This is a genomic window from Burkholderia sp. ABCPW 111 (genome assembly GCF_000773065.1).
GTDB lineage: Bacteria > Pseudomonadota > Gammaproteobacteria > Burkholderiales > Burkholderiaceae > Burkholderia > Burkholderia savannae.
This window is the reverse complement of record NZ_JPWT01000002.1, coordinates 1-56,335: the sequence shown is the minus strand read 5'-3', so window position 1 is coordinate 56,335 and position 56,335 is coordinate 1. Positions and strand designations below refer to the sequence as shown.

The 56,335-nt window shown below is 66.2% G+C and carries 58 protein-coding genes, 1 tRNA gene and 1 pseudogene (1 of these 60 cut by a window edge); 20 read left to right on the top strand and 40 right to left on the bottom strand.

The window, feature by feature from the left end:
• The 3 genes from X946_RS01830 to X946_RS01820 all read left to right on the top strand — a co-directional run.
• On the top strand, positions 1 to 1,657 hold the 3' portion of the coding sequence (locus X946_RS01830) for an acyltransferase family protein (RefSeq protein ID WP_038743445.1). Its footprint begins 332 nt before the window's first position; the window shows 1,657 of its 1,989 coding nt (coding positions 333-1,989); its start codon lies beyond the left edge, outside the window; it ends in the stop codon at positions 1,655 to 1,657.
• Between the two features lie 618 nt (positions 1,658 to 2,275).
• Entirely contained in the window at positions 2,276 to 3,106 is an 831-nt protein-coding gene (locus tag X946_RS01825; protein WP_038743443.1) for an SAM-dependent methyltransferase, read from the top strand.
• 242 nt (positions 3,107 to 3,348) lie between these two features.
• Entirely contained in the window at positions 3,349 to 3,699 is a 351-nt protein-coding gene (locus X946_RS01820) for a hypothetical protein (protein WP_052144973.1), read from the top strand.
• A 382-nt stretch (positions 3,700 to 4,081) separates the two neighbouring features.
• Here X946_RS01820 and X946_RS01815 read toward each other — a convergent pair whose 3' ends face one another.
• From X946_RS01815 to X946_RS01690, 27 genes and pseudogenes are all read right to left on the bottom strand, one after another.
• Positions 4,082 to 4,855, bottom strand: a complete 774-nt coding sequence (locus tag X946_RS01815) for a tail fiber assembly protein (RefSeq protein ID WP_052144972.1) — start codon at positions 4,853 to 4,855, stop codon at positions 4,082 to 4,084.
• A 15-nt stretch (positions 4,856 to 4,870) separates the two neighbouring features.
• A complete protein-coding gene (locus tag X946_RS01810) occupies positions 4,871 to 6,829 on the bottom strand; it encodes a phage tail protein (protein WP_038743441.1) in 1,959 nt (652 codons plus the stop codon).
• Positions 6,829 to 7,410, bottom strand: coding sequence for a phage tail protein I (locus X946_RS01805; protein WP_038743439.1), 582 nt, complete (start codon positions 7,408 to 7,410; stop codon positions 6,829 to 6,831). The genes X946_RS01810 and X946_RS01805 overlap by 1 nt, the downstream gene beginning before the upstream one ends.
• Positions 7,403 to 8,554 carry a baseplate assembly protein gene (locus X946_RS01800; protein ID WP_038743437.1) on the bottom strand — a complete coding sequence of 384 codons (1,152 nt, stop codon included), beginning with the start codon at positions 8,552 to 8,554 and terminating at the stop codon, positions 7,403 to 7,405. Before X946_RS01800 ends, X946_RS01805 begins: the two co-directional genes overlap by 8 nt.
• Positions 8,551 to 8,904 (bottom strand): GPW/gp25 family protein, encoded by a 354-nt coding sequence (locus X946_RS01795; RefSeq protein ID WP_038743435.1) that lies wholly within the window; start codon positions 8,902 to 8,904, stop codon positions 8,551 to 8,553. The genes X946_RS01800 and X946_RS01795 overlap by 4 nt, the downstream gene beginning before the upstream one ends.
• A 199-nt stretch (positions 8,905 to 9,103) precedes the next feature.
• Entirely contained in the window at positions 9,104 to 9,541 is a 438-nt protein-coding gene (locus X946_RS01790; RefSeq protein ID WP_231752813.1) for a phage tail assembly chaperone, read from the bottom strand.
• A gap of 2 nt (positions 9,542 to 9,543) precedes the next feature.
• Positions 9,544 to 9,852: a gp53-like domain-containing protein gene (locus tag X946_RS36800; RefSeq protein ID WP_442854583.1), complete on the bottom strand. Its 309-nt coding sequence runs from the start codon at positions 9,850 to 9,852 to the stop codon at positions 9,544 to 9,546.
• 609 nt (positions 9,853 to 10,461) lie between these two features.
• A pseudogene (locus X946_RS36795) lies at positions 10,462 to 11,439 on the bottom strand (gp53-like domain-containing protein); the annotation flags it as partial.
• Between the two features lie 137 nt (positions 11,440 to 11,576).
• Positions 11,577 to 11,828, bottom strand: a complete 252-nt coding sequence (locus X946_RS32975; protein WP_145986861.1) for a hypothetical protein — start codon at positions 11,826 to 11,828, stop codon at positions 11,577 to 11,579.
• A gap of 52 nt (positions 11,829 to 11,880) precedes the next feature.
• Positions 11,881 to 12,483 (bottom strand): phage baseplate assembly protein V, encoded by a 603-nt coding sequence (locus X946_RS01775; RefSeq protein WP_038743429.1) that lies wholly within the window; start codon positions 12,481 to 12,483, stop codon positions 11,881 to 11,883.
• Entirely contained in the window at positions 12,480 to 13,700 is a 1,221-nt protein-coding gene (locus X946_RS01770; protein WP_038743428.1) for a phage late control D family protein, read from the bottom strand. Before X946_RS01770 ends, X946_RS01775 begins: the two co-directional genes overlap by 4 nt.
• Positions 13,688 to 13,894, bottom strand: coding sequence for a tail protein X (locus tag X946_RS01765; RefSeq protein ID WP_038743426.1), 207 nt, complete (start codon positions 13,892 to 13,894; stop codon positions 13,688 to 13,690). Before X946_RS01765 ends, X946_RS01770 begins: the two co-directional genes overlap by 13 nt.
• Entirely contained in the window at positions 13,894 to 14,796 is a 903-nt protein-coding gene (locus tag X946_RS01760) for a phage tail protein (protein WP_038743424.1), read from the bottom strand. Before X946_RS01760 ends, X946_RS01765 begins: the two co-directional genes overlap by 1 nt.
• Before the next feature lies 1 nt (position 14,797).
• On the bottom strand, positions 14,798 to 17,356 hold the full coding sequence (locus tag X946_RS01755; protein WP_038743422.1) for a phage tail tape measure protein: 2,559 nt from the start codon (positions 17,354 to 17,356) through the stop codon (positions 14,798 to 14,800).
• Between the two features lie 430 nt (positions 17,357 to 17,786).
• The gene (locus tag X946_RS35585) at positions 17,787 to 17,936 is read right to left on the bottom strand and encodes a hypothetical protein (RefSeq protein ID WP_162836167.1); all 150 of its coding nucleotides are present in this window, start codon (positions 17,934 to 17,936) and stop codon (positions 17,787 to 17,789) included.
• The gene (locus X946_RS01750) at positions 17,917 to 18,246 is read right to left on the bottom strand and encodes a phage tail assembly protein (protein WP_038743850.1); all 330 of its coding nucleotides are present in this window, start codon (positions 18,244 to 18,246) and stop codon (positions 17,917 to 17,919) included. The genes X946_RS35585 and X946_RS01750 overlap by 20 nt, the downstream gene beginning before the upstream one ends.
• A gap of 419 nt (positions 18,247 to 18,665) precedes the next feature.
• On the bottom strand, positions 18,666 to 19,190 hold the full coding sequence (locus X946_RS01745; protein ID WP_038743421.1) for a phage major tail tube protein: 525 nt from the start codon (positions 19,188 to 19,190) through the stop codon (positions 18,666 to 18,668).
• Position 19,191: 1 nt separating this feature from the next.
• The gene (locus X946_RS01740) at positions 19,192 to 20,625 is read right to left on the bottom strand and encodes a phage tail sheath subtilisin-like domain-containing protein (RefSeq protein WP_038743419.1); all 1,434 of its coding nucleotides are present in this window, start codon (positions 20,623 to 20,625) and stop codon (positions 19,192 to 19,194) included.
• Positions 20,626 to 20,629: 4 nt separating this feature from the next.
• A complete protein-coding gene (locus tag X946_RS01735; protein ID WP_038743417.1) occupies positions 20,630 to 20,872 on the bottom strand; it encodes a hypothetical protein in 243 nt (80 codons plus the stop codon).
• Complete coding sequence (locus X946_RS01730; RefSeq protein WP_038743848.1) at positions 20,869 to 21,333, bottom strand: Gp37 family protein; 465 nt, start codon at positions 21,331 to 21,333, stop codon at positions 20,869 to 20,871. The genes X946_RS01735 and X946_RS01730 overlap by 4 nt, the downstream gene beginning before the upstream one ends.
• Positions 21,334 to 22,650: 1,317 nt before the next feature.
• A complete protein-coding gene (locus tag X946_RS01720; protein WP_038743414.1) occupies positions 22,651 to 22,983 on the bottom strand; it encodes a hypothetical protein in 333 nt (110 codons plus the stop codon).
• Complete coding sequence (locus X946_RS01715; RefSeq protein WP_038743412.1) at positions 22,980 to 23,318, bottom strand: hypothetical protein; 339 nt, start codon at positions 23,316 to 23,318, stop codon at positions 22,980 to 22,982. Before X946_RS01715 ends, X946_RS01720 begins: the two co-directional genes overlap by 4 nt.
• Positions 23,315 to 23,917 (bottom strand): hypothetical protein, encoded by a 603-nt coding sequence (locus X946_RS01710; protein WP_038743410.1) that lies wholly within the window; start codon positions 23,915 to 23,917, stop codon positions 23,315 to 23,317. The genes X946_RS01715 and X946_RS01710 overlap by 4 nt, the downstream gene beginning before the upstream one ends.
• Positions 23,914 to 24,522: a transglycosylase SLT domain-containing protein gene (locus X946_RS01705; protein ID WP_038743846.1), complete on the bottom strand. Its 609-nt coding sequence runs from the start codon at positions 24,520 to 24,522 to the stop codon at positions 23,914 to 23,916. The genes X946_RS01710 and X946_RS01705 overlap by 4 nt, the downstream gene beginning before the upstream one ends.
• 2 nt (positions 24,523 to 24,524) lie before the next feature.
• Positions 24,525 to 24,872, bottom strand: coding sequence for a putative holin (locus tag X946_RS01700; RefSeq protein WP_038743408.1), 348 nt, complete (start codon positions 24,870 to 24,872; stop codon positions 24,525 to 24,527).
• Positions 24,873 to 25,523: 651 nt separating this feature from the next.
• Positions 25,524 to 26,351 carry a hypothetical protein gene (locus tag X946_RS35400; RefSeq protein ID WP_052144969.1) on the bottom strand — a complete coding sequence of 276 codons (828 nt, stop codon included), beginning with the start codon at positions 26,349 to 26,351 and terminating at the stop codon, positions 25,524 to 25,526.
• A 65-nt stretch (positions 26,352 to 26,416) separates the two neighbouring features.
• Positions 26,417 to 26,875 carry a helix-turn-helix domain-containing protein gene (locus X946_RS01690; protein WP_156440037.1) on the bottom strand — a complete coding sequence of 153 codons (459 nt, stop codon included), beginning with the start codon at positions 26,873 to 26,875 and terminating at the stop codon, positions 26,417 to 26,419.
• Between the two features lie 100 nt (positions 26,876 to 26,975).
• Here X946_RS01690 and X946_RS01685 point away from each other — a divergent pair, with 100 nt between their 5' ends.
• From X946_RS01685 to X946_RS01635, 11 genes are all read left to right on the top strand, one after another.
• The gene (locus X946_RS01685) at positions 26,976 to 27,218 is read left to right on the top strand and encodes a DNA-binding protein (protein WP_038743404.1); all 243 of its coding nucleotides are present in this window, start codon (positions 26,976 to 26,978) and stop codon (positions 27,216 to 27,218) included.
• 46 nt (positions 27,219 to 27,264) lie between these two features.
• Entirely contained in the window at positions 27,265 to 27,723 is a 459-nt protein-coding gene (locus tag X946_RS34890; protein ID WP_161788625.1) for a hypothetical protein, read from the top strand.
• The gene (locus X946_RS01675; protein ID WP_038743842.1) at positions 27,720 to 28,031 is read left to right on the top strand and encodes a helix-turn-helix domain-containing protein; all 312 of its coding nucleotides are present in this window, start codon (positions 27,720 to 27,722) and stop codon (positions 28,029 to 28,031) included. The genes X946_RS34890 and X946_RS01675 overlap by 4 nt, the downstream gene beginning before the upstream one ends.
• A gap of 13 nt (positions 28,032 to 28,044) precedes the next feature.
• Positions 28,045 to 29,136 (top strand): DUF3102 domain-containing protein, encoded by a 1,092-nt coding sequence (locus X946_RS01670; RefSeq protein WP_235363978.1) that lies wholly within the window; start codon positions 28,045 to 28,047, stop codon positions 29,134 to 29,136.
• A 14-nt stretch (positions 29,137 to 29,150) separates the two neighbouring features.
• On the top strand, positions 29,151 to 30,950 hold the full coding sequence (locus tag X946_RS01665) for a DDE-type integrase/transposase/recombinase (protein WP_038743401.1): 1,800 nt from the start codon (positions 29,151 to 29,153) through the stop codon (positions 30,948 to 30,950).
• Complete coding sequence (locus tag X946_RS01660) at positions 30,947 to 32,224, top strand: ExeA family protein (protein ID WP_152611601.1); 1,278 nt, start codon at positions 30,947 to 30,949, stop codon at positions 32,222 to 32,224. The genes X946_RS01665 and X946_RS01660 overlap by 4 nt, the downstream gene beginning before the upstream one ends.
• Position 32,225: 1 nt before the next feature.
• Positions 32,226 to 32,588: a hypothetical protein gene (locus tag X946_RS01655; RefSeq protein ID WP_052144968.1), complete on the top strand. Its 363-nt coding sequence runs from the start codon at positions 32,226 to 32,228 to the stop codon at positions 32,586 to 32,588.
• 73 nt (positions 32,589 to 32,661) lie between these two features.
• On the top strand, positions 32,662 to 33,276 hold the full coding sequence (locus X946_RS01650) for a DUF3164 family protein (RefSeq protein ID WP_038743399.1): 615 nt from the start codon (positions 32,662 to 32,664) through the stop codon (positions 33,274 to 33,276).
• 208 nt (positions 33,277 to 33,484) lie between these two features.
• Positions 33,485 to 33,841: a Mor transcription activator family protein gene (locus X946_RS01645; protein WP_038743397.1), complete on the top strand. Its 357-nt coding sequence runs from the start codon at positions 33,485 to 33,487 to the stop codon at positions 33,839 to 33,841.
• Positions 33,842 to 34,339: 498 nt separating this feature from the next.
• The gene (locus X946_RS01640; RefSeq protein WP_038743395.1) at positions 34,340 to 35,653 is read left to right on the top strand and encodes a hypothetical protein; all 1,314 of its coding nucleotides are present in this window, start codon (positions 34,340 to 34,342) and stop codon (positions 35,651 to 35,653) included.
• Between the two features lie 61 nt (positions 35,654 to 35,714).
• Complete coding sequence (locus tag X946_RS01635; RefSeq protein WP_038743393.1) at positions 35,715 to 36,362, top strand: 2OG-Fe(II) oxygenase; 648 nt, start codon at positions 35,715 to 35,717, stop codon at positions 36,360 to 36,362.
• A 68-nt stretch (positions 36,363 to 36,430) separates the two neighbouring features.
• On the opposite strand, the gene X946_RS01630 is transcribed toward X946_RS01635, so the two are convergent.
• The 4 genes from X946_RS01630 to rpoD form a co-directional block, all read right to left on the bottom strand.
• A complete protein-coding gene (locus X946_RS01630; protein ID WP_038743391.1) occupies positions 36,431 to 37,045 on the bottom strand; it encodes a GNAT family N-acetyltransferase in 615 nt (204 codons plus the stop codon).
• Between the two features lie 187 nt (positions 37,046 to 37,232).
• A complete protein-coding gene (locus tag X946_RS32965) occupies positions 37,233 to 37,466 on the bottom strand; it encodes a hypothetical protein (protein WP_161788624.1) in 234 nt (77 codons plus the stop codon).
• 281 nt (positions 37,467 to 37,747) lie between these two features.
• Positions 37,748 to 37,823: transfer RNA gene (locus X946_RS01625), tRNA-Ile, on the bottom strand.
• Positions 37,824 to 37,946: 123 nt separating this feature from the next.
• Entirely contained in the window at positions 37,947 to 40,157 is a 2,211-nt protein-coding gene (gene rpoD / locus X946_RS01620; protein ID WP_394335891.1) for an RNA polymerase sigma factor RpoD, read from the bottom strand.
• Here rpoD and X946_RS36790 point away from each other — a divergent pair.
• The gene (locus X946_RS36790) at positions 40,048 to 40,371 is read left to right on the top strand and encodes a hypothetical protein (RefSeq protein WP_038743387.1); all 324 of its coding nucleotides are present in this window, start codon (positions 40,048 to 40,050) and stop codon (positions 40,369 to 40,371) included. The two genes, rpoD and X946_RS36790, sit on opposite strands and share 110 nt — an antisense overlap.
• A gap of 61 nt (positions 40,372 to 40,432) precedes the next feature.
• Here the strand turns inward: X946_RS36790 and dnaG are convergent, their stop codons facing one another.
• The 4 genes from dnaG to X946_RS01595 all read right to left on the bottom strand — a co-directional run bounded on the left by dnaG (position 40,433) and on the right by X946_RS01595 (position 44,549).
• Entirely contained in the window at positions 40,433 to 42,313 is a 1,881-nt protein-coding gene (gene dnaG, locus X946_RS01610; protein WP_038743385.1) for a DNA primase, read from the bottom strand.
• A 94-nt stretch (positions 42,314 to 42,407) separates the two neighbouring features.
• The gene (locus X946_RS01605) at positions 42,408 to 42,854 is read right to left on the bottom strand and encodes a GatB/YqeY domain-containing protein (RefSeq protein WP_038743383.1); all 447 of its coding nucleotides are present in this window, start codon (positions 42,852 to 42,854) and stop codon (positions 42,408 to 42,410) included.
• Positions 42,855 to 43,024: 170 nt separating this feature from the next.
• A complete protein-coding gene (gene rpsU / locus X946_RS01600; RefSeq protein ID WP_004190342.1) occupies positions 43,025 to 43,237 on the bottom strand; it encodes a 30S ribosomal protein S21 in 213 nt (70 codons plus the stop codon).
• A gap of 79 nt (positions 43,238 to 43,316) precedes the next feature.
• On the bottom strand, positions 43,317 to 44,549 hold the full coding sequence (locus X946_RS01595; RefSeq protein ID WP_226377332.1) for an NAD(P)/FAD-dependent oxidoreductase: 1,233 nt from the start codon (positions 44,547 to 44,549) through the stop codon (positions 43,317 to 43,319).
• A gap of 121 nt (positions 44,550 to 44,670) precedes the next feature.
• Here X946_RS01595 and tsaD point away from each other — a divergent pair, with 121 nt between their 5' ends.
• On the top strand, positions 44,671 to 45,711 hold the full coding sequence (tsaD, locus tag X946_RS01590) for a tRNA (adenosine(37)-N6)-threonylcarbamoyltransferase complex transferase subunit TsaD (RefSeq protein ID WP_038743379.1): 1,041 nt from the start codon (positions 44,671 to 44,673) through the stop codon (positions 45,709 to 45,711).
• 378 nt (positions 45,712 to 46,089) lie between these two features.
• Here tsaD and folE2 read toward each other — a convergent pair whose 3' ends face one another.
• The 4 genes from folE2 to X946_RS01565 all read right to left on the bottom strand — a co-directional run bounded on the left by folE2 (position 46,090) and on the right by X946_RS01565 (position 50,202).
• The gene (gene folE2 / locus X946_RS01580; protein ID WP_038743375.1) at positions 46,090 to 46,899 is read right to left on the bottom strand and encodes a GTP cyclohydrolase FolE2; all 810 of its coding nucleotides are present in this window, start codon (positions 46,897 to 46,899) and stop codon (positions 46,090 to 46,092) included.
• A 139-nt stretch (positions 46,900 to 47,038) separates the two neighbouring features.
• A complete protein-coding gene (gene dxs / locus X946_RS01575; RefSeq protein WP_038743373.1) occupies positions 47,039 to 48,943 on the bottom strand; it encodes a 1-deoxy-D-xylulose-5-phosphate synthase in 1,905 nt (634 codons plus the stop codon).
• Between the two features lie 84 nt (positions 48,944 to 49,027).
• On the bottom strand, positions 49,028 to 49,912 hold the full coding sequence (locus X946_RS01570) for a polyprenyl synthetase family protein (RefSeq protein WP_038743371.1): 885 nt from the start codon (positions 49,910 to 49,912) through the stop codon (positions 49,028 to 49,030).
• Complete coding sequence (locus tag X946_RS01565; protein ID WP_038743369.1) at positions 49,909 to 50,202, bottom strand: exodeoxyribonuclease VII small subunit; 294 nt, start codon at positions 50,200 to 50,202, stop codon at positions 49,909 to 49,911. Before X946_RS01565 ends, X946_RS01570 begins: the two co-directional genes overlap by 4 nt.
• Before the next feature lie 269 nt (positions 50,203 to 50,471).
• On the opposite strand from X946_RS01565, the gene X946_RS01560 reads away from it, so the two are divergent.
• Both X946_RS01560 and X946_RS01555 read left to right on the top strand, forming a co-directional pair.
• Positions 50,472 to 51,578, top strand: coding sequence for an aromatic ring-hydroxylating oxygenase subunit alpha (locus X946_RS01560; RefSeq protein WP_038743367.1), 1,107 nt, complete (start codon positions 50,472 to 50,474; stop codon positions 51,576 to 51,578).
• Between the two features lie 147 nt (positions 51,579 to 51,725).
• Positions 51,726 to 52,595 (top strand): sulfurtransferase, encoded by an 870-nt coding sequence (locus tag X946_RS01555; RefSeq protein ID WP_038743365.1) that lies wholly within the window; start codon positions 51,726 to 51,728, stop codon positions 52,593 to 52,595.
• 52 nt (positions 52,596 to 52,647) lie between these two features.
• On the opposite strand, the gene X946_RS01550 is transcribed toward X946_RS01555, so the two are convergent.
• Positions 52,648 to 53,523: a dienelactone hydrolase family protein gene (locus X946_RS01550; protein WP_038743363.1), complete on the bottom strand. Its 876-nt coding sequence runs from the start codon at positions 53,521 to 53,523 to the stop codon at positions 52,648 to 52,650.
• A gap of 138 nt (positions 53,524 to 53,661) precedes the next feature.
• On the opposite strand from X946_RS01550, the gene X946_RS34885 reads away from it, so the two are divergent.
• On the top strand, positions 53,662 to 54,027 hold the full coding sequence (locus X946_RS34885) for a hypothetical protein (RefSeq protein WP_161788623.1): 366 nt from the start codon (positions 53,662 to 53,664) through the stop codon (positions 54,025 to 54,027).
• A gap of 271 nt (positions 54,028 to 54,298) precedes the next feature.
• Positions 54,299 to 56,095: a TadG family pilus assembly protein gene (locus X946_RS01540; RefSeq protein ID WP_038743358.1), complete on the top strand. Its 1,797-nt coding sequence runs from the start codon at positions 54,299 to 54,301 to the stop codon at positions 56,093 to 56,095.
• Positions 56,096 to 56,335 lie beyond the last annotated feature (240 nt).

Here is a 56,335-nt window from a genome sequence, read left to right as displayed (position 1 = left end):
ACACATAGCCGCGGGCGCGGGCTTCGTATCGAATCTCGTGCTGTGGAGCGAGACGGGATATTTCGATCGCGCGGCGGAATTCAAACCGCTGCTGCATCTGTGGTCGCTCGGCGTCGAAGAGCAGTTCTACATCTTGTGGCCGCTGGCGCTCGCCCTGACGCACCGGAGCCGCGCAGCGCTCGTGGCGACCGTCATGCTGATCTTCTCGGCGTCCTTCGCGCTGAACATCGGCCTCGTCGCCAATCACCCGTCCGCTGCGTTCTTTTCGCCCTTCACACGCTTCTGGGAGTTGATGATCGGAAGCATGCTGACGCTCAACGCGGATAGGCTGCAGCGCGCGCCGCATGCGCTGCGCAGTCTCGCATCGATCGTCGGCGCCATCCTGTGCGCAATCGCCGTGTTCGGCCTGAATGGCGCACAAAGCTATCCCGGCTGGCGCGCGCTGCTGCCGACGCTCGGCGCGGCACTGCTAATCGCGGGCGGCGTCAACGGCTTCGCGAACCAGGCGCTCAAACGCCCGATCATGGTGTGGATCGGCAAGATCAGCTATCCGCTGTATCTGTGGCACTGGCCGTTGCTGTCGTTCGCGGCGATCGTCGCCGGCGCCCAACCCGCTGCACCGGTGCGCACCGCATTGCTGCTCGCGAGCGTACTGCTCGCGTGGCTGACCTATCGGCTCATCGAAACGCCCGTGCGGCATCACACGAACCGGATGATCGCCATCGCCACACCGAGTTGCGCACTGCTCGTCGCAGGTTCGATCGGCGCATTCGTCTTTCTAGCGGCGCCGCAGGCTCCAAGCCAGCTCTACAGCCGATACGGCGACATTGCGACAGCAACGCACGGCGCGGGCCACGAGTTCATCAGCACCGACTGCGGCATCGCCGAAAACGATCTGAAGGGCGCCGTATGCGCATTCGACAAACGCAACACGCCGCGATTCGCGATGATCGGCGACAGCAAGGCGGAAGCCGTCATCTGGGGATTCCTAAGAGAATCGCAGCCCGACTCGCGCTGGAAGTTCTTCGATCGTAGCGGATGTGTACCGTTGACAGGTATCGTGCGCACGTCGTCGTATGCCGACGACAATCCGAAGGATTGCACGCAGTTCGCGCAACTGGAAATACAACACGTTGCAGCCGACCCCAACATCAAGCTTGTGACCATCGCCACGGCGAGCCGCATGCTGTTTGGCCCCGACTATGCAAATGCGCAGACGCTCGCGCCCGACAAGCAAGGACCGTTACACGGCCTCGACGGCACGATTCGCGTGCTCGAAGGCGCCGGCAAACGCGTGGCCCTGCTCGTGGACAATCCGACGCTGCCAGACCCGCACGATTGCATGGAAAGAAGCGCGATGCGATACCGGATCGTCCGCGCGCTCGCGTCGCCGAACGAGAACGCATGCACGCTCAGCTATCGCAAACATCTCGAGACGACGAAAGAATATCGGGTGCTGGTCGACCAATTGCAAAAGAACCACCCGAATCTCCTGGTTCTGGACGCAACGCCGATCCTGTGCGATATCCGTAACGACACATGCCCAATCAGCAAGGACGGCAACTACCTCTACAGCTACGGCGACCACGTATCCGATTATGCGAGCACGATGATCGCGCACGCGTTCCTTCCCAAGCTGGTCGAGGCCGTCCGCTGATTCACTCGCGCCGCACGGTATGGGTCCGCTCGCCACGCCGAAGCAGCCGTCCATCGTTTCGCCGCCAGAAGCACTCGCGTGAAATCGAAGCAGTGCATTCGATGCCAACGCAACCAAGGAAAAGCGCGGATGCCTGAGTTGAACGACTGTCGATACATTCTCGTAGCGGCGGCGCGTCGCGCCGACATCGCCAGCCTCCTTCGCATGCTCCGCGCGCGGACGAACCGCTTCCCGCCGAAAGCGCGCCATCGTCCGGCGTCCCTTGAGAACCGAGGGGGCCTCGTGAAATATTCAGTTCGACGCGTACGGTCAACGCAGAGGTATTCACGCCGATCGCGTTCCGGCACGCCCAGTCGCCAAACGTTCGACCAGCGTGCAGCACACCGCGAATGACGTCGCGCGTACGGCTCGTCATGCGGTCATGTGCGTGTACCGGCGAATGCCTTTGATTTCCGTTGCACGGTTGAGGCGAACATCGAAAATCCGACTTGCCCGATTTGTCTTTTTCGATGTCCGGCCTCACTCGTCGCGACATTGAAGGTCGAACGCCTGTGGGCGTTCGGCTGGAACATGCTACTCAGATATCCAACCTGCAGCAGAACAGTGTGGAGCTTGCGTATGACTAGCGACTGGTCGATCGAAACCATCCGCGATCCGCTTTACCGAACCAAGTTCGTGACCGTACCGGACATCGTCGATGAATGGCTGTCCGAAACCGGTGGCGTCTACAAGAAAGATGTCCTCGAGTTCGGCTGCGGCGAAGGCACGATGGCGCTCGGAATGGCATTGAGAAAGGATGTGCAGCGAGTCGTCGGCGTAGAAATTCTGGACGTGCACGAACAATGCCTGCCGATCGCGCGGCGCGAAATCGGCCTGCACGCGCTCCCGGACAATCTGTTCTTCCGGCGGATCACACCGGGCGCGGATCTCACGTGCTTCGGCGATTTCGACGTCGTCTATACGTGGTCGGTTTTCGAGCATGTGTCGCAAGACATGCTGATGCGATCTCTCGCATCGATTAAATCAGCACTCAAGCCGGGCGGATCGTTCTTTCTGCAGATCTCCCCGCTATTTTATTCGCCGAACGGATCACACATGGGACCGTGGATACCGGAACCTTGGGCGCACCTGTCGATGCCATTGGATGACTTTCACGAGCGCCTTCTGCAAGCGCCGCAGACGCCCGCCCATGTTCGATCGGAATGGTCGGTCTACATCCCGCTGACGGCGGATGTCGAAGCTGAGCGAGCGGCGCTTTGGGAAACGTATGCGACGCTGAACAAGGTCACGGCCCCACAACTCTGCCGCCTCATCGAAGAAGCGGGTTTCCGGATCGTTCGCGACTATCGCACGAAGACGGACCTGCCGATTCCGAAGGCACTGTCCGACATTTATCACGAAGACGTGCTGACCACCGAGCAAATCGTCCTGCTAATGCAGCATCGTTGAAATTCGCATTCAGCCGTGCGAATGATCAAGCAGGCCCCGTGCCTGATTCGGATGCCGAATCGCAAAGTCATTTCAGCGTGATTTCGCCTTTCCATCTCACATTGCCTTTGGGGCAATGAAGACCAGTTTCCGGAACGGAGCGTATCCCGACATTGCGCTATCATTGCAAAAAAATGAAGTTAAATGCAATGAACAGGCGCGCGACGATTCTACGGGGACTGAAATTTCGAGGCGCGGTTGGAGTGGAGATCGCGCCGCTCGACAAACCGCTGGTTACACGCGATATGGGCGAAGTGTTATACGTCGACCATGCAGATACGGCAACACTGAAGCGGAAATATCGACGCGATGCCGCCATTCGGCACGATGCGATCGTCGACATAGACGGTGTCTGGGGCAAAAACACACTGAGCGAAGCAATCGGCGGCCCGAAAGTCGACTACATCGTCGCATCGCATGTGATCGGACACGTGCCCGATCTCGTCACATGGTTGATCGAACTGGATTCCGTGCTCGCGCCTGCGGGACAGGTACGCCTGGCGATTCCCGACATGCGGTTCACGTTCGGGAGGTATCCGGATATTCGTGTGTGAGGCCGCCTGAAGCCCCGCGCAATATCCCCCCACCCCCGCACGCGACAAATCCCCGAGCGCCGCATTTCCTCACCCCGCAACACAATTGCGGCACGCTCGCCCGTCGCCGCCTCTCCTCCGGATGCGCCGGCCGTCGACGCTCGCCTGCGATTGCCTCGCGCGATGCCGTCGCAATGCGCACGTATTCAAAAGGCCGAAGCCGGCTCGACGGCTCGAGGCGGCCGCCTGACCGCCCGTCGCCGGCTTTGCCCCCGTCGCGAACCGCGCCGCATCGCGGCGGCTTCGCTCACGGCGCCGGTTGACCGGCCAGCCCCGCAGCGGCGGCGACGCGATCCGCCGGATCGGCCTGCGCGCCCTGCCCGCCCGGGGCAGCCGAGTCGGCCTATGCGCCCTGCCCGCCGAGGGCAACCGAGTCGGCCTGCGCGCCCCGCCCGCCCGGGGCAACCGAGTCGGCCTGCGCGCCCCGCCCGCCCGGGGCAGCCGAGTCGGCCAGCTCGCCGTCAGCCGCCGCTTGCTCCTTCTCCTCCTCCTTCTCCTTCTCCTTCTCCTTCTCCTCCCGAAGCACCGCATCGACCTCCTTGCGGATCGCCTCCTCATCCGGCTCCGCCGGCCACGCGAGCGAAGCCGGGAAATCCGCGGCCTCCACGACGCGCACGAGCTTCATCTGATACTGCGCCCATGCGTCGAAGAGCGCGCGCTCGAACGCGTCGAGTTGCCCCGCCGCGAGCGCGTCGGCCTTGCCGAGATTCTTCGCGCGCGCCTTCTCCATGCGCGACATGAACGCGTTCATCGCCGCCTGCCGCTCCTTGCGCGCGACGACAGCCGCGTCGACCACCCACGTCCCGTCGCGCCACACGTATTCGTCCGACGGCCGCGGCGCCGTCGTCAGGCCCGCGTCCTCCGGCGTCACGCCCGCCTTCGTGATCTCGGCGGGCGCGCCGGTGTCGGTGCGGTACAGGCGTACGCCGCGATAGTCGGGCAGCAGCACCCAGTCGCCGTCCTTCCAGAACGGCCAAGTCATCGGCGCGCGCTCGGGCAGCGGCTTCGTCTCACAGAACGCGGGAATCAGCCAGCGCGTCGGGTTCATCGGGTCGATGTCGGCCAGAAAGCTGATCACGTATTGGCCGGTCAAGTTGTCGTATTGATTGCAAAGCACGTCGTTCTCCTCAAATTAGTAAGCGCGAATCATCGCGAGCACGGCCAGGTTGCGCGGGCGCGTTTCGTTGCCGCCGTCGGCCGCGACGTGAATCGCATGGCTGTGAGCGCCGGAGCCGCCGATGCCGATGTTGTGCGCATGCGTCCCCGCACCTTCCGTGTTGAATTCATGGTTGTGGCCGCCCGACGGTGACGTGTAAGCCCACGGATTGTCGTTGTCCACGCCGCCGTGCGAGCCGGCCTGTCCCTGCGAATGCGCGCCCCAAGGCTGAACGTTCGCCTCCGAGTAAGGCGCGATGTGCTGGTGTTCGCCAACGCTCCCCGTCCATCCATGGTGGCCGTGCCAGCCCTGGTTGTCCGTCCATGCGTTGTGGCTGTGATCGCCGACGCCGTCCGCCGACGCGCCGTGCGCATGCGACCGGTTCTGACTGTCCTGCCACGTGCCGATCTTTCGATCGACGTCGCCGCCTCGGCCGTCGTCCCAGCATCGCAGGAACTCGCCGCGAAGCTCGGGAATCCGGAAGGTCGTCGCGCCGTCGCCGTCCGTGAAGCATCCCCAGTTCGCGGAAGCACCGCCCCAGTTGTTCTCGGCGACCAACGCGCCGCTCGCCTGCGCATATGCCCACAGCGCCGGGTAGTCCGCACGTTTGAGCAGTGCGCCATTGCATTTGAGATAACCGGCGCGCGCGCTCGTGCGCATTTCGAAGACGATCTGACCGATCATCGCCGATGCAACTTCGCCGGCAACCCATTGCGTTGTCGCAAAGCGGTTCGACCGATCGGTGGCGTCCGGGTGGCTGCCGAACGCCGGCCTATCGAAATACGTGCCTTCCGGCGAGAAATGCACGGTCTGAATGCCGTTGTTGGATACGCCGAAATGCCCGTCGGCCATGTGGAACAGGCCGGTGTCCGGCGCGCCGGCGTTCGCAAACGTCAGCGACGGAAACGCCACCGAGCCTTCGGCGAGCACGACGCGCGCGCCCGGATCGAGCTTCAGATCGCCCTTCAACGCGCCGCCGCGGTTCAGGTCGAGCGGCGTCAGAGTGCCTTCGTGCCAGACGGCCTTGCCGTCGACGCGGAACGTGCGGTCGCCAAACATGTACTGGTACGAGCCGATCGTCGGCGACCACCAGCCCGTCGAATCCTTGCTCGTGTAGAAATAGCCGTCGACGGGCCCGAGCTTGACGTGCCCTTCGGCCGTGTTTCGGCCGACCGTCAGATCCCCGGTGACGTTCGCCGCCCCGCCGAACACCGCGCCGGCTCCGCTGCCGTCGACGACCACCTTCCCGCTCTCGAGCGACCACGAGAGCGGCCGCCAGTCGTTCCACGAGCCGAGCGGGTCGCCCTTCTTCGTCGACAGCAGATAGACGGACACGTCGTCGTTGCGGATGAACGCGCCGTACTGGTTGCCGCACGCGCGCAACTGGCCGCCGTCGCCGCGGTCGAGCCCGCCCGCGATCATGCCGTTCGACGCCGACGCGTTGCCGCGCACCTGCAGCGCATCGCGGCCATTGTCGTCGGACGTGCCGATGAGCGTGCGCCCTTCCTTCGTCACGCGCACGCGCTCGGCATTGCCGGTCACGAGCACCACCGGGCCCGCCGCGCCGACGCGCGCGCCGCCGTCGCCCGACAGCACGACGGCCGGCTGCCCCTGCGACGCGAGCTGCAGCACGCCGTCGCTCGGCGAGAACATGCCGGTATCCGGATCGTTCGCGAAGCCGAAGCCCGCGTTGCGCTCGTTGTTCGGCGTGGCCGGGCCGGTCTTGCCGAGCAGCGGGCCCTCCATCGTGTCGCCGGCCTTCAGCACGCGGCCCTTGTCGCGGCGCTCGATGTCATCCTTCAGGTAACGCGTGCGGTTGACGAGTTGATTCGCCTGACGATTCGAAATACCGTCCGGCCCGCCCTCGACGGGATCGGACGTTTCGATCTGGTAAATGTCTTCCTCCCACTTGGAGGTTTCGACTAGCTTGGACATTAGCTGCTCCCATGGTTGTACTGTCCGTCGTAGCGCGCGGCGCCGTTGTAGCGCACGGGCACTTCGCGGTATTCGAGGCTCGCGAGTTCACAGCGCGCCGGCGCGAACGCGGCGAGCGTCGCGCGCAGCAGCGCGGCCTGGTCGTTCGTGATCGCGCGCTCGCGCAGGATCACGCGGTACACCGCCCAGAGGCCCGGATCGCCGTGCACCATCCAGCCGTTGTAGCGGCGCTTGCCGTCGTACGACACGCGCGCGATGTTCTCGACGAGTTCCACTTCGCCGAAGCCGAGCCGCCGGATCACTTCGCGCACCGCCCACGGCGTGCCCTTGTAGCGATGCAGCTCGATCGCGCCCTTGATGAGCGCGCGGCGCGCGTCGTCGGATTCGGCAAGGCTCCAGCCGTCCTCGCCCATCACCGAGAACTGCTCGGCAAGATGCGGCAGCGCCGTCGCGTCGACGCTGTCGATCAGGTAGACGAGGATCGGCGACAGATCGATGTTGTCGTGCCGCGCGGCGAGCTGCGCGAGCGCCGCGAAGCGGCGGTCCCTCGCGAGCGGCGGCGGCAACAGGGTGTCAGCCATGCGCGACTCCGGTCGCGACCACCGACACGCTCGTGCAGCGCGCCCATTCGTCGCCGGCGAGCACGCGCAGCGCGAGGCCGTTCAGGTCGACGTCGTAGACGCCCCGCACCTGCAGCGCGGCCGTGAGCTGCGCGGGCACGATGTCGCGGCCAAGGCCCGCCGAGCGGTTCGCGCGATACGCGTTCGCCGCGGCGCGCGCCTGCGCGAGCACGGTGCCCGCGTCGGCGTCCTTGTACAGCGTGAGGCGCGCGTCGATCGCGTAGTCGACGGGCTTCGGCGCGCGCACCTCGACGAAATCGGTGAGCGGGCGCTTCTTCTCGTCGTCGAGCGCTTGCGCGACGAGCGCGAGGATGTCGTCGCCGGGCAGGCCGGTGTCGACGAGCGGATGCACGCGCACGCTGCCGGGCGGCACGCCGTTGACCGACACGAGCCGGCCGTCGCGCGCCGCCATTTCGGGGCCGATCACGCTCACGTCGACGATCGACTGGTGCGCGCTCTTCGCATGGAACACGTATGCGAGCCGCGGGCCCGCGGTGCTGAACGCCTCGGGCGCGAGCTGGATGCGCTCGCGCAGCCGTTCGGTCTCCTCTTCTTCGTAGCCGTTCGCGCTCGTCTGCGTGTTCGCGACGCTCACGTCGACGTCGCCGAGATCGTCGACGAGCGAGTTGATCTGGCCCGGCTGCCAGCCGTTGCCGAGCGCGCCGGCGGTGTCGCAGGTCGCGGCGACGTCGATCGACGTGCGGCCGGCCGCGAGCACCGCGTCGGCGTCGGTGGCGAACGACACGCCGCCGTCGCTCGTCTCGACGCGCGTGCCGGCCGCGATCAGCAGGTTCGACGCGAGCGGCGCGTCGAGCGAGAAGCGCACGACGGTCTTCGCGGGCTGCGCGGGCAGGCGCGTGACGCCGACGAGCTGGCCGAGATAGTCGATCATCGGCGCGCGCGCGAACGCGACGAGATTCTGCTTCGCCGCTTCCTGCACGCCGACGCGCACGAGGGTTTCGCGGTACGCGACGATGTCGATCAGCACGCGCTCGACTTGCGCCGGATACAGCGTCTTGCCGGTGCGCGCTTCGTATTCGGCGATGATGTCGGCCGTGATCGCCTGCGGATCGCGGTCGATGAAATTCGGTTCGGATAGGGTCATCGGGGCACCTCGGTTTCGCGGATCACGCCGTCGGCGAGCCGCCATTGCACGCGCAGCGTTTCGTGCGCCGCGTCGATCGCCGGCATCACGCGAACCACCTCGCAGCGCGGCTCCCAACGGCGGATCGCGTCGACGGCTTCGCGCACGAGGTGCGGCGTCGCCCGATCGATCGGCATGTCGAGATAGAGGCTCAGGTTCGAGCCGAAGTCGGGCCGGTGCGGGTCGCTCCCCTTCGGGGTGCCGAGAATCACGCGGATGGCCTGATCGATGTCGGCAACGCCTTCGACGACGTCGTCGCGGCCGAGGGCGGGTTGCCAGTGAACGGAGGTGATGTCGGTTAGCCGGGTCATGCGCTCATGTTGCCGCGCGGCCGGGCGAAGGGATATTAACGAAGCTTAAAAGCGCGCGGCGAGCGCGGAGGAAGCGCGAGACGCGCAGGGCGGGGGCGGCACGTCGTCGTCCGGCGCCATGGCTGCGCGACGCTTCGTCGTGGCGGAACGCACGGGGCCGCCGCGATGCAGCCGGCTGCCCCGTCCGTGTTCCCGTTCGCTACGCCGCTGTCGCGACGCATGCCGGCGGCATCGGCAGATCGATGTTCGGCCAGCGCGACGCTTCACCGAGGTTGCGCAGCGCCTGCCGGTATCGCAGCAGCTGCGCGTAGTCGTCGGGCGTCAGCGTCGTGCCGTCGCCGAGCGCCTGTTCGTCCCGGTGGCGCGACGTGAGCCAGTCGGTCGCGGCGAGCGCCGCATCGCGCGCCGCGCGCTTCGCGTCGGCGAGCTGCTTGCGCGTGGGCTTCTCGGGGTCGACGAGGAGCGGATGGCCGTCCGCCGTCACCGCCATCGTCTTGCCCGCCGCCGCGCCCGCGAGCAGCATCGCGTGCTGCTCCGGCGTGATCTCGACGAACGTCAGGCCGTCCGGCTTCGATCGTTCGTCGCAGAAGGTTCGAATGAATCCCAATGTGTCGTATCCGGCCAAGATTCGCGTCATCGTCATTTCCCCGTTGCGTGCCAATAGACGAGCCAGCCGGGATACGTTCCGCCCGTCTCGTTGAAAGCCCTCAATTTCACGCCGTCCTGCGTCATGCTTCCGTGGATGACGATCACCATCGCGGCGCCAAGGCCCACGTGATTCGCTGCCACGTTGAAACAAGCGTTGGGAAAGCGCTTCGGAAAGACGACGTTGATATCCCCGTTCGCATCCGTCACGCCCTGCCCCCATTGCTCGATCTTGCCGGTGGGCGAACGCTCGTAGCCGGTCGGCCCGTGGCTGAACTCGAATGCGCCGTTGTTGATCGTCATCAGCGGCGAGCCGGCCATCATCTCCCACTGATAAACCGCCGAGATCAGCGCCCAGTCGCCCGGCAGCAGCGTGAAGCTCGTCACTGTCGACGACAGCGAGCCGCCCGACGGTCCGAAGAATATGTCGCCGCCCTGCCGCGAAATCGTCTTGGGCATCGAGCCGGAGTTCATGAACAGAAACGTCGCGCCTCTTTTCACCGCCGAGTAAAGCGGCAGCACGACGCTCGCGCCGTCGTTCAACGAGATCGCCGACCCCGCCTGCGCCGGCGTCAGCGTGGTCGCGGCGTCGAGCACCATGATCGCCTGAAAATTGCCGAGCGCGCGCTGCACGAACGCCGTCGTCGCGATGTTTGGGCTGCTGTCGAATTGGGGAACAGTCTGTGTAGCAGCTCCGTAGACGTATCTCAGTGCGACAGTGCCGCCGCAAATGTCCCATTCCCCTCCGCGAGAGAACAATTCCAGCGTGTCGCCCGAATGCAGCATGATCGACGACGACTTGCCAGTCGCGTACGACCAGATGAAATCGTTGTCCTGCGTCGCGACAGTCTGATCGACACCGGATTGGTTGACGAATGCCACCTTTCCGCCCGCCGCGATGCTAGCGCCGGCCGGGAGGTTCGTCGTGAACGACGAAGTCCCGTTGAGCTCGATGATGTTGCCGACGTTGCCGCTGGTCAATGTGGTTGCTGCGTTGATGACAGCACTCCCGGAATAACTTCCGAGCGCGCGTTGCACGAACGCCGTCGTCGCGAGCTTGGCGGAGTTGTCGAACTGGGGAGGTGTCGTCCAGTTCGGACCAGCCATTGCCGATGCAAACGGCAGTTGCGCGCTGCCGCCAGTTGCAATCCACTGAGTCGGCGGAACCGCTACGAGCAGCAAGCTGTCGCCCGATGCCAATGTCACGCTCGGATTCCCGCCGTTCAAGAGGATCGTGTCGGTCCCGTCGCGAGTGATCGTCAAGGGGGCGGTGCTGCTGTTGTTGAACAAGAACGTGCCGCCGAGCGGCATGGCCGACGTGGATGGCAAGGTGAACGTCGACGCGGTGCCCCCCCAGAAATTGACGCAGCTTCCCGCTTGCGACGCCGTGAGCTTCTGCGACGAGGTGTACGACGCGAAATTGACATTCCCGAGCGCGCGCTGCACGAACTCGGTCGTCGCCATTTTCGTGCTGCTGTCGAACGGAGCCGGCGTTGGCCCTTTCGGCGCGCCGGTGAACGTCGGGGAATCAAGCGGAGCCTTCCGAGACAATGCGTTCGTCATCGTCGTCGCGAAATTCGGATCATTTCCGAGCGCGTTCGCGAGCTCGTTCAACGTGTCGAGCGTTGCAGGAGACTGGCCGACGAGCGCCGCGATCCGGTCCGCGAGATCGACCTTCGTCGCGTACTGCGGATGCGGATCGGCGGCGGCGGCGTGCCCGCTCAAGCCGGATTGCGACTGCTCGATCTGCTGCTTCAGGTAAAGCGTGCGATTGCCGAGCTGCTTGGCCTGACGGTTCGAGATGCCGTCCGGCCCGCCTTCGACAGGATCGGACATTTCGATCTGGTAGATCTCTTCTTCCCACTTGGAAGTTTCGACTAGCTTGGACATAGGCTGCTCCTGAGGTTGTACTACCCGTCGTCAAGCGCGGCGCCGCCGGATTGCACGGCGCCGCGCGGAAAGCTGCGCACACGCGTTCGCCGTGCATCGCCACCGATGCGCGCGCGATTGCGGATGCGAATGCAAATTCAGATGCCGATGGATGCGGACCGGAACGTGCGCGCGGCGCGTGCGAAGCGCGGCTCCGCCCGGTCGATCGGCACGTCGAGAAGAGAATGAGTCGGAACCGGCCCGCGTTCGGGCCTGCGTGGATCGCGGCGCTTCGGGATGCGAAGCATTGCGCGATGGGCCTGGTCGATGCCGGCAACGCGAACGACGAAATCGTCGCGCCCGAGGGCGGGCTGCCGGTGCACGGAGAGGATGTCGGTAAGCCGGGTCATGCGCTCATGGTGCCGCGCGCCCGGCTCGGAGGATATTAAAGTGTCTTAAAACTCAATGCGAGTGGTGATTCGAGTTGCCGCCCGCATCCATGATCGCGCCCGTCGCGTCGATGTCGCCGTCGACCTTCACGTTGCCCGCGATGCTCGCGCCGCCGCCGCCCGAGCCGGTCATCCCGCCTTCGTAGGTCAGCTTGCCCTTGACCGTCACGTTCGCGGAAAACTCCGTCTCGGGCGCGATGACCGTCACCTTCGCGCCCGCGCGCAGCACGATCTCGGCGCCCGCGTCGACGACGACCTGCGCCATTCCGCGGCACGCGAGCACGTGCGTCGCGCGATCGTATTCGAGCGTCGCGCCGTCCTTGAAGCGCGCGACGAATTTGTTCGGATCGCTAACGGGCGGCTTGTCGGCGGCCGAGTAGACCGCGCCGAGGATCACGCCGTCCTCGCCGCGGCCGTCCATCAGCACCGCAACCTGCTCGCCTTCGTCGTAGGTCCAGCAGCACTGGTCGTTCTGCGTCTTCGGATACGCGATCGGCAGCCACATCGTGCGCAGGTTGCCGAGGTCCGCGAGCCGCACGCGCGCGAAGCCGGGCTTCGACGCGCTCACCGTGCCGAAGCGCACGGTCGCGCCGAATGCGTCGAGCGTGTCGTTCATTGCTTGTCCTTCGTCTGGTTGGATGACGGATCGGCCGCGCCGTAGGCGATCAGCGGCTTCGCGGATGGCTTCCGAGCGGGCTGCGTGCCTGCCTGCGCGCCGCCGTCGGGCCGCGCGTCGCGCGACGCGCGCTTCACCTCGATCTCGGTCGTGTAGCCGCCGCCGCGATCGATCCGGTGGCGCGCCGTCTCGATCAGATATTTGCCCGACAGCCGCCCGTAGCCCGTCAGCTCGATCGCGTTGCCGGCGACGAGCCGCGTGTTGCCGTCGAGCTCGAACGTGCCCGTCGTCCGCTGCAGGTTCGCGCGGTCGAGCGCGGCCTGCGTGCGCGCCTCGAGCGTCGCCTTCGAGCCCGCGCGCGCGGTCACGCGCAGCGTGTCGGCGCTCGTGTCGCGGCCGGACGACGCCGGCGCGCCGGATTCGCCGGCCGCGCCGGATTGGGCGGCCGCGCCGGCCACGTCGATCTTGCCGTCCTTCATGCCGTACACGATGAGCTTCTTCGTCGCCGGATTGTGATAGCCGCCCTTCGCGGCCGCGTAGACGTCCTTGATCTTGTCGGTGAGGCGAATCGATTTCAGATCGCCGCGCGTGAAGCGCAGCGCCGCGTCGGCGTCGCGCAGGTCCGCGAGCTCGGTGAATACGAGCGTGCGGCCGACGATCTTGAACGCGTAGCCGTACTCACGCGCGAGCCGCGCGAGGAACGCGACGTCGGGCTCCTCGTACTGCGTGATGCGGTCGATCCGGATCTCGCGGATCTTGCCCGTCAGCGTGAGCCGGTTGCGCTTCGCGACGCGCGCGGCGATCGCGGCGAGCGTGGTGCGCTCGTACGGCTTCGAGCGGTCCGTGCGCAGCGGCGCGGCGACGCCTGTCGCGAGCGCGCGGATCGTCACCGTCGACGGCGGATCGTCGAACGACAGCTCGTCGATCTCGAAACGCCCGCACGGCAAGAGCGGCGCGCCGACGTAGCCGATCCGCAGCGCGAGCGCGTCGCCCTTGCCCGGATACCACGCGTCGCGCCAGCGGCCGTCGGCGTCCTCGAGCACGACTTCGATCTCGTCCGACTGGCCCGACAGGAAATCCGTGTACGCGACCGACGTCACGTACGGCGCGACGTCGGTCGTGATGTTCTTCTGCTCGTAGGTCAGCACGAAGGTCGGGCGCGGCACGTCGGCGACGCCCGGCGGCAGCAGCGCCGCAAGCGGGTTCAGCGTTTCCATGGCGGCAGGTCCTCCGACAGTTCGGCGCGCGCGATCACCGGAATCGACAGCGCGAGGCCGCTCGGCAGTAGCGGCGTGATCGGCACGTCGGGGTTCGCCGCGATGATCCGCTCGTACGCGAACGGATCGCCGTAGTAGCGATGGGCGAGCTGATCCCAGCGCTCGCCTTCGGTCGTGACATGGGTCAGAAACATCAGATCCTCCGTGTGGCGACGGCCGCCGCGAGCTTGCTCACGCTCGGCGCGGCCGAGGCGATCGCGTCGACGGCGTTCGACAGCTCGCGCGCGGCGGTGTCCACGGCGTCGCCGATCGTGTCGAGCGTCGCGTTCGCGAGCGGCTTGTACGCGGCCTGCACCGCAACCGCGGCGTCGTGGCTCGCGCGCAGGATGTTCGCGGCGTCCGGAATGTGCGCGGTCACGGCCGCGACGGCCGGCGAGAGCTTCTCGAGCGGCTCGGCCGCGCGCTTGATGTCGAGCAGCACGCCGGGCGCGCGGCCGAGCGCCGCGATCGGATCGTGCCTGAACTCGCGCACGACGCTCACCGCGTCCGAAGCGGTGCGCAGCGCGGCCTGCGCCTGCGACGCGTACGACACGACCTGCCGCACCGCGCCGCGCACGGTGTTGATCGCCGATTTGACGTCGGCGGCCGTCTGCGACACCGCCTGCGCGGCGGCGGGCGGCACCTTCGGCTGCACCGCGGGCGGCGCGAGCGCGGTCAGCTTCTCGCCGACGTATTCCTTCAGCGTGATCGACGCGTCGAGCGCGAGCACCGCGCCGGAAGGCTCGCTCTGCTTGTGCGTCGCCTGGACTTCGGTCAGCACGAACCAGCCCTTGTAGTCGCCGTTGCCGAACACGAGCGCCATCGCCTGGCCCGCGCGCTGCGCGTTGCGCAGCTTCGCGAGCTCGGCTTCGGGATCGCAGAAGCGATAGTGAAACGACAGTGCGATGCGGATCTCGTCGAGCCGGTCCGCGATCCGTTGCAGACGCGGCTTGCCGTCGATCAGCGCATGCTCCGCGTAGTCGGCGCCGAACGTCGCGTCGAAGCCGTCGAAGTAGCCGACCAAATCGAATGGGATGTCACCGAGCACGGCGAACATATCAACCTCCGTAAGCGCGCCGCGCGCGTTGCGCGACGACGCGTTCCATCATTTTTTCGAGCTCGCGCAGCGACAGGTTCAGCGCGCGGCCAACCTGCTCGCCAACGCTCGCGCCCGAGCCGCCCTGCACCGTGATGTTCGGCGCGAAGTGAATCGACACGCCGTTCGCCGCGCCCGCGCCTGCCATGCCCGCCGCGTGCGCGCCGGCGAGCGGCAGGCCGGCGCGCGCGGCGTCGATGCGCTTCAGCGAGGCGGCGGCCGCCGTCTGCGTCGCCATGCTCGCGGCCGCGCGCGCGGGCAGCTCGGCCGCGCCCCGGACGCCGAGCGCCGCGCCTTGCGCGATGTTCTCGCCGTAGCCCATGAAGACGCGCGACGGCGAATGAATGCCGAGCACGCTCGCGAACCACGATTTCATCGACCCGGCAAAGCCGACCACCGCCGCCTTCGCCGCGCCGAACCGCTCGTTCAAGCCGTTCAGCAAGCCTTCGACGATGGCGCGGCCGATCGACATGAATCGCTCGGGCAGCGCCTTGAGGCCGTCCCACAGCGCCGTGAGCCTGTCGCGCGCGATGGCGACGAACCTCGTGAGGACCGGGCCGATGCGGTTCCAGTTGCGGTAGATCAGATAGCCCGCGACCGCGATGCCTGTCAGCACGAGGCCGATCGGCGTCGTCACCATCGCGCGGCCGACCCACAGCAGCGCGCGGCCCGCCGTCATCAGCCCGCGCGCGAGGCCGCTCCCGAGCACACGGCCGGCCGTCGCGCCGGCGCGCGCGAGCGTGGTCAGCGAGCCGAGCGCGCCCGCGCCGAGACTGCGCGCGAAACCGAGCACGCGGCCGCCCGCCGCGAGCATCGAGCGGCCCGCGCCGAGCGCGATCGCGCGCGCGCGGTTGAGGCCCGCGGCGAGCTTGTCCGCCGCGCCCGCGTTCATGCCGCCGAGCTGGAACAGCGTCGACAGCCTCGCGCCGCCGCGCAGCAGCGAGCGCAGCAGCGTCCACTTCGCCGCGAGCGTCGACAGCGCGGTGCCGAGCGCGTTGAGCGGCGTCTTCACGAGCACGTTCATCGCGAGGCCCGCGCCGAGCGTCGCGCCGCGCATCGCGATCGACGCGGCCGCGAGACCGACGACGCCGCGAATCGCATTCGGATGCGCGGCCGCGAACACGCCGACCTGAGCGACCATCGGCGACAGCAGGTTCATCACGTCGGTCAGCGGCGGCAGCAGCGTGCGGCCGACCGTCTCGCCAAGGCCGTCGATCTGCGTCTGCAGATTGCCCCATGCGGCGCTCGCCGTCTGGATTCGGCGCGCGTAGTCTTCGTCGAGCGCGCCCGCCGCCTGCTCGCCGCCCATCGCCTGCTTGTTCGCCTGGTACTTGCCCCAGTTCTCGCGCATCGCGAGCAGGTGATCGACCGCGCGCGTGTCCTGAAACAGCTCGCTCATCCCGAAGCGCTCGATCAGCTTGCGCTGCGCGCCGACGTCGCCGCGCGCGCCGGCGCGCTTCCATTCGCTGGCGAAACCTTCGCCGCGCGACGCGATGAACTTGCGCGCGATCTCGAGCGACGCCTCGTACTCCGAATAACCGGCGCCAACGATGTTCGCCATCGATTTCCTGTAATCGACGCCGGCCTTCTCGTACGCCTTCGCGGTCGATGGCGAGGTCATCTGCTCGAGCCACGCCTGCATGTTCGCCGCGGCGTCCTCGCCGGACGCCGCGCCCTCGCGGCCCACTGCGAGGCTCGCGACGATCTGCGACAGCGCCTGCTGCCCGGTCACGCCCTGCGCGGCGAACGACGACGCGAGATCCGGCATCGCCTTCACGACGTCGGCGAGCTTCATGTGGCCGAGCCCGCCGCCGTATGCGGCGCGGCTGAACGCGTCCTTCAGCGCGGCGTCGCCCTTGATGCCGAGCGTCTCCGACAGCGCGTACGACATGCCGGCGACGTCCTTGACGTCCGCGCCCGACGCGATCGCGACCTGGCCGAGCAGACGCGACTGACGGCCGGCTTCGGCCGCGCTCATGCCGCTGCCGATCAGCACGCCCGCGCCTTCGATCAGCGCGCCGTGCTTCGCGCCGGTCGCGCGCGCCGCGTCGCGGATCGCGTCGCCGAGCTTCCGCTCGTCGGCGCGCGACAGGCCGCCGTCGATCGCCACGCCGCGCAGCGCCGCCTGGAAATCCGCTGCACGCGTGAGTGCGCCGACGATCGGCGCGGCGATGGTCTTCGTGATTGCGGACAACTCGCCGAGCTTCGCCACGTATTGGCCGCGCTGGTCGCCGAGCGCCGCGCCGCGCGCGATTCGCGCGTCGAGCGCCGCATGGCGCGCCTGCGCCCGGTCGATCGCGCGGCCGAGCTGCTCGTACTGCGCGCGCAGCTCGCCGACGTCGCGCAGCGGATGCGCGATCGCGCGCGCCATCGCCCCGCCGAGGCGATCGTGTTTTCCACGCAGCGCGTCCGCGACGCGCCCGAGGTCTTCCAGCGTCGCCTTCGCGCTCGATAGCGCAGCGCCGACGCCGCCGGACGCCGCCGCGCCGTTTCTGATTCCGATGTAAATGTCGCTTGCCATGTCTGTCCTGCCCGTTGCGACGCGCGCGGAGATCGCCGCCCGCCGTTCGATGGTTGCCGTTCGATGGTTGCCGTTCGATGGTTACCGTTCGATGCTTGCCGTTCGATGCTTGCCGTTCGATGCTTGCCGTTCGATGCTTGCCGCTCGATGGTTACCGTTCGATGCTTGCCGCTCGATGCCTGCCGCTCGATGGTTACCGCTCGATGGTTACCGCTCGATGGTTACCGTTCGATGCTTGCCGCTCGATGCCTGCCGCTCGATGCCTGCCGCTCGATGGTTACCGTTCGATGCTTGCCGCTCGATGGTTACCGTTCGATGCTTGCCGTTCGATTCCTGCCGGTCAATGCTCGTCGCTCGATGCCCGCCGCCCGCCGCGCGGCGCCGTGCGATGCAGTGCATAGCGCTCAGCGCTGCGCGGTCTCGCCGTTCGCTACGACGCGCCCATCGCATCGTTGCGCCGCTTGATCTCCCGCTCGGCGGCGTCGATCCAGTGCCAGTAGTCGTCGAGATCGAGTTCCGCGATCTCGGACGGCTGCATCTTCAGCACCAGCAGCAGCACCTCATCGAGCGGCCTCAGCATCGCGTCCGTCGATTCGGCCGGCGCGCCCGGCTTCGCTTGCCGCGGCGCTCGCATCGATTGCGGCATCGCGCTCCTCGACCATGTCGCGAAAGGAGTCGGCGAGCTGCTTCGCATCGGCGAGATCGAGCTCGCCGATATCCTCGACGGTGAGACCCGTCAGGCGTGCGAACAGAAAATCCTCCTGTTCGCCGGCGTCGCTGCTGTATTTGGCGGCGGCGGCCATGTCCTTGCGCTTGCCGCGACGCAGCGTGAGCGTCGACACGGTTTCGCCGGTCGCGAGCTTCAGGGGGTGTTTGAGGGTGATGATCATCGTGTGCTCCGTTGGGATCGAGAGCACATTGTCGGGCGCGGCCCCGGCGAGGGCTTTTGAAGACGGCTAAAAAAAGACCCGCCGAAGCGGGTCGAACCGGAAAGGCCGGGACGTGAATCGTGGGTCGTGAATCGTCGATCGTGATTCGCGCGCCGTGAGCCGCGCGCTGCGGGCCGCAGATCGCGAGCCGCGAATTGCGGATTGCGCCGCGTGTCGGGGTGTTGATGCGGTGATGCGTCAGCGTGTCGGCGTGTCGACGTTTCGACGTTTCGACGTTTCGACGTTTCAACGTTTCAACGTTTCAACGCTTCAACGCTTCAACGCTTCAACGCTTCAACGTTCCGCGCATCGTACATCGCCCGTCGCACGCTGCGCAGCCCGCGGCGCGCATCGCACGCGCCGCGAGCCGCCCGCCGCACTCAACCGCCGATATTCGCGCGGAAGTCCGACAGCATGTCAACGCCGTCGACGCGGAAGATGTTCGCGAGATAGTCGAGCTCGAGCACTTCCTGCCCGTCGATCACCTGCTTCACGTAGGTCGCGCCGAACGACGAGCTGAAATCCGCGTTCTCGTGCTGCTTGAACGTGCCGAGCGGATTCTTCTTGAACATCACGGTCAGGTACGTGACGAGGCTCACTTCCTGCACGCGGCCCTGCGCGCCGTACGTCTCGATGTTCGAGCGGCACTGAAGCTGCACGGCCCGGAACGGGTTCGCCATCGCGCGCGCGACGTCGGCGTAAAGCGAGTTCCACTTGATCTCGCCTTCGAGCTTGTCGAGCCCGCCCGGCAGCTCGACCTTGCCGATCATGCCGAGCGCCTTGTGCTCGGCCATGATCGCCTGGATATCCGGCAGCTTGATTTCCTCGGCCTTGCCGAGCATCGAGTTGCCGTTCACGTAGACGTTCGCGTTCGTGATGCGATTGATCTTGATGCCGCCTGCCATGTCAGTTGCCTCCCTTCAGCGTGAGCAGATATTCCGAGGTGATCTCGGTTTCGTACGTGAGGCGCTCGAGCGGGGGCGGCACCGTGTACTTGTAGTTGATCAGAAGATGGCCCGCCGACAGTTCCTCCTTCGGGTTGCGCGCCGGATCGAACCACGCCTTGAAGCCGAGCAGCGCGCCGTCGCCGATCAGCTTGCGGCCGAAGCCGTTCACCGATTCGACGAGCGAATCGATGAGCGCCTGGTCGATCGGCATGTCGATGTACTGCTGGCTGAAATAGCGCAGCGACTCGTTGATCACGTCGCCCGTGCGGCGCACGTTCTCGAAGTTGCGCATGTGCGTGACGGTCGGCCACGCGGCGGTGCGGTTGCCCCACAGGCGCAGGCCCGAGCCGTACGAGTTGAACACGGTCGTGATCCCCTGCTCGTTCAGCAGATTCACTTCGGACTGCGGATCGTCGATCATCGCCGACAGCGGGCGCTCCACGCCCGTCACGCCGACGAGCTGCTGGTTCGAGCTCGACCACCAGTAGCCCTTGTCGAGATCGACGCGCGCGCGCAGCGCCGCCGCGCGCGACGACAGCGGCTCGAGGCGCTCGGCGTTGGCCGCCGGATCGTAGACCTTCACGTGCGGGTAGCAGAGGCGCACGCGCTCGCTCGACGTGTTGAAGTTGATCGAGCCGGCCGGGCCGCGGCCCGCCAGCGCCTGCGCGAACGTCGTGCCGACGGGCGCGTCGACATACGCGATCGCGCCGAGCTGGCCCGCCGTCGCCTCGAGCTCCGCCGCGACCGAGTTCTGCGTGCAGTAGCCGGGCGCGATCAGGATCTTCGCGAAATAGCCGAACAGGTTGTACGTGTCCTTCAGCGCCTTCATGCCGGTGCGGATGCCCGCCGCGTTGACCGCGCCGATGATGTCGGCCGCCGTCACCTTGGTCGGATCGGCGTACTCGTAGGCGGCCTTCGCGGTCGCCGCGCCCGCCGGGATCGCGCCCGTCTTCAGTCGCGTGATCACGCCCGTCACCGGGTCGAGCGAGAAATCGACGCCGGCTGCGTACGTCGTGTTGCCGTTCTCGCTCTTCAGAACGAGGTTCGACGCGGCCGGGTGGGCGAGCGTCGCGCGGCCGGTCGCCGCGTCGAACGTCACGCCCTCGGCGTCGATCACGCTCTTGTGGAGCTTCGGATCGAGCACGTTGATCACGATCACCGTGCCCGCGCCGTAGTCGTAGACGGCGTCGAGCGCCTGCGGGATCGTGAAGCCCGCGAGCTGCGGGCCGAACTGCGCGCCGTCGCGGTCGGACAGCGACTGGATCGGCTTGTTCACGGGGCCCGTCGGCGCGGTGCCGATCAGGCCGATCACGGCGGATTTGACGACCTTCACCGGCCGCGAGCCGTTTTCGGTCTCGATGGTTTCGACGCCATGCAGATAATTTGCCGCCATCGTTTTATGCTCCCTTCGATGCCGCACCGTTCGACGCGGCTTGCGGTTGGTCGTCCGCGACGCGTTCGCGCGCGGGCTCGTCGTGCGCCGCGACCGGGCGCAGATGGCCCAGCGCGAGCAGCGTCTTCGTGTATTCGTGCTGCTCGGGCAGCTCGACCGGCGCGCCCGGATGCAGCATCGCTTCACGGATTTCCGTGCCGTCTTGCAGCGAGACGCCGCTGATCGGGCCGCTGTACAGGTACTTCATGGTTTCTCCTCGTAGGTAACTTCGGTCAACAACGGGCCGTCGACCGGCTCGGCCTCCTCGACGATCACCGCATCGGCGGCGAACTCGATCGCATAGCGCCACTCGCTGTCGGTGCGGCCGGCGAACCGTTCGGCGGCCGCCGCGAGCTTCTCGCCGTCGGGCAGCGCGAAGCCGACGAGCGCGCGGCGCACGCCGTCGAGCGCGTCGAGCGCGCCGCCGCGGCCGGCGAGCTGCCGGGACACGACAGTCACGGCGAACTTCGCGCGGCGCGGCTGCACGATCGCCACGGCGTCGACGCGCGTGTCGTACTCGCTGCCCGCGTAGCCGGCGAGCAGCGCGCCGACGGGATGCGTCAGCGCGTACGCATCCGGCGGCGCGGGGAAATGCTCGACGGCGAGCTCCGGCAGCGCCCGGCTCAGTCGCGCGACGAGCGCGTCGATCTTCTCTTGCGTGGTCGCCATCAGATGCGCTCCCGGCGGGTGGCGCCGCACGCGGCGACAGCGCGCCGCGACGCGCATCGCGCGATCGCGGGGGACGCCGTCGCGGCGTGGGTGTTTTGGGTTTTCTGGTGTAACGCGCGTGTGTGCGGTTGCGAGGCGGTGGGGGCCTGTGGGTGCGTTTGCGTTTGCGTTTGCACTTGCACTTGCACTTGCACTTGCACTTGCGTATGCGTATGCACTTGCGCATGCGTATGCACGTGTACTTCCACTTTCGTATGCGTACGCTTATGCGTTTGTGCTCGTGCTCGTGCTCGTGCTCGTGGTTGTGGTTGTTGTTGTGCTTGTGCTTGTGCTTGCACTTGCGTATGCAACAGCGTTCGAGCTTGCGTGTGCGCTTGCGTCAACACTTGCATGCGCGCTCGCATCGGCGCTTGCCCATGCGCCCGCATGCTGACGGGCGCGCCGCGCATCGCATGCGCGCCTGCGCAGCCGGCGCTGCCGGCCTGCGTGTCGCGATTGAAGTGGTGAGGTGCAGTAGCGTTCATGCCGCCCATCATCGGGCGGCGAGCGCTGGGGGTCTTTTAATCGGCTTTATGATTGCGCGCCGATTGCGACGGCCTCGGCGCTTCGATGACGATCCTCGCGCGCGGGACGTGGACGGCTCACCGGCAACGCGTCGATGCCTTTATAAACCTTTACGGGACGATGCGGCGGTGCCATGAAGGACATTGCGCGTCCGAGCGCTCCGGGAAGGCTCCTGCAGGGATTTTGGGTTGATGACGCGCGGCGGACTGCGGTCAATGTAGATGTCGTTTGGCCCGCGCGCAAGCATCGGCGCGCGGTCGTCGATCGACGGTCGGTGGTCGACGGTCGGTGGCTGATTGCCTGCGCTCGTCATTAGTCGATCGACGCACGATGCCTAGCGAGGCGGCTTCGCGCGGAACATTCTGCGCTCGTTGTTCGTTTTTCGTCATCTGGCGCGTGACGTTCGTTGTTGAGTGTTCGGTGTTCGGCGTTCGGCGCTCCGCGCTCGGCGCTCGGCGCTCGGCGCTCGGCGCTCGGCGTTCGGCGCTCGACGTTCGACGTTCGACGTTCGACGTTCGACGTTCGACGTTCGACGTTCGACGTTCGACGTTCGGCGTTCGGCACGCGCGCCGCCAAAGTTCGCTCCTCAGTGCGCGACGGCAAATATCCCGATACCAAAACACGGAGCACATGCCGCGACTCGCAAAGCACGGAGTACTGATCACGAATCACGAATCACTAGGCACTAAGCACAATTCACGAAGCACCCGACACGAATCCGCCACCGCCTCACCGCCCACCGTCCACCGCCCGTCACTGATTCCAATACTTGGCCGGCCGGGCGATCCCCGGCTCGCAATCGATCGTGTATTCGGCGACGTCGACGCCATAGCGCGTCAGATCGCTCCACCAGCGCCCGGACGGCTCCTTGCGCAGCCGCACGAGCACGCGATCGGCGAGGTAGTCGAGCTCCTTGCGGACTTCGATCGGCGTGACGTCCGGGTAGATCGAGCGCATCGTCGCCTGCACGACGTCCTCGGCAACCTCTTCCGGCCGCGCGTTGTACAGCGCGAGAATCAGGTGCCAGCGCAGCGTCTCGCGGCGCACCTTCGCATGATCGATGCCGAGCGGCGCGCAATGCGTCATGACATCCCCCGCAATTGCAGGTTCTCGATCTTCAAGGCGACCGCGTCGAGCTTCGCTTCGATGACGGTCTGATTGCGCACGTAATCCTCGCGCCGCACGTATTGCAACGGCAGATCCGCCTGAAACTTCAGGAAATCGCGCTCGAGGCGCGCGACGTTGTCAGTCTGACGGCCGATCTGCTCGAGCAACATTCGCAGTTGTTCCTCCTGCTTCTGATCGCGATCGGCCTGATGCCGCTCGATCTGCACGAACAACGCCTTGCCCGCCGCGGCCAGCAGCCCGACGAACGTCGCGAGCATCGACGCCAATTGCCAGAATTCCACTTGCAGCGTCACTGCCCGCTCCCCTCGAGCCAGTCGATCAATGTGTTCAGTTGTGCTTCGATGTTTCGGCTGCGTCGCGCGTTGTCGACGTGGTTGGCGAGGACGTCGTCCGCGCGTACCCCGGAGTCAGCGTCGTCGGCGGAGCCGGCCGGCGCAGCAGCTCCGGCGGCAGGATCGGCCTCGGGCAGACGGGCGGCGTCGCGGCCGGCTGCGGCGTTCCACACGCCGACAAAGCCGTCGGTAAAAACGCAGCGAGGCAGAGCCTCAGGACGCGCATCCGGCGTCGGGCGGTATTGGCGGGTGACACGGGCGATTCTCCGTTTCAATGCGTCGGCTTCGAGCGCGTGATGCGCGTTTGCGGTGAAGAGATCGGCGGCGAGGCGGTTCGCGCGCAGCGTGCCTTCGCGCTCCTGCGCGCGGGCGCGTTCGGCGGCATCGCGCAGCGCGTCGGCATGCCGGCGCTCGACGGCGGCGAGCTTCGCGTCGGCCGCGCGCGCGCCGGCGCGCTGCCCGTTGACGTAGCCCGTCGCGCCGGCGACGAGCGCGCTCGCGGCCGACGCGACGACGAGCGCGCCGAGCCCGCCGCGCGCGAACGAAATCGGCCGGCTCATGCGCAGGCTCCCGGCCCGAAGCCCGCGCCGATGTAGCGTGGCTCGAACGTGTGCAGGATCGCGCGCGGGTAGCCGCGGTTCTCGCGAAACGCAGCCGCGCCGCGGCCTGCGTTGAAACGCTCGACGTGGCCGAACCAGCGGCCGCGATTCGCGCCGCCCGCGACGGCCGCGCGTTGATCGCGATACACCCAGCCGAGCCCGCCGTTGTATGCGGACAACGTCATCGCGGCGCGCTCGCAGCGGCCTTCGGCTTCGATCCGGTCCCACAGGTAGCGGTCGTAGCGCACGAGCGCGCGGATCGACCACGACGGGTTGAACGGCTGCGCGTCGCCGAGCTCGGCGCGATAGAGGCCCGCGAGCCATTGCGTCGTGGACGGCATGAACTGCGTCATCCCCTGCGCGCCGACCGGGCTGACCGCGTCCGGACGCCATCTGCTCTCCTGATGAATCTGCGCGGCGAACGCCGACACGGGCGCGTCGAGCCCCCACACCGCGCGCGCGTTGCGCGTGAGCTCGGCGCGATAGGCGTATGCATTCGCGGGAATCTGCGCGCAGGTTGCGGCGGGCGCGCACAGCAGCGCCGCGATCAGGAACGTCGCGCGCATCGTCACAGGCCCAGCGCGACGCCGATCACGACGCCGACGACGATCAGCGCGCGGCGCAGCATCGCCGCGGCGAACACGCGCTCGTAGCCGGCGACGATCTTGTAATCGGCGCCGAGCGATTCGCCGCTCGCGCCGTGGCGCCAATCGGCCTGCAGATAGCTGTCCGGGCGCGCATACGGAAAGAGCCCGCGATCGAGCCAGTACGCGACGACGGCCGCGAGGCTCACGAGGCTCAGCTTGTAGAGCGACACGGGCAGTTGCTGCGGGGAAATCGATGCGATCGCCGCGATCAGCGCGATCGCGGCGATGACCCAGCTCGTGAGCCGAGGAAAGCGTCTGGTGAATGGCATCGGCCTCTCCCGAAAATGAACATGCCGCCATGATCGGCGGCATGTCGGGACAGGTCTTTTAATCGGCTTTATTTAGCGCGCGGCGCGTTCGGGCGAATGCGTCGCAAAGCGTTGTCGAATCGTCGCTCGATTCGATTCGCGGGAAATGCGTGTTGGGACCGCGATCCGATTCAATTCGTTCAGTTCGGCTGATTTCTTTCGTTTTCTGCTTCGGTTCGATTCTTTGGTGCGACGCTTTGGGACGATGCTTCGCTCGATGCCGTGGGTTGTTGCTGCGATTTAATGCGTCGATTTAATGCTTCGATTCGCGGTCTCGATTCTCGGTCTCGATTCTCGGTCTCGATTCTCGGTCTCGATTCACCGCCTCGATTCACCGCCTCGATTCTCGGTCTCGATTCACCGCCTCGATTCACCGCTTCACTTCGATGGGTCAGTTCGATGTTCCGGCTCATTACGCCGATTAGGCACTTCGATTCGCCGCCTCGAATCCACGCTCCGCTCCAACACCCCGATTCGGCCCGATCGTTCGCTCGTCGACGCGACGCTCAGCGCCGGTTCGGCATTTCGGTCCGCACTCGCTTCGCGCGATGGCCACCGCTACCGCCGCCATCGCCATCGCCATCGCCGACGCCGACACCAACGCCACCGCCATCACCGCCGCGCGACGCGGCTCGGCCGGAGCGTCTGCCACTCCGGCAAGCTGCCGGCGGGCGTTCGAACGCATTCGATATCCGGCGCGGACGGATTGTCGATGATGCTGCCGACCGCATACGACTTGCCTTCGAACATGCAGCCCGTCGATTCCGTGCGCAGCGCGTGCAGCGCACTCGCCGCGTCGCTCGCCTTGTAGCCGAAAAACGCGATGGCGAGCGCAGCGGCGCCGAGCACGCCGACCGCCACCTTCATGTTGAAGCGCGCCGACGCCGCGTCGCGACGGTTCGCGTCGCAGTGCGGACAAGCGGCGGGATGAACGGAGGAAAACGCATCGGGCGGCCGGCTCGGCGCGAACGCGGCGGAAGCGGCCGCGGCGGCCGAAGCCGCGAACGCGGTGGGCGCGGCGTACGCGACCGGAGCCGCGGCGCAGGCGGCGGGCGACGCCGCATGCTGCGTGACCGACTGCGCGGCCGACTGCGCGACGGCCGGCGCAACCGGCTGCGCAACGGCCTGCGCCGACGGCGGCGCGGCGGCGGGCGCTTGCTTGGCGGGCGTCTGCGTCGCGCGCCCGAGCCACTCGACGAGATACTCCTCGACGTCGATGTACGCGCCCTTCAGGATCAGCCGCGCCTTGCGCGCGCCGGCCCGCGCCAGCACCTTGCGCCACACTTCGAGCGGCTCCTCCTCGGTGACCTCGACGATGCGCTGGACGAGCTGCGCGATCATCCGCTTCTGATGCTGCGTGACGTACTCGACGCGCTCCTCGCGCTCGCCGAACTGCACGTTCACGACGTTGCTGTTCGTAATCGGCGTTCCGTGACTCACCGAATCGCCGATGTGAACCTGATCTACGTTGGCCCCGAAACTGATTTTTCTTGTTGATTCTTCGTTCATTTTTTCTTGCGTGGTGGTTTGGTGGGTGTGGTGGTTACGTTGAAAGCGTGACTCCCGCCCGCGACGGTATTGTTCTGCCCGATCGTCGCGCTGCCGAAATCGATCGCGAACTTCGGCCCCGCCTCCGGCAGCGCGCCCGCCGTCAGTGCGCCGATCGCGGCCGATTTCACCGCGAGCGGCGCGGCCCGGTACTTCTCGATCAGCTCGATCTCGTCACGGGTCAGCCCGGCGCTCGAGCGCACGCCCGTAATCACGTACTGCGCGTCCACGCCCTCGGCCGCGACGAGGTTCAGATACGCGGCGTCCGGCGTGCTCTCGCCCTTCTCGTAGGTGATCTGCGCGCGCTTCGACACACCACCCAATGCGGCGAAATCGGTCTGGCTCTTCGCCAGGCGCTCGCGCTCTTCCTTCAGCCGAGCGCCGATCTCTGATTTCTGCACATCAACCCCTTGCAAGGTGCAGATCTCTGCACCATAATTCATTCACACCGTCACACGACGAACGGCAATCGAGTCGGCACCTGCCCGTGCCGACGGCCCCTTGCGAGGAGCATCCATGAAACTGCGCACCGCCGCCGAAGCTCGCGCCGAGCTTCAATCGAAAGGCGTTTCGATCACCCAATGGGCGATCGCCAATCAATTTTCTCCCAATCTCGTTTTCGAGGTGCTCGGCGGCCGCAAGAAATGCATTCGCGGCCAGGCGCACGACATCGCGGTGAAGCTCGGCCTCAAGGCGGGCGAGATCTGCGCCGATCCCGCGACGGCGCTCGCGCCCATTCACCGGCGCGCCGCCGCATAACCCTTCAGCGCCAAAAGCCGCTGCGGCGGCCCGCACTCAAGCCGCGATGCGCGCGGCCGCCGCCGTGCGTCGCGCGTTGCGCTGCGTGATCCGAACCGTGCCGGCGCATGCCGCGATGGCCGTCTCATTTAATACACATCGCATGCACATTCGCCGCGCCTCGAACCGATTGCTCGCCAAATTCCGAAACGCAATGACACTCCATCACCTGAAGATTAACCGTTTTCGATTCCATTGGCTGCAAATGCGTTGCATCGATGTCAAACGAATCGATTTCGTTACGCCGATTTTCGACGCGAATGGCGCATTTCGCCCGCGGCCGCACCGCGCTAAATACGCGGCGCGGCGCGATTTCAAACGCATTTCCGATTTCGATAAAAAGCGCCAAACGATTGCCGATCGCCCGAAAGCGGCCACTGGATGCGCGGCGCGCGGTGTGATAAGCGCGAACGGCAGCGCGTCGTTCGCCGCATGGACCGCAGCGCCGACGGGAGCCGCCCGATGAGCGCCGGCACGACGACCACCACCAAATCGGCCGAGAAAGTGCTCGAAGTCCTGAACGTCCTGCTCGGCCACTTCGCGCACGGCTTGACGCCCGGCGAGCTCGCGAAGGCGACGCGCCTGTCGCCGTCGAACATCACGCGCTACGTCGCGACGCTCGAAGAAACCGGCTTCGCCGAACGCATTCCGGAGACTGGCCGCATCCGGCCTTCGGTGCGGTTCGCGCAACACGCGGTCGCGATCGCGCAGAGCTTGAACGCCGCGCGACATCGCCTCGATGAACTGGCCAGCCGCCTGGCCGCCCCACGCTAAGGAGTCCATGACAATGGCACGCAAACCTTCCGCCGTCGCGCCGCAGCCCGTCGTCGTGACGGATGCCGACACCCCCGCCCTTCCCGCAATGGCCGCGGCGTCGAACGCGCTCGCCGCGCATTCGGCCGCCGTCGCCGAGCAGTTCGGCGACGGGCTGCCGTACGAGCGCGCCCGCGTCGTCAACGAAGCGCGCTTCTACATGGCGCAGAGCGCCGAGGCGATGCTCGAAGCGGGCAAGCGCCTGATCCTTCTGAAGGAGAACGAACCGCATGGCGATTTCACGCGCATCGTCGAAGAGCAGCTCGGGCTCGCGCCGCAGGTGGCGCGGCGGATGATGCAGGCATCGGTGAAGTTTCTCGGCGCGGAGCACGGCGGCGCGAAGCGCTCAGCGCTGAGCGTTCTGGGCAAGACCAAGCTGTACGAGCTGATGGTGCTCGACGACGACGAGCTCGACGTGCTCGCCGACGGCGGCACGGTTGCGGGCCTCGCGCAGGACGACATCGACCGGATGACGACCCGCGAGCTGCGCGCCGCGCTGCGCGAAGCGCGCGAGAACGCCGACGCGCAGGCGCGCCTGCTCGCCGACAAGAACGGCAAGCTCGACGAGCTCGCCGCGAAGCTGACGAGCAAGGCGACGCACGTGAAGCGCGCGACGCCCGACGAAACGGCCGCGCAGATCCGCGGCGAGGCGAGCGCGATCGCGTTCGAGGCCGAATCGGTCGTCCGCGGCCAGCTGCGCGCGGCGTTCGACACGCTCGCGCGGCACGCGCAAACGCACGGCACGCCGCACGACGACTTCATGGCCGGCTTGCTCGGGCAGATCCAGCTCGCGCTGAATCAGCTGCGCAGCGACTTCGGCGTGAAATCGGCGGCCGACGGCGACGACATGCCGGAATGGCTGCGCGGAGCGGATGCGGATTTCGAGGGCGAGGGCTACGCCGATGCTGATGCCGATGCCGATGCCGATGCCGATGCTGATGCCAATGCCAATGCCAACGCCAACGCCAACGCCAACCCCAAAAGCGACGCCAGCATAGCCGCGCACGTCGACAGCCCCGTCGACAGCCCCGCCGTCGACTCAGCCGCCCTCTCCACCGCGCAATGACGAGGCCCCCCGCGATGAACGCCGTATTGACCGAACGCATCGTGTCCGTCGCACGAGCCGCGCGCGCGGCGGGCCACGGCAACAAGCATGCGATCTACGAAGCCGCGTGCCGCGAGCTCGGCCTGTCGCGCGCGACGCTGATGCGCAAGCTGAAGGCCGTCGCGGTGACGCCGCCGCGCAAGCGCCGCGCCGACGCAGGCCGCAGCGCGCTGACGCGCGCCGAGGCGATGACGATCTCCGCGCTGCTGATCGAATCGACGCGCAAGAACGGCAAGCGGCTGTATTCGATCGCCGACGCGGTCGAAACGCTGCGCGCGAACGGCATGATCCGCGCCGAATCGCTCGACGAATCGACGGGCGAGCTGCGCCCGCTGTCCGACAGCGCGATCCAGCGCGCACTGCGCACGTACGGCGTGCATCCGGACCAGTTGCTCGCGCCCGCGCCCGTCACCGAGCTCGCGAGCCGGCATCCGAATCACGTCTGGCAGATCGACGCGAGCCTGTGCGTGCTGTATTACCTGAAGCCCGCCGCCGATCCGCGCGCGAACGGCCTGCGCGTGATGGATCATTCGGCGTTCTACAAAAATAAGCCGCGCAACGTCGCGCGCATCGCGGCCGATCGCGTGTGGAGCTACGAGATCACCGATCACGCGAGCGGCTGGATCTACGTCGAATACGTGCTCGGCGCGGAGTCCGGCGAGAACCTGTGCTCGACGCTCATCAACGCGATGCAGGAACGCGGCGGCGCCGACTTGATGCACGGCGTGCCGCGCTTCCTGATGCTCGATGCAGGCGCCGCGAACACCGCCGCGATGACGCGCAACCTGTGCCGCGCGCTCGGCATCGAACTCGTCGTCCACAAGGTCGGCAACGCACGTGCGACGGGGCAAGTCGAGAACGCGCGCAACCTCATCGAACGCAAGTTCGAGCCGGGCCTGAAGTTTCAGCCGGTCAACAGCCTCGACGAACTCAACGCGCTCGCCAGGCGCTGGCGAATGCATTTCAACGCGACCGCGACGCACGGCCGGCACGGCTCGACGCGCAGCCACGCGTGGCTGCGGATCACCGCGCGGCAGCTCGTCAACGCGCCTTCGCTCGACATCTGCCGCGAGCTCGCGGTCGCCGCGCCGGAGAGCCGCAAGGTCACGCCGAAGCTGCGCGTGTCGTTGCGCGGCGTCGAGTACGACGTGTCGGCGGTGCCGGGCGTGATGGTGGGCGAGAAGCTGATGGTCACGCGCAACCCGTGGCGCGACGACGCCGCGCAAATCGTGCTGACCGGCGACGACGGCCGCGAGACGTACTTCGTCGTGCCCGAAGTCGCGCGCGACGCGCTCGGCTTCGCAACCGATGCGGCCGTGATCGGCGAATCGTTCCGGCGCCATGCCGATACGCCCGCGCAGCGCGCGGTCGACGAGATCGAGCGGCTCGTGTCCGGAGCGCACACCCGCGCCGACGCGAAAGCGCGGCGCCGCGCGAAGGCGCTGCCGTTCGGCGGCCGCCTCGATCCGTACAAGCACATCGACGACGACGCGCTCCCGACTTACCTGCCGCGTCGCGGCACCGAGCACGAACTTGCCGCGCCGCGCGTCGCGCACGCGCCGCTGTCGCTCGTCGACGCGGCGATGCGAATCAAGCCGCGCATCGAGGCCGCCGGCGCGACATGGAGCGCCGAGCGCTTCCGCTGGCTGCAGCAGCGCTTTCCGAACGGCGTTCCGCAGGACCGGCTCGATGCGATCGTCGCCGAGCTCATCGGGCCGCGCTCGGATCTGCATCAGCCGCTGCAGATCGTGCGCACCTCGGCCGGGGGGCGATGATGCTCAAGCTCAAGAACGTATTGCAGCGCATCGGCTGCAAGCAGGCCGATCTCGCCGCGCACATCGGCCTGTCGCAGGCGACGGTCGCGCAGATCGTCAACCATGGCGCGTGGCCGAAGAGTTTCAACGCCGACGCGCTGCGCCGCCGGATTCTCGACTATCTGCGCCAGCGCGGCGTGCTCGAAGCCGCACTCGCCGACGCGTTCGATTCGGCGAGCGATTCGATGCGAGACGGCATGGCCGGACACGCGGCGGCCGGCGCGGCGTTCTCCTCTTGCAACTCGTCGCGCAACTCGTCGCACTTCTCATCGCACGCTTCGTCGCGCCGTTCGCCACGCGACGACACCGATCTCAACCAGGAGGATTCGATGCTACTGCGCAAACAAGCGCTGACGCCCGCCGCGCGCAAACACTTCGGCCTGTTTCGCGATCCGTTCCAGGACGACGTTCGTTCGCACGACGACATGTACCTGAGCCCCGACATCCGCCACGTGCGCGAGGCGATGTTTCAGACTGCGAAGCATGGCGGAATGCTCGCCGTCGTCGCGGAATCCGGTGCGGGCAAGACCACGCTGATGCGCGATCTCGAAGACCGGATCACGCGCGAGAATCAGCCGGTTCTGCTCATCAAGCCGTACGTGCTCGCAATGGAGGACAGCGATCGCAAAGGCAAGACGCTGAAAGCGACGCACATTGCCGAGGCGATCGTCACGGCCGTCGCGCCGCTCGAGAAACTCAGGAGCAGCCCGCAGGCCCGCTTCGCGCAACTGCATCGCGCGCTCGAGGACAGCCACGCGGCCGGCGGCCGGCACTGCCTCGTGATCGACGAGGCGCACGCGCTGCCGATCGCGACGCTCAAGCACCTGAAGCGTTTCTTCGAACTCGAATCGGGCTTCGCGAAGCTGCTGTCGATCGTCCTGATCGGGCAGCCGGAGCTGAAAATCAAGCTGTCCGAGCGCAACCAGGATGCTCGCGAAATCGTTCAGCGATGCGAAATGATCGAGTTGCCGCCGCTCGACCGCGCGCGGCTCGACGAGTATCTGGCCTTCAAGCTTGGCCGGCTCGACAAGCGGGTTGGCGACGTGATTGACGCGGGCGGCGTCGACGCGCTGCGCGGGCGGCTGACGATCGCGAGCGACCGCCGCCGCGAGCGCGCCGACACGATCTCGCTGCTGTATCCGCTCGCGGTCGGCAATCTGCTGACCGCGGCGATGAATCTCGCGGCGGGGCTCGGCGTGCCGGTCGTCACGGCCGACGTGATCAAAGGGATCTGACATGAACGCCCGATTGCAAACGCAACGGCCGTCGCTCGAAACGGCCGCACCGCACGAGCCCGCGCCAGCGCGTGCCACGCCGGAAAACGCACGCGTGCTCGACGCCGATTTCGTCGCCCGCCTCACGCTGCTCAACGCGAGCGCACGCGCGCTGCGCGGCCTCGGCTATCGCGTGTTCGACGAGGATGCATTGCCGCGCGACGGCGGACGGCCGACGATCCGCATCGGACCGTCGTCGCGCGCGGCCTCGGTCGACACGCTGCGCGGGCATGCCAACGGCGTGTCGATCGAGCGCCGCGACGGGCGCGGCTTCGCCTGCGTCGACTTCATGGGCGTGCGGGTGACGTGGGAAGTGACAGTGTGACGACATCGCCGAAGAAACGAACGCGCCGCGTCCACTGACGCGACGCACACGAAAACAAGCAAGGAGTGAAGCAATGGAACAAAGGATTCCGAATGGTTATTGGAAAGACGCAAAAGGCTGCCTCGTCCCGGAAAACATGATCAAGCCGCTTGATCGCGAACGCGACCGGCTCGTGCGCGAGCTCGTCGACGAGGCGCGGCGCGTATCGCGCACGCTCGCCGAGCTGAAGACGCGGATCTTCGGCGACGTGGCGGCCTTCGTCGACATGTCGGCCGAAACGTACCAGGCCAAGCTCGGCGGCAAGAAAGGCAACGTCACGCTGTATTCGTTCGACGGCCGTTATCGCATTCAGCGCGCGATCCAGGACCGGATCGCATTCGACGAGCGGCTGCAGGCCGCGAAAGCGCTGATCGACGCGTGCCTGCACGACTGGACGACCGATGCGCGCCCGGAGATCCAGGCGATCGTCGCGCAGGCGTTCGCGACCGACAAGGAAGGCCAGATCAACACCGCCCGCGTGCTCGCGCTGCGCCGGCTCGACATCGCGGACGCGCGGTGGCAGGACGCGATGACGGCGATCGGCGAGGCGTTGCAGGTAATCGGCAGCCGCTCGTACGTGCGGATCTACGAGCGTATCGGCGATACCGAGCAGTACGAACAGATTCCGCTCGACATCGCCGGCGTGTAGGAACGGGATCGACGAGGACGGCGCCGTCAGGCGGCGGCGGGTGCCGTCAGGCGGCGGCTGGTGCCGTCAGGCGGCGGCGCCGGGCGTGTGGGCGCTTGGGTGCTTGGGTGCTTGGGTGCTTGGGTGCTTGGGTGCTCCGGCGCTCGGGCGCTCGGGCGCTTGAACGCATGATTGCTTGCCGGGATGAAACGGTTCGAATGGAGGCTGTATGAAGGCGGATTTCAAGAGCAAGGGGCCGGAGCTGCTGGTCGACCTTGCGCAACATGTGTCGGTGGCGCTCAAGGAGCTGGCGGCGATGAAGACGGACGAGGCCGATCAGCTCGGCCGGGAGATCGCCGACAGGATGGCGGCGCATTGGGGTGGACAAAACGTGTATTTCCCGATGGGGGTGTCGTACAAGCTGTCGCAGCGCGACCGCAGGATTTACGACGAGTTCCGCGGCGACAATCACGGCGAGCTCGCGCGAAAGTACGGCGTGTCGATTCAGTGGATCTACAAGATCATCAAGGCGGTCGGGCGCGAAGAGACGGCCGCGCGGCAGAAGCGGCTGTTTTCCGATCGATGAGGCGTGGCGATGCGGCGAGCCGGGGGCTGGGAAATCGGGCGGGGGTTGGGAAATCGGCGGTTTTGGTTTTGGTTTTGGTTTTGGTGCGGCGGTTGCGGCAGGCGGTACGGAATTGCGCGAGGCCGAGCTTCGCGGCGTGGCCGGGGCGGTGGTTGGGGTGATTATGTCGCGAGGGTGCGGTGGGTTGTTGCGCGGGGGGGCAGTCAACCCGCGCTGCAATCGCGCCGATCGCGCCCTCCGCGACACCGCCCTAGATCTCGGTCGCGTCGCACCCATTCGGCACAACGGCATATGCACACGCCATTCCTCATTCAAAAACGTGTCGCGCCGGTTTCTTTAAATAGAATTCTCACCTTGAACAAGAAAATCTGGCAGCATAATGATTCGCCTTCTATGCCTCACTATTAGAAATAGGCTTCCCCAAATTATCGGCATCCGATAATACGCTGCCGATATTCGGTGAAATATCGATAACGCACCCAGTCGATAAAGCGAACCATGTTCGAATCATTCAACAAAGACGTGATTGCCGCGTTTATTAGAAACAAACGCAAGATCATCGAAAATGGGGCCACTCGACAAGTACGGACGCTGCTGGACGACATCGGCGCGGCGGCCTTCCGCCTGCTGCCCCATCCGCTCCTGTTTCCCGCCGAAGACTTCGACATGCTCGCCCGAATCGCGCGTGATCTGCTGTCCGCTCAAAACAAGATCGCGCGTCATCTTTGCCGACATCGCTCACGGGCGGACATCCTCCAGCAATTCTCGCTCAGCGACGCGCTGATGCCTTACGTCGACTGGGAGGAACTGGAAGCCGGCAGCCGCCGGGTAACGCGCGTCGACATCCTCCCCTTGCCGGATGGCTATGCAGTTTGCGAATTGAATTTCTCGGCGGCGGTCGGGGGAGCCGAACTGTTCGACTGCTATCGCCGGTTCATGCAAGCGGCCGGCTGGCCGGCTGTCGCGCTCGACGGTTCCCCTTATACAAATCTGCGCTCGCTGTACGAGGACAGCATCGCGTCTTTGGGTATCGATCGAGTGGTCCTCCTCGATTGGAGTTCGCACGCCGCCCGCGGATATGCCTCGCCCGAACTTGCCCGCCGGTACCTTGCGGGCATGGCGAGCGATATACCGATCGAAGTTCATACGGAATTGACTTATCCGTCGAAGTGGCTGGGCGACGGCAACGGCAACGGCATTCTGATTCACCGGAATTTCGTCTATGACGACATGACGGTGAACATCGATAAATTCCATGCAATTCACCGCAGCGGCGCAAAATTTTCCAACGGGCTGGAAGCCGAGTTGCTAATGAACAAGACATGGCTCGCGCTGTTATGCGACGAGCATTTTCACGCGCTCCTCGACGACGACGAGATCGCCGCGATCCGAAACTATATCCCGCATACCTTTCGACTCGACGAAAGCACGCTCGCCGATACGTTGGCCCGCAAAGACGAATGGGTGTTCAAACTGAATGTTTCTTATGGAGGCGTCGACGTGATGATCGGCAGAGATCATTCGGCCGGCGCGCTCGCCAATCGATTGCGGAAAAAAGGCGTGGCAAACTGGATTTGCCAGGCTTTCCGCGAGGTGGCGACGATTCGCCATCCTTTCGACGAAACCTTTGTCGCAGCCGAACACAAGCCAGTGCTGGGAATGTATCTCCACCGCGACAAGGCGAGCGGCATGGTGCTACGCTCGAATCGCTTTTCGAGCGTGGTCAATGCGGGCAGCGGCGCGGGAGTTCACTGGGCGGCCGTCGCCACTCGAGCAGAAAAGGAAGCCGTTCTCGCGGCACTGGACGCTTAGCCTCAACGTGAACCGAACATTTGCGTATCGAACCGCCAACGACAACAACCGGGAGAAGCGCATGGACACAGCCGAACTGCATTTCCGTAACAACGAAGGAGGAATGGCCGATTACGTCACGCAGTTGAGGGACGTGGGAACCGTGATGCTTCCCGCCTATGTGGCCTTCGACGCGCACGAGCTAACGCGCATCGACCAGTTGCAAGCCCAAATGCCGGAGGAATCCGTGACCGCCGGCGACGCCGGCGACACGCACGACATCTATGTCCGGCGCATCATGCTCGACCGGGCCGGCGAGCTTCCTCAACTCGTCAACCGGCCCCACTCCGACCAGATCCTGGGCATTCTCACCGACGCCCGGCGCACGCGATTCTTCGGCGACATGTTCGCCACGCGCGCCGAGTACTTCATCCGGCGATGCCAGATCAACCGGATGGTGAAGGACTCCTTCATCGGCATCCACCTCGACGCGGCAAGCAATCCGGACTACGAATTTTCGGTCGTCATTCAGCTCGGCAATAAGTTCGAGGGCGGCGAATTCGTGGTTCATCCGGAAGGCCGGCCGTTGAACGTCTTCGCGCCGACTTACGGCACGGTCATCGTCACGAACTGCATGCACCGGCACGAAGTCAGAACGGTGCGCACGAACGAGCGCACGTCGCTGGTCTATTTTTACTCGCGCCACGACAAAGCCAACCGGCGCGCATGACCGGGCGACGCCGCTGGTGAGCCGACAGCAGGCAAAGCCGATCGCCGGGCTTCGCCGTCGTCTGCGTACTATGCCGGCCTGTCCCGGTCGGAAACCGCAATCGTCGGCCGATCGTTCCGATTCCGTGGCTCGCACGCCGGCCGCTCGAATAGCAGAATCGGCTGGCCCTTGTATTCGGTAGCGGCTATCTCCCGATAACCGAACTCGCCGGCCAGTCGAATGCAAAAACGATTTTCAGGGCCGATCAGGCAAACGGTGCGCCGCGCCGCCAAGTGCTCGTCCGCCCAATCCAGCACCGCATACAACGCTTCGCGCGCGACACCTGTCCCCCACGCGGCGGGGGACAGCGCGCCGCCCAATTCCGGCACATTGTCGAGCGCGGGAACGATATCGCGCTTGGCATCGGCAAAGCCCAGTTCGCCGATGAAACGCCCGGTCTGCTTTTCGTGAACCGTCCAGTAACCGAAGCCCAGCAATCGCCAATGCCCGACATAGCGCAATAGGCGAAACCAGCACTCTTCCATCGTGTACGGCTCCTCGCGTATCAAGCGCGTCACGTCGGGATCGGCCCATAGTGCCCGGCTGCTGTCGAAGTCGTCCAGGCGATGGCCGGACAGGATCAAGCGAACCGTCTCGATAACCGGCGCGGATCGGCCGACGGCGCCGTCGACATGCTCTTGCATGATTCCACCTCTCGCAACTTGGCTGCTCCGATCCGATTGGAAACCCGCGCGTTTCGATCGCGGCTCGACGTCAGTTCCGGCGAACCGCCAATCGCACATCGTATTCGCGATGACTGATCGAGCGTTGCCGATCAGCCGTCACAACCTCTCCGACGGTCAAACCTTAGGCGATCCGCTGTCCTCGTGACTACCCACTACCCTTGACCAGTACGAAGTTCCCGTGATGTGCATCCCGGCCGCCTTTGACAACCAATAGGCAACGCGTGCCCTCATGCGCGCCCCGCACTACCAGCGCAAATCGACCGCGCTCGGCCGACTCCGAAGCCACCCACGCGCAATTGTCCGCGGCGGCATTGCGGCCGTCGGCGTCGACAATGTTCGCCGACAGTTCGCCGAACCATTCGATCAGCACACCGAACAAGGAGGATCGGCAATCCTCGATCGAATCGGAAACGCCATCGGCGTGACGTGCGAAACAAAGGACAAATTTGCGCCGAGCCGGAAAAACAAAGCCGGCCAAATGGCCGGCTTTGTTACGCCCGTGTCTCCCGCCTCTCAGCGGAGAAATCGCTCGGATCGGCGTCGACTCTCGATGAGTCCCGATAAGAAATGAAGCGCGTCATCAGAGAGTCAAGCATAGCTTATCCGGATGACCGGCTTATGCTTGACGACACGTCTTCCTCGAACGCCTTGGCAGGGATTTGGTGGGCCCGGCGGGTTTCGAACCCGCGACCAATCGATTATGAGTCGACTGCTCTAACCACTGAGCTACAGGCCCTAAAAACGAATGCGACGCAAAAAAAGACCCGGAAATACTGGCCGGGCCGGCATTGTAACAACTAAGTAAGGAAATCGCCGCCGGATTCTTGCGCCCCGGCGGCGACCGATCGGAAACGGGCGATCAGTTCCCCTCGAGGAACGACTTCAGCTTGTCCGAACGGCTCGGATGACGCAGCTTGCGCAGCGCCTTCGCCTCGATCTGACGAATCCGCTCGCGCGTGACGTCGAACTGCTTGCCGACTTCCTCGAGCGTGTGATCCGTGCTCATTTCGATGCCGAAGCGCATCCGCAGCACCTTCGCCTCGCGAGGCGTCAGCGAATCGAGCACGTCCTTCACGACGTCGCGCATGCTCGCATGCAGCGCGGCGTCGGCCGGCGCGACCGTGTTGGTGTCCTCGATGAAGTCGCCGAGATGGGAATCGTCGTCGTCGCCGATCGGCGTTTCCATCGAGATCGGCTCCTTCGCGATCTTCATGATCTTGCGGATCTTGTCTTCCGGCATCTCCATCTTCTCGGCGAGCGTGGCCGGATCAGGCTCGAGGCCCGTTTCCTGCAGAATCTGCCGCGAGATGCGGTTCATCTTGTTGATCGTCTCGATCATGTGAACCGGAATCCGGATCGTGCGCGCCTGGTCCGCGATCGAACGCGTGATGGCCTGGCGAATCCACCACGTCGCATACGTCGAGAACTTGTAGCCGCGGCGGTACTCGAACTTGTCCACCGCCTTCATCAGGCCGATGTTGCCTTCCTGGATCAGGTCGAGGAACTGCAGGCCGCGGTTCGTGTACTTCTTCGCGATCGAGATCACGAGACGCAGATTCGCCTCGGTCATCTCGCGCTTCGCCTGGCGCGCCTTCAGTTCGCCCGCCGCCATCTGCCGGTTGGTTTCCTTCAGGTCCTTGAGCGGCAGCACGACGCGCGCCTGCAGATCGAGCAGGCGTTGCTGCTGTTCGCGGATCGCCGGGATGTTGCGCGACAAAATCGCGCTGTACGAATGGCCTTCGGCCGCGATCTTCTCGGCCCAATCGAGATCCGTCTCGTTGCTCGGGAAGCGCGCGATGAATTCCGAACGCGGCATGCCGCACTTGTCGACGACGATGTGCAGGATCTGGCGCTCGACCTGACGCACTTCGTCAACCTGCGCGCGCAGCGTGTCGCACAGACGCTCGACGGTGCGCGCGGTGAAGCGAATCGACATCAGTTCGTTCTGGATCGTCTCCTGCGCCTTCAGGTACGACTTCGACTTGTAGCCTTCCTTCTCGAACGCGCGGCGCATCTTGTCGAACCATTCGCTGATCAGCGCGAACTTTTCGAGCGACGCGCGCTTCAGCGCTTCGAGCTGGGCCGCGTTGGCGGTCGCCTGCGCGGCGCCGTCGTCATCGTCCTCTTCCTCTTCCTCGGCTTCCTCGGCTTCCTCGTCCTCGTTCTCGATTTCCTCGGCGTCCTTCTCGGAGAAGCCGTCGGTATCGGCGGCATTCGGGTCGATCAGGCCGTCGACGAGTTCGTCGACGCGACCTTCCTCGTTCGCGACGCGCTCGGCCATCGCAAGGATGTCGGCGATCGTGGTCGGGCACGCGGAAATCGCCATCACCATGTGGCGCAGGCCGTCCTCGATCCGCTTCGCGATCTCGATTTCGCCTTCGCGCGTGAGCAGCTCGACCGTGCCCATCTCGCGCATGTACATCCGGACCGGATCGGTCGTGCGGCCGAATTCGGAATCGACGGTCGACAGCGCGACTTCCGCTTCCTCTTCGACTTCATCGTCGGACGACGCGGCGGGCGCATTGTCGTTCAACAGCAGCGTCTCGGCGTCGGGCGCCTGCTCGTACACCGCGACGCCCATGTCGTTGAACGTGCCGATGATGCCTTCGAGCGCTTCCGTTTCCGTGAAGTTGTCCGGAAGATGGTCGTTGATTTCGGCATACGTGAGGAAGCCGCGCTCCTTGCCGAGTTTGATCAGCGCGCGCAGTTTTGTACGACGCTCTTCAAGCTCCTCGGCCGTGCCGGGCGTGCTCGTCGCGAACGCTTCCTTCAGCAGCGCCTTTTCCTTGGCGCGGCGATCGCGCGCCTTGGCTTTCTCGCCTTTACCCGACACAGCGGTGGGCTGGTCGTCGCTCTGGTTTGCGTCGTCATCGACGGATACTTCGTTCAGCTTTTTCGTCATGGAGTTCGCCGTACCGGCTAAATCGACTCGCGGCTGCTGGACTACAGCCGGTTGAACCGTGGATGCTCGAGTAGCTGCCGTTTCGTCCGGCGCGGCAGCCGCTCCCCTTGCGCTTTTCGCACTCGCCCGCTTCAAAGGCGGCTTGGCCGTCTTCGCCTCGGACCTCACGACGACCCGTGATGCGCTGGCCGTCGGCGCCGGCGCAGCCTTGGCGGTGCCGGCCGCGGCCCTCTTCCTCGCAGGGTGCGCCGCGCGGGCCGAAGACGTCTTTGCGGAAGCTGCGGATTTGGCCGTCGCGACCGTTACGGTCGATTCCGTCGCCTTACCCGCCGCTTTTTTTCCGCCGGTAGCCTTTGCCATTGCGATTCTCGCCTCTGCTTAGAAAACAAACCGCTGAAAACCTTATATTATAGCACGCTGAGGCAGACCCCTCCCCGGCCGGTTCACAGCCCGAGCCTCCGTTTCATGTCTGCCAGGTTCTGATGCAAATCCTTGATTTCCGCCAATTCCTCGGAAGTGGGCGCCGACCGCTTCGAAAGGCTGTTGAGCCTGTCACAGCACGCGTCGTAGCGCATCTTGAGCACCGCTGCCTGAAGCTCCTCGCCTGCGATCCGTTCCTGCTCGCGCAGCCCCTCCTGCGCTGCGTCGCTCTCCGGATTCTGCTGCATCAAGTCGCGGACATTTTCATCATAGACCAGAATTTCCCGGAAAATTGCGTCGTAGGTGGCCGCGTTAGCCGAATTGCGTAGCACATCGGACAAAAGCCGGAACTCCGCCCCTTCGCCGAGCGCGCGCGCGTGGCCAACCACCTCGTCGAACAATTCCCCGTTTCTCGGCAGCGCCCGCAGCGTCGCGAGGCTCTCGTCGTCGAGCGCCGCCGCAATGCGCGGATGCATCACCAGATTGCGCAGCGCGCGCTTTTCGTTGTCCGTCACGCGCCGCCGCTCGCTGCGCGCGGGCGCCTGGCGGGCCGGCGCGGCGATCCGCGCGTCCACTTCGACGAGCGCCGCCACTTCGTCGAACGGAATCTGCAGCCGATCGGCGAACATGTGCATGATCTGCGCCCGCAACGCGTTCGCGGGCAGCGCCTGCAGCAGCGGCTTCGCGTCGAACAGCGCCTTCGCGCGCCCTTCCGGCTGGTCGAGCTCCTTGCCCGCCGTCGCCTCGTTCAGCAGGAACTGCGACAGCGGCATCGCCCGTTTCACCTGCTCCGAAAATGCATCCGTCCCGAATTCCCGCACGTAGCTGTCCGGATCGTGCTCGGGCGGCAGAAACAGGAAGCGGATCGTCCGGTTGTCCGCCGCGTGCGGCAGGCACGCCTCGAGTGCGCGCCGCGCGGCGCGCCGGCCGGCCGAATCGCCGTCGAAGCTGAAGACGACCGTGTCCGTCTGCCGCAGCAGCTTCTGCACGTGGACCGGCGTGCACGCGGTGCCGAGCGTCGCCACCGCGTTCGGAAAGCCGAGCTGCGCGAGCGCGACGACGTCCATGTACCCTTCGACGACGAGCGCATACTTTTGCTCGCGAATCGCGAGCCGCGCCTCGAACAATCCGTATAGTTCGCTGCCCTTGTTAAATAAGGGTGTCTCGGGCGAATTCAAATATTTGGGCTCGCCGCCGTCCAGCACCCGGCCGCCGAAGCCGATCACCTGCCCCTTCACGTTGCGGATGGGAAACATGATCCGCTCGCGGAACCGGTCGTAGCGGCGCGCGACGCCATTCGCGTCGGTCTTCTCGCTGACGATCACGAGGCCCGCGTCGACGAGCGAGTCGTGGCGATAGTCGTCGAACGTCGACTCGAGATTCTGCCAGCCGTCCGGCGCATAGCCGAGCCCGAAGCGCAGCGCGATTTCGCCCGTCAGGCCGCGCCGCTTCAGGTACTGGATCGCGTTCGGCGCGCCGCGCAACTGCTTGCGGTAATAATCGCAGGCGGTCTGCATGACGTCCGACAGCGCGGTCGTGATCGACTTCGATACCGCGGGCGGCGCGTAGCCTTCGCCCGAGCCCCCCCCGCCGCCTCCACGCATCGGCGACGGCTCGTGCGGCACCGTGAGCCCGGCCGACTGCGCGAGCTCCTGCACGGCCTCGGGAAACGTGAGCCCCGCGTGCTCCATCAGGAAGCCGATTGCGGTGCCGTGCGCGCCGCAGCCGAAGCAATGATAGAACTGCTTCGTCGGACTGACCGTGAATGACGGGCTCTTCTCGTTGTGGAACGGGCACAGCCCCATGAAGTTGGCGCCGCCCTTCTTGAGCTGCACGTACCGGCCGACCACGTCGACAATGTCGACGCGGTTCAGCAAATCCTGCAGGAACGAATGCGGAATCACCGTTGGATCGATCGGAAAACGTGCCGGCCGACGCGCGCCGCCTCGGCCGGTGCGGGCCGCTTGGCGGGCTGGCGCGCGCCGCGCCGGCCGAGGGTTACTTCGAGAGCGCCGCCTTGACGAGCGCGGACACGGCCGTCATGTCGGCACGGCCGGCGAGCTTGCCCTTCAGCACGCCCATCACCTTGCCCATGTCCTGCGGGCCCGCCGCGCCCGTGTGCGCGACGGCCGCCTGCACTTCGGCCACGACCTCGGCCTCCGACAGCTGCGCCGGCAGGTACGCGGTCAGCACCGCGACTTCCGCCTGCTCCTTCTCGACCAGATCGGTGCGGCCCGCCGCCTCGAACTGGCTGATCGAATCCTTGCGCTGCTTGATCATCTTGTCGACGACCGCGGTGACGCCCGCGTCGTCCAGCGTCACGCGCTCGTCGACCTCACGCTGCTTGATCGCCGCGAGCAGCAGACGGATCGTCGCCAGCCGCTCGCTTTCCTTCGCGCGCATCGCGGCCTTCATGTCCTCACTGATCTGGTCTCTCAGACTCATCGTATACCCGGTTTGAAAAATTTCACGTGACGCCGACCAGCGGCGTCAACACAAAAACCCGCTTGAGACGGCTTCTCAAGCGGGTTTGCTCGAATTCGGCATCGACGGGCCGCGGCGTACTCGAATCCCATCGGTGCGCCGCCTAGCGGACCACGCGGCGCCGGTAACGCTCAGTAGAGCTTCTTCGGCAGCATCTGGCTGCGGATGCGCTTGTAGTGGCGCTTCACCGCAGCGGCCTTCTTGCGCTTGCGCTCCGCGGTCGGCTTCTCGTAGAACTCGCGCGCGCGCAGCTCCGTCAGCAAACCATTCTTTTCGATCGTGCGCTTGAAGCGGCGCATCGCAACTTCGAAAGGCTCGTTTTCCTTAACGCGGATGATCGTCATGACCCGTCACGTAAAAAAAGAAAGTAAAGGTGTTGCGGAGAAAGGTTTTCGAGTATAGCAGACGCTTCGCACAAACGCACTAACCCGTCAAGCGGCGCGTGCATTCGGCGGCCGCGCGCCCGGCCGCGACGCCCGACGCCCACGCCCACTGGAAGTTGTAGCCGCCGAGCCAGCCCGTCACGTCGACCGCCTCGCCGACGAAGAAAAGGCCCGGCACGCGTGCGCTCATCATCGTCGCCGACGACAGCTCGCCCGTGTCGACCCCGCCTTTCGTCACCTCGGCCTTCCGGTAGCCCTCGGTGCCGTTCGGCGTGAGCGTCCAGCGCGACAGCGTTTCGCCGATCCGGCGCAACGTTTTGTCCGGCAGATCGGCGAGCCGCGCGTCCGCGTGCACGCGCTCCGCGTCGAGCCACGCGTGCGCGAGCCGCGCGGGCACCCATTCGGCGAGCAGCGTGCCGATCTGCCGCCGCGAGCCCGCCTTCGCGCGGATCAACTCATTCGCCGCGTCGATCTGCGGCACGAGATCGACGTGGATCGGCTCCCCCGAGCGCCAGTAGCTCGAAATCTGCAGGATGCCGGGCCCGGACAGCCCGCGATGGGTGAGCAGAATATCTTCGACGAACTCACCGCCCCCCTTCTTCGCGCCGGTCGACACCCGCGCCTCGACCGACACGCCCGACAGCGCCGCGAACGGCGCCCACGCGTCGGTCGCGAAGGTCAGCGGCACGAGCGCCGGCCGCGTGTCGACGAGCTTGTGGCCGAACTGTTTCGCGATCCGATAGGCAAAATCGGTCGCGCCGATCTTCGGAATCGACAGCCCGCCTGTCGCGACGACGAGCGCCTGCGCGCCGATCGCGCCCGCGCTCGTGTCGAGCGCGAAGCCGTCCGCGTGCGCGTGGCGCACCGCGCCGACCGACACCGGCCGCCGCCACGCGACGCCGCCCGCGTCGCATTCGCTTTTCAGCACGTCGATGATCGCGTCGCTCGAGTGGTCGCAGAAGAGCTGACCCTTGTGCTTCTCGTGCCACGTGACGCGATAGTTCTTCAGCAGCCCGAGGAAATCGCGCGGCGTGTAGCGCGCGAGCGCCGAGCGGCAGAAACGCGGATTCGACGACAGGTAGTTGTCCGGCCCCGCGTACAGGTTCGTGAAGTTGCAGCGCCCGCCGCCCGAAATGCGGATCTTCTCCGCGAGCCGCGGCGAGTGATCGAGCAGCACGACGCGCCGGCCGAGCCGCCCCGCCACCGCGGCCGTCATCATGCCGGCCGCGCCCGCGCCGATCACTGCGATATCGAACGTTTCCATGGCGCGGATTGTACCCGCGTCGCGCGCCGCTTCGCCCGCGCGCCGGCGGGCGAAGCGGCCGCACTGTTATACTTTTCTGTTACGTTGATTTCCGGCCGCGCGCGCGTCGACGCGGCCACGGCACACCATCATGCTCGTTCTCGGCATCGAAAGCTCCTGCGACGAAACCGGCCTCGCGCTCTACGACACCGAGCGCGGCCTGCTCGCGCACGCGCTCCACTCGCAGATCGCGATGCACCGCGAATACGGCGGCGTCGTCCCCGAGCTCGCGTCGCGCGACCACATTCGCCGCGCGCTGCCGCTGCTCGAGGAAGTGCTCGCCGCGAGCGGCGCGCGCCGCGAGGACATCGACGCGATCGCGTTCACGCAAGGGCCCGGCCTCGCGGGCGCGCTGCTCGTCGGCGCGAGCATCGCGAACGCGCTCGCATTCGCGTGGGACAAGCCGACGATCGGCATCCATCATCTCGAAGGGCATCTGCTTTCGCCGCTCCTCGTCGCCGAGCCGCCGCCGTTTCCGTTCGTCGCGCTGCTCGTGTCGGGCGGACACACGCAACTGATGCGCGTGACCGACGTCGGCGTCTACGAGACGCTCGGCGAGACGCTCGACGACGCCGCGGGCGAAGCGTTCGACAAAACCGCGAAGCTGCTCGGCCTCGGCTATCCGGGCGGCCCCGAAGTGTCGAAGCTCGCCGAGACCGGCACGCCGGGCGCGGTCGTGCTGCCGCGCCCGATGCTTCATTCGGGCGACCTCGACTTCAGCTTCAGCGGATTGAAGACCGCGGTGCTCACGCAGATGAAGAAGCTCGAAGCGGCGCACGCGCGCGGCGCCGAGCTCGAGCGCGCAAAGGCCGATCTCGCGCGCGGCTTCGTCGACGCGGCCGTCGACGTGCTCGTCGCGAAGTCGCTCGCCGCGTTGAAGAAGACGCGGCTCAAGCGGCTCGTCGTCGCGGGCGGCGTCGGCGCGAACCGGCAACTGCGCGCCGCGCTGTCGGCGGCGGGCACGAAACGCGGCTTCGACGTTCATTACCCCGACCTCGCGCTTTGCACCGACAACGGTGCGATGATCGCGCTCGCGGGCGCGCTTCGGCTCGCGCGCTGGCCGTCGCAGGCGAGCCGCGACTATGCGTTCACGGTGAAGCCGCGCTGGGATCTCGCGTCGCTCGCGCGATAACGCGCGGAACAAAAACACGGCGCGCCCGTCGAGCGCGAATCCGACGAGACATTACCGCTGCGGGATCGCCGCGCTGCGCGATGCCGTATCGCGGACGCGCGTTGCGCGACCTCGATACGCGACGAGAAGCGCGCGTAGACGGCGATGCGACCGCGCCGCCGCGCGTGCGCCTTCGGCGCCTGCCGTCATGCGCCGCGCCCGCTCGGCACGTTGATCGATCGCGATTGCCGCCGATTCGCGCAGCGAGCCGACGCCCGGGCCGCAACAGAACTGCCGCTCCCGCAACACGCGCATTCGCCGTTAGGCGCTACAAAACGAAAGGGGCCGCTCGAATCGAGCGGCCCCTTTCTCAGCGCGACGACAAACGCCGCACGCGCCTTATGCGGCGCGCCGCTTGTCGCGCTCGATCAGCGCATATGCGCTGTGATTGTGGATCGATTCGAAGTTCTCCGCTTCGAGCACGTACGCGACGATCCGCTCGTCGGCATCGAGCCGCCGCGCGACATCGCGCACCAGATCCTCGACGAACTTCGGATTCTCGTACGCGCGCTCGGTGACGAACTTCTCGTCGGGACGCTTGAGAAGGCCCCACAGCTCGCACGACGCCTCTTCCTCGGCGATCCGGATCAGATCCTCGAGCGGCACGTCGGCCGCGAGCTCCGCATCGATCGTCACGTGCGAGCGCTGGTTGTGCGCGCCGTACTGCGAAATCTTCTTCGAGCACGGGCAAAGGCTCGTCACCGGCACGAGCACCTTGGCGAACACGCGCGCGACGCCGTCACGCACGTCGCCCGTCAGCGTCACCTCGTAGTCGAGCAGGCTGCGCACGCCCGACACGGGCGCCGTCTTGTTCACGAAATACGGAAACGACACTTCGATGCGCCCCGCCTGCGCCTCGAGCTTCTCGAGCATCGTCGCCAGCATCGCGCGGAACGCGTCGGCCGTCAGCGGGCCGTCGCTTTCCTCGAGCAGCGCGACGAAGCGCGACATGTGCGTGCCCTTCTGATCGGCCGGCAGATGCACGTCGAGATTCCAGGTGCCGACGGTGGCCTGCGTCCCGCCTTCAGCGGTGCGCACCGTCAACGGATGCCGGACCGCGCGCACGCCAACGCGCTGAATCGGCATCTGCCGGGTGTCGACCGTGCTCTGCACGTCGGGCATCACGAATTCGGGATTCATCAGGTTCATCTTGTTCGATCCTTGTAGGGCCACGCAGCACGTATCGTCGTATGCCGCACGACCTGCCGGAAATGCAACATGGGCCCGCAGGCCCATGCATGAAGGGGAAAGCCGTCGCGCGCCCGCCGCGCGGCGGCTCGATGCGACGTTATGCGACGCGCTTCGCCGGGCTCGCGACGTTCGCGCCGTGGCTCAGGAAGCGCTCGCGAATCGATTTCGCAATGCCGTCGCCGTCGAGACCGCACATCGACAGCAGCTTCGCCGGATCGCCGTGATCGACGAAGCGGTCCGGCAGGCCGAGCTGCAACACCGGACGGATCACGCCGCCTTCCAGCATCGCCTCGACGCACGCGGACCCCGCGCCGCCCATCACGCAGCCTTCCTCGACGGTGACGAGGTAGTCGTGCGTCTGCGCGAGCTCCTGCACGAGCTCGGCGTCGATCGGCTTCACGAAGCGCATGTTCGCGACGGTCGCGTCGAGCGCCTCGGCCGCCGCGAGCGACGGCGCGACCATCGTGCCGAACGCGAGGATCGCGATGCGCTTGCCTTCCGGCTGCGACGTGCGGCGACGCACTTCGCCCTTGCCGAGCGCAATCTCGGTGAACGCCTTGACGGTCGCGACGCCCGTGCCCGCGCCGCGCGGATAACGAACCGCGGTCGGATTCGGCTGCTGCAGCGCGGTGTGCAGCATCTGGCGGCACTCGTTCTCGTCAGATGCGGCCATCACCGTCATGTTCGGGATGCAGCGCAGGAACGCGAGATCGTACGCGCCCGCGTGCGTCGCACCGTCCGCGCCGACGAGACCCGCGCGGTCGATCGCGAACACGACGGGCAGATTCTGCAGCGCGACGTCGTGAATCAGCTGGTCATAGGCGCGCTGCAGGAACGTCGAGTAGATCGCGACGACGGGCTTGAGCCCTTCCGTCGCGAGGCCGCCCGCGAACGTCACCGCGTGCTGCTCGGCGATGCCGACGTCGTAGTAGCGCTCCGGAAAGCGCTTCTCGAACTCGACCATGCCCGAGCCCTCGCGCATCGCCGGCGTGATGCCGACCACGCGCGAATCGAGCTCCGCCGCGTCGCACAGCCACTCGCCGAACACCTGCGTGTAGGTCTTCTTCGCGGGCGTCGCCGACGGCTTGATGCCCTCCGCCGGATTGAACTTGCCGGGGCCGTGGTAGAGCACCGGATCGGCCTCGGCGAGCTTGTAGCCCTGGCCCTTCTTCGTCACGACGTGCAGGAACTGCGGCCCGCGCAGCTCCTTGATGTTCTGCAGCGTCGGGATCAGCGAATCGAGATCGTGGCCGTCGATCGGCCCGATGTAGTTGAAGCCGAACTCCTCGAAGAGGGTCGCGGGCACGACCATGCCCTTCGCGTGCTCCTCGAGCTTGCGCGCGAGCTCGAGCACTGGCGGCGCGACGCTCAGCACGCGCTCGACGCCCGCACGCGCGGCCGCATAGAAGCGGCCCGACATCAGGCGCGCGAGATGGCGGTTCAGCGCGCCGACGGGCGGCGAGATCGACATGTCGTTGTCGTTCAGGATCACGAGGAGCTTCGCATCCTCGGACACGCCCGCGTTGTTCATCGCTTCGAACGCCATGCCGGCCGTCATCGCGCCGTCGCCGATCACCGCGATCGAGAAGCGGTCGTCGCCGCTCAGCTTGCTGCCGATCGCCATCCCGAGCGCGGCCGAGATCGACGTGCTCGAATGCGCGGTGCCGAACGTGTCGTATTCGGACTCCGAACGACGCGGGAAGCCGGAGATGCCGTCCAGCTGGCGCAGCGACTTCATCGCGTCACGGCGGCCCGTCAGAATCTTGTGAGGATAGGTCTGGTGACCGACGTCCCACACGATCCGGTCGTCCGGCGTGTCGAACACGTAATGCAGCGCAATCGTCAGCTCGACCGTGCCGAGATTGGACGACAAGTGGCCGCCCGTCTTCGACACGCTGTCGAGGACGAACGCGCGCAGCTCGTCGGCGAGCGGCTGCAGTTGGCGACGATCGAGACGGCGCAGGTCCGCCGGGTCGTCGATGGTTTTCAGCAAGTCGTACATCGTCGTTCCATTGTAGGAAAACAAACGCGCCCGCACTTCTTGCGCGCACCACCCGTAGCGTGGGCGCGGCGGCGGGCTTTCGCGTCAGCTGACCCGGTTCACCACCAGGTCCGCCAGTTCGGCCAGGCGCTGCGCGCGCGCGCCGAACGGCTCGAGCGCGGCGTGCGCATCGGCGCGCAGTTGCGCGGCAAGCGCGCGCGACGCGTCGAGGCCGATGATCGACACGTAGGTCGGCTTGTCGTTCGCCGCGTCCTTGCCGGCCGTCTTGCCAAGCGTCGCGGAATCGGTGGTGACGTCGAGAATGTCGTCCACCACCTGGAACGCGAGGCCGACGGCGGCCGCGTAGGCATCGAGCGCGCGCATCCCGTCTTCGGACGGCGCCTCGCCCGCGAGCGCGCCCATTCGCACCGACGCGCGCAACAGCGCGCCCGTCTTCATTCGGTGCATCGTCTCGAGCGCGTCGCGCGACAGCGCGTGGCCGACGCTCGCGAGATCGATCGCCTGGCCGCCCGCCATGCCGATCGAGCCGCTCGCGAGCGCGAGCTCGCGCACGAGCGCGGCCTGCCTGCCGGCCGGCAGCGCGGCGGCGTCCGTCAGCGCGACGAAGGCCTGCGACTGCAGCGCGTCGCCGACGAGCAGCGCGGTGGCCTCGTCGTACTTGACGTGGACGGTCGGCTTGCCGCGACGCAGCGCGTCGTCGTCCATGCACGGCATATCATCGTGCACGAGCGAATACACGTGAATCATCTCGAGCGCCGCCGCGGCGGCGTTCAGCGCCGCCTCGGACGCACCCGTGAGCTCGCCCGCCGCATGGCACAGCAGCGGACGCACCCGTTTGCCGCCCCCGAGCACCGCATAGCGCATCGCTTCGTGCAGTTGCGCGGGCGCCACAGTCTCAGCCGGCAAGTAATGGCCGAGGGCCGTCTCGACGCGCTCGAGCACCAAGCGCATCCATTGGTCGAATGTCATAGATCGTCGTCTTCGCCGTCCGCGGCGGCCGTTCCGGCGGAAAGCGGCTTGAGCGTGGCGCCGTCGAGCACGCGCACCTGCTGCTCCGCTTTTTCCAATTGTTGTTGGCAAAACGCAACGAGCGCTGCGCCGCGGCGATACGCCGCAAGCGAATCCTCGAGGCTCAGCGCCCCGCCCTCCATTCGGGCGACGAGCGCCTCCAGTTCCGCGAGCGCCATCTCGTAGTTTTCAGGCAGCGGCCCGGAACCGGGGTCGGACGCGGACGCGCCTGGGGTTGCGGTTTTCGCCATGGACGGGGTGTCAAAATTCAAAACAAGTCGGACATTCTACGGCAAAAGCAAATTTTCCGACCTGCTGACTTGGCTTCGCAGGGCCCGACCGCCGCGCGCCGCGTGTGCAAATCGCACGAAGTGCGTCCGAATTCCGGGAAAAATTTGACACAAATCAGTCACTTATATCACCCCAAGAAAGTTGATCCGGGTATAATCGCCGGTTCCCCTAAATCGAATTTTCGATGGTTGGGTTGTTCACTGCTTTCACGCTTTCACCGGGAGTGGGAATGTCCAATCTGAGCGACGCACTGCAATTGAAGTCGGCACACAGCCAACTTCCCGTCACCGCTTATTTCGATGAGGCGCTCCTTGCGCGCGAAATCGAAACACTTTTCAAGAAAGGACCTCGCTACGTCGGGCACGAATTGATGGTGCCCGAAGCGGGAGACTATTTTGCGCTGCCCTCCGAGAACGAAGGCCGCGTGCTGGTTCGCAACCAGGCTTCGCAGGTCGAGCTGCTCTCGAACGTGTGCCGCCACCGCCAGGCGATCATGCTGAACGGTCGCGGACACACGCAGAACATCGTCTGCCCGCTGCATCGCTGGACCTACGATCTCGAGGGCCAACTGCTCGGCGCGCCGCATTTTCCGGACAAGCCCTGTCTGAATCTGCACGCGACGCCGTTACAGAACTGGCAGGGCCTGCTGTTCGAAGCCGAGGGCCGCGACGTCGCGCATGACCTCGCGACGCTCGGCACGAAGCACCACTTCGATTTCTCGGACTACATGTTCGATCACGTCGAAATCCACGAGTGCAATTACAACTGGAAGACCTTCATCGAGGTCTACCTCGAGGACTATCACGTCGTCCCGTTCCATCCGGGTCTCGGCAGCTTCGTATCGTGCGACGACCTGAAGTGGGAGTTCGGCGACTGGTACAGCGTGCAGACGGTCGGCGTGCACAATGCGCTCGCGAAGCCGGGCAGCCCGACGTACCAGAAGTGGCACGATCAGGTTCTCCGCTATCGCAACGGCGTGCCGCCGGAGTTCGGCGCGATCTGGATGGTCTACTATCCGGGCCTCATGATCGAGTGGTATCCGCACGTGCTCGTCGTGTCGTGGCTGATTCCGCGCGGCCCGCAGAAAACGACGAACATCGTCGAATTCTATTATCCCGAGGAAATCGCGCTGTTCGAGCGCGAGTTCGTCGAGGCGGAGCGCGCCGCTTACATGGAAACCGCGATCGAGGACGACGAGATCGCGCTGCGCATGGACGCGGGCCGCCGCGCGCTGATGGAGCGCGGCGAATCGCAGGTCGGCCCGTATCAGAGCCCGATGGAAGACGGCATGCAGCACTTCCACGAGTTCCTGCGCCGGCAGCTCGGCGCGATCTGAGCGGGAGCTCGAAACGCCGCGCGCGACATTCGCCGAAACCTCGCTCGATCCGGCCTCGCGCCGGGCCGGCACGGAAAAGACGGGCTGCGGCCCGTCTTTTTTTGTTTAGACTTAGAGCATCTGGCCCGTATCTCCAAGGGAGGCGTCATGCCACACACTCACTACACCACGCTCATCTCGGCCGACAATCTCGCCGAACGCATCGCGGCCGCGCCGGGCAGCGTGCTCGTATTCGATTGCCGCTTCGATCTCGCCGATACCGACCTGGGCGAGCAAGCGTACGCGGCCGGCCACATTCCCGGCGCGCACTATCTGCATCTCGACCGCGACCTGTCCGGCGCGAAAACCGGCACGAACGGCCGTCACCCGCTGCCCGCGCGCGATGCGCTCGTCGACACGCTGAAGGCGCACGGGCTCAGGCAGAATCAGCAGGTCGTCGCATACGACGCGCAAGGCAGCATGTACGCGGCGCGCCTGTGGTGGCTGCTGCGCTGGCTCGGCCACGATTCCGTCGCGGTGCTCGACGGCGGCCTGCAAGCGTGGCAATCGGCGGGCCACGCGGTGTCGCAGGACACGCCGCAACGATCGACGGGCGATTTCCGCGCGGCCGCGCCGCTCGCGACGGTCGTCGACGCGCAGGCAGTGCTCGCGAATCTCTCGACGAAAGACCGCCTCGTGATCGACGCGCGCGCCGCCGACCGCTATCGCGGCGAGAACGAAACGATCGATCGCGTCGGCGGGCACATCCCCGGCGCGCTCAATCGCTTCTTCAAGGACAACCTGACGGCGGACGGCCGCTTCAAGAGCGGCCACGAACTGCGCGAGGCCTTCAATCCGCTGCTCGGCTCGACGCCGTCGAACAAGGTGATCCTGCAATGCGGCTCCGGCGTCACCGCATGCCACAATGCGCTCGCGATGGAGATCGCCGGCCTGCACGACCCGGCGCTTTATGCGGGCTCGTGGAGCGAGTGGAGCGCCGATCCGTCCCGCCCTGTCGCGACCGGCGCGAATCCGTAAGCGACACGGCACGCGCGCCGCCGCTCGAATGCGGCGGCGGCGCGCGGCGGCGTCACATCACGCCGTGATCTCGGAACCAGGCGACGGCGCGCTTCCAGCCGTCGTCGGCATCCGCCTTCACGTAACTCGGACGATAGTCGGCAAAGAACGCGTGGCCCGCGTCCGGATACACGACGATTTCCGATTCGCGCGCCGCCTTCGTGCCGGCCGCCGCGAGACGCGTGCGCATTTGCGCGAGCGAGCTCTGCGGAATGCTGTCGTCCTTGCCGCCGTACAGCCCGAGCGTCGGCGCCTTCAGCTGCGCCGCATGATCGACCGGGTTGAACGGCGTCATCTCGCTCGTCTCGCCGACCACCCTGCCGTACCACGCGACCGCCGCGCGCACGTGCGGGTTGTGCTCGGCGAACAGCCACGCCTGCCGGCCGCCCCAGCAGAAACCCGTCACGCCGAGCCGCGATAGATCGCCCCCGTTCTTTCCCGCCCACGCGAGCGTCGCGTCGAGGTCCTCGCTCACCTGGCGATCCGGCACCTTGCCGACCACCTGCTCGAGCACCGCCTGGATCGACGGATACTTCGACGGATCGCCCTGCCGCGCGAACAGATCCGGCGCGATCGCCAGATAGCCGAGTTTCGCGAAGCGTCGGCAGATGTCGGCGATGTGCGCGTGCACGCCGAAAATCTCATGGATCACGACGATCACGGGCAAGTTGCTCTTGCCGGCCGGTTGCGCGCGATAGGCGGGCACGCTCGAATCGCCCGAGCGGATCTCGACGGTATCGACGTCGAGGCCGGCGCTGTCGGTCGTGATCGTCTGCGCGGACACGGGCAGCACGGCGGCGGCGAAGGTGCCGCCGAGCGCCGCCTTGACGAACGTGCGACGGCTGAACGGAACGTGCGGAACTAGGCTGTCGACTTCGGGTTTCAACATGGATGCGCTCCTCTCCTCTCGTGGTCGCGGCCGCGCGGCACACGCGGCGGCGACATGAATTCGAACCGCGGCGGCCCGCGCGCGACGCAGCCGCGCCGGGCGTCGCCGCCCGTCCCGCCGAAGCGGAACCCGCACACGATGCCCGCCATACGGAAAGGCGTCAACCTTTTGTCAGAAGTTAAAGCGATCGCCGCGCCGGCCGCGCGTTCGCGAGCGGATAATCGCGCGCCGCCGCCGAATCGCCTTTTCCTGCGATTCCGGAATGCCGCGTCGAGATGCAGCTCGGCGACCGACGACGCACGCGCGCATCCGCAAACTGCCAACGCCCTCGAACGCCGCGCGACGCACGAGCGCGACACGAACGATCGGCCGTCGCGACGCGCGCGCAACGCAAGCGTTGCGCATCGCCACGTTCACGCCGCGGCGATGGTCGAATCGCACTTGCAATTTCTCATTCACATTCATACGGATTCCTATCCACACATTTCTTTTCTCCTTTTATAACGAGATAAGTCACCGTCGACACGCGCATTTCGGGAAAACATCGGATTGCAAAACAAGCACGATTGCCCGCATGATTCGCTGGCGCGCCCTGCGCGCAGCCGACGACGCTCCCGCCAACGATCGCGGCGGAATGGAAAACGCCCGCACGCGCGAATATCGCGCGATTCATATGGCCCGGGAGCGTCGTCGGCGACAACGAACGTCCGATGCCGATCGATCTCGCATCGGCGCATCAGAATACGCAACGCCGACGAAGCACGACGAGGTTGGAATGAACAAGCCGACACGCCGCCCGACCACCGGTGATCTTTCCAACCGTCGCGAGCCGAATCGGCCGCGCCGCCCGCGACGTTCGCCCACCCGCGAGCGCGGCTCGCTCGCCGTCATCGCGGCGATCGCGATCGGCGTCGTGATCGCCGCGCTCGGCGCGGTCGATCTCGGCAATCTGTTCTATCAGCGCCGCGCGCTGCAAAGCAGCGCCGACATGGCCGCGCTCGCGGCCGCCCAGACGATGGACGACGGCTGCGCGAAACCCACCGCAACGGCGCAATCGGCGGCGCTCGGCAACGGCTTCGACAGCACCGCGTCGGGACAATCGATGACGGTCGTCTGCGGCCGATGGGACGTGAAGGACAACGCGGGGCCGAGCTTCTTCGCGGGCTCGGCGTCGGGCACGGCCACGGGCGCAGACGCACAGCTCAATGCGGTTCAGGTAACGGTCACGCGCAGCGTGCCGTACTACTTTCTCGGCTCGCAGCGCACGGTTACGGCAATCAGCACCGCGCAGGCGACCAATGTCGGCACCTACTCGATCGGCACGACGCTCGCGCAACTCCAAGGCGGCGTCGTGAACGCGCTGCTCAACGGGCTGCTCGGCACGAATCTGAATCTGTCGGTGCTGTCGTATCAGGGCCTCGCGAATTCGCGGATCAAGATCAAGGACCTGATGGCCGCCGCGAACGTCGGCACCGTGAACGCGCTGCTGAACACGCAGACGAGCGTCCCTCAACTCGCCAGCTGGATGTTGACCGCGCTGTCGCAAACCTCGGTTGCGAATGCGAACCTGCAGACGAGCCTCGGCGCATTGCAGACGATCGTCAGCGCGAACATCGCGGGCGGACAGACTTTCACGATCGGCGGCACCGCGAATTCGCCCGGCATCTTCTCGATCGGCCTGTCCGACCCGCAGGCCGCGCTCGACGCAACGTTCAGCCCGTTCGACGCGCTGTTCGTCGCGGCCGAGATCGCCACCGGCCAGAACGCGTTCTCGCTGGCGAACGGGCTCAACATCGGCGGGCTGAATGCGACTCTGCAAGTGCAGATCATCCAGCCGCCCGTGCTCGGCATCGGCGAAGCGGGCATCGATCCCGTCACGAAGACATGGCGTACGATCGCGCGCACGGCACAGGTGCGGCTCTATCTGAACATCGGTCTCGGCACCGCGAACCTGCCGCTCGGCACCCTCGGCGCGCTCGTGCCGGTGCAGGTGAACCTGCCGCTGTCGATGCAGATCGCGCCGGGGCAGGCGTGGCTCCAATCGGCGAGCTGCACGTCCTCGCCTTCAACCTGCGCATCGGCCATCGGCGTGCAGACGGGCCTCGCGAACCTGTGCATCGGCGACACGCCGGCCAATCTGTCCGCATCGCTGCCTTTCACCTGCTCGACACCCGCGACGCTCGTCAACGTCGCGAACCTCGCGACGATCAAGGCGCTCGCGTCGTTACCGGCCGACGTGCCCGCGGGCAGCGCGCCGACGCTCACGTTCTACGGCACGACAGGCGGCTATCAGAGCACGAACTCGAACGGCGTCGGCAGCGTGCTCGGCAATGCGCTGTCGGGCCTCGGCACCTCGCTGCAACAGACGCAGATCACGCTGCTCGGCGTCGGCCTGCCGCTCGGCCCGATTCAGACCGATCTCAACTCGTTCCTGGGCGGTGTGCTGCCGCCGATGCTGTCGGGGCTCGACGCCGCGGTCGTGCCGCTCCTGCAGTTGCTCGGCGTGCAGATCGGCGAAAGCACGATCCACGACATGTCGCTGACTTGCGGCGTGTCGCAGCTCGTGTATTGACGATGCGAGTGCGGGTGAAGAGGAGCGCGGCGTACGGGTGGATTCGCGCGGCGATCGAGTGACGTGACGGCGGGCGCGCGTCGGAGCGACTCCACGGCTTGCAATCGCTTTGAACCAAACATGCCGATCGGGGGTCACGCACGCGTCGAACGTCGAACGTCGAACGTCGAACGTCGAACGTCGAACGTCGAACGTCGAACGTCGAACGTCGAACGTCGAACGTCGAACGTCGAACGTCGA

Coding starts and splice junctions, on each gene's coding strand:
- X946_RS01825 (WP_038743443.1), top strand. CDS start 2,276: ATGACTAGCGACTGGTCGATCGAAACCATCCGCGATCCGCTTTACCGA.
- X946_RS01810 (WP_038743441.1), bottom strand. CDS start 6,829: ATGTCCAAGCTAGTCGAAACCTCCAAGTGGGAGGAAGACATTTACCAG.
- X946_RS01805 (WP_038743439.1), bottom strand. CDS start 7,410: ATGGCTGACACCCTGTTGCCGCCGCCGCTCGCGAGGGACCGCCGCTTC.
- X946_RS01800 (WP_038743437.1), bottom strand. CDS start 8,554: ATGACCCTATCCGAACCGAATTTCATCGACCGCGATCCGCAGGCGATC.
- X946_RS01795 (WP_038743435.1), bottom strand. CDS start 8,904: ATGACCCGGCTAACCGACATCACCTCCGTTCACTGGCAACCCGCCCTC.
- X946_RS01790 (WP_231752813.1), bottom strand. CDS start 9,541: ATGACGCGAATCTTGGCCGGATACGACACATTGGGATTCATTCGAACC.
- X946_RS36800 (WP_442854583.1), bottom strand. CDS start 9,852: ATGACGATCAACAACGGCGCATTCGAGTTCAGCCACGGGCCGACCGGC.
- X946_RS32975 (WP_145986861.1), bottom strand. CDS start 11,828: ATGACCCGGCTTACCGACATCCTCTCCGTGCACCGGCAGCCCGCCCTC.
- X946_RS01775 (WP_038743429.1), bottom strand. CDS start 12,483: ATGAACGACACGCTCGACGCATTCGGCGCGACCGTGCGCTTCGGCACG.
- X946_RS01770 (WP_038743428.1), bottom strand. CDS start 13,700: ATGGAAACGCTGAACCCGCTTGCGGCGCTGCTGCCGCCGGGCGTCGCC.
- X946_RS01765 (WP_038743426.1), bottom strand. CDS start 13,894: ATGTTTCTGACCCATGTCACGACCGAAGGCGAGCGCTGGGATCAGCTC.
- X946_RS01760 (WP_038743424.1), bottom strand. CDS start 14,796: ATGTTCGCCGTGCTCGGTGACATCCCATTCGATTTGGTCGGCTACTTC.
- X946_RS01755 (WP_038743422.1), bottom strand. CDS start 17,356: ATGGCAAGCGACATTTACATCGGAATCAGAAACGGCGCGGCGGCGTCC.
- X946_RS35585 (WP_162836167.1), bottom strand. CDS start 17,936: ATGCTGAGGCCGCTCGATGAGGTGCTGCTGCTGGTGCTGAAGATGCAG.
- X946_RS01750 (WP_038743850.1), bottom strand. CDS start 18,246: ATGATCATCACCCTCAAACACCCCCTGAAGCTCGCGACCGGCGAAACC.
- X946_RS01745 (WP_038743421.1), bottom strand. CDS start 19,190: ATGGCAGGCGGCATCAAGATCAATCGCATCACGAACGCGAACGTCTAC.
- X946_RS01740 (WP_038743419.1), bottom strand. CDS start 20,625: ATGGCGGCAAATTATCTGCATGGCGTCGAAACCATCGAGACCGAAAAC.
- X946_RS01735 (WP_038743417.1), bottom strand. CDS start 20,872: ATGAAGTACCTGTACAGCGGCCCGATCAGCGGCGTCTCGCTGCAAGAC.
- X946_RS01730 (WP_038743848.1), bottom strand. CDS start 21,333: ATGGCGACCACGCAAGAGAAGATCGACGCGCTCGTCGCGCGACTGAGC.
- X946_RS01720 (WP_038743414.1), bottom strand. CDS start 22,983: ATGACGCATTGCGCGCCGCTCGGCATCGATCATGCGAAGGTGCGCCGC.
- X946_RS01710 (WP_038743410.1), bottom strand. CDS start 23,917: ATGAGCCGGCCGATTTCGTTCGCGCGCGGCGGGCTCGGCGCGCTCGTC.
- X946_RS01705 (WP_038743846.1), bottom strand. CDS start 24,522: ATGCGCGCGACGTTCCTGATCGCGGCGCTGCTGTGCGCGCCCGCCGCA.
- X946_RS01700 (WP_038743408.1), bottom strand. CDS start 24,872: ATGCCATTCACCAGACGCTTTCCTCGGCTCACGAGCTGGGTCATCGCC.
- X946_RS01685 (WP_038743404.1), top strand. CDS start 26,976: ATGAAACTGCGCACCGCCGCCGAAGCTCGCGCCGAGCTTCAATCGAAA.
- X946_RS34890 (WP_161788625.1), top strand. CDS start 27,265: ATGCGCGCGGCCGCCGCCGTGCGTCGCGCGTTGCGCTGCGTGATCCGA.
- X946_RS01675 (WP_038743842.1), top strand. CDS start 27,720: ATGAGCGCCGGCACGACGACCACCACCAAATCGGCCGAGAAAGTGCTC.
- X946_RS01670 (WP_235363978.1), top strand. CDS start 28,045: ATGGCACGCAAACCTTCCGCCGTCGCGCCGCAGCCCGTCGTCGTGACG.
- X946_RS01665 (WP_038743401.1), top strand. CDS start 29,151: ATGAACGCCGTATTGACCGAACGCATCGTGTCCGTCGCACGAGCCGCG.
- X946_RS01660 (WP_152611601.1), top strand. CDS start 30,947: ATGATGCTCAAGCTCAAGAACGTATTGCAGCGCATCGGCTGCAAGCAG.
- X946_RS01655 (WP_052144968.1), top strand. CDS start 32,226: ATGAACGCCCGATTGCAAACGCAACGGCCGTCGCTCGAAACGGCCGCA.
- X946_RS01650 (WP_038743399.1), top strand. CDS start 32,662: ATGGAACAAAGGATTCCGAATGGTTATTGGAAAGACGCAAAAGGCTGC.
- X946_RS01645 (WP_038743397.1), top strand. CDS start 33,485: ATGAAGGCGGATTTCAAGAGCAAGGGGCCGGAGCTGCTGGTCGACCTT.
- X946_RS01640 (WP_038743395.1), top strand. CDS start 34,340: ATGTTCGAATCATTCAACAAAGACGTGATTGCCGCGTTTATTAGAAAC.
- X946_RS01635 (WP_038743393.1), top strand. CDS start 35,715: ATGGACACAGCCGAACTGCATTTCCGTAACAACGAAGGAGGAATGGCC.
- X946_RS01630 (WP_038743391.1), bottom strand. CDS start 37,045: ATGCAAGAGCATGTCGACGGCGCCGTCGGCCGATCCGCGCCGGTTATC.
- X946_RS01605 (WP_038743383.1), bottom strand. CDS start 42,854: ATGAGTCTGAGAGACCAGATCAGTGAGGACATGAAGGCCGCGATGCGC.
- rpsU (WP_004190342.1), bottom strand. CDS start 43,237: ATGACGATCATCCGCGTTAAGGAAAACGAGCCTTTCGAAGTTGCGATG.
- tsaD (WP_038743379.1), top strand. CDS start 44,671: ATGCTCGTTCTCGGCATCGAAAGCTCCTGCGACGAAACCGGCCTCGCG.
- folE2 (WP_038743375.1), bottom strand. CDS start 46,899: ATGAACCTGATGAATCCCGAATTCGTGATGCCCGACGTGCAGAGCACG.
- dxs (WP_038743373.1), bottom strand. CDS start 48,943: ATGTACGACTTGCTGAAAACCATCGACGACCCGGCGGACCTGCGCCGT.
- X946_RS01570 (WP_038743371.1), bottom strand. CDS start 49,912: ATGACATTCGACCAATGGATGCGCTTGGTGCTCGAGCGCGTCGAGACG.
- X946_RS01565 (WP_038743369.1), bottom strand. CDS start 50,202: ATGGCGAAAACCGCAACCCCAGGCGCGTCCGCGTCCGACCCCGGTTCC.
- X946_RS01560 (WP_038743367.1), top strand. CDS start 50,472: ATGTCCAATCTGAGCGACGCACTGCAATTGAAGTCGGCACACAGCCAA.
- X946_RS01555 (WP_038743365.1), top strand. CDS start 51,726: ATGCCACACACTCACTACACCACGCTCATCTCGGCCGACAATCTCGCC.
- X946_RS01550 (WP_038743363.1), bottom strand. CDS start 53,523: ATGTTGAAACCCGAAGTCGACAGCCTAGTTCCGCACGTTCCGTTCAGC.
- X946_RS34885 (WP_161788623.1), top strand. CDS start 53,662: ATGCCCGCCATACGGAAAGGCGTCAACCTTTTGTCAGAAGTTAAAGCG.
- X946_RS01540 (WP_038743358.1), top strand. CDS start 54,299: ATGAACAAGCCGACACGCCGCCCGACCACCGGTGATCTTTCCAACCGT.